The sequence below is a fragment of the Acidaminococcus sp. AM33-14BH genome, from assembly GCF_003603525.1.
Classification (GTDB): domain Bacteria; phylum Bacillota; class Negativicutes; order Acidaminococcales; family Acidaminococcaceae; genus Acidaminococcus; species Acidaminococcus intestini.
The window spans coordinates 41451-84620 of record NZ_QTNG01000013.1; the positions used below are offsets into that span (position 1 = coordinate 41451).

General features: G+C 47.9%; 31 protein-coding genes and 3 pseudogenes. 9 read left to right on the forward strand and 25 right to left on the reverse strand.

What is annotated here, in order from left to right; translation table 11 throughout:
* Positions 1–1353: 1353 nt before the first annotated feature.
* The 12 genes and pseudogenes from DW817_RS09255 to DW817_RS09310 form a co-directional block, all read right to left on the reverse strand.
* Positions 1354–2841, reverse strand: coding sequence for an aldehyde dehydrogenase family protein (locus DW817_RS09255; protein WP_120112218.1), 1488 nt, complete (start codon positions 2839–2841; stop codon positions 1354–1356).
* A 278-nt stretch (positions 2842–3119) separates the two neighbouring features.
* Positions 3120–4493 (reverse strand): aminopeptidase, encoded by a 1374-nt coding sequence (locus DW817_RS09260; protein ID WP_120112222.1) that lies wholly within the window; start codon positions 4491–4493, stop codon positions 3120–3122.
* Between the two features lie 273 nt (positions 4494–4766).
* Complete coding sequence (locus tag DW817_RS09265) at positions 4767–5555, reverse strand: enoyl-CoA hydratase-related protein (RefSeq protein ID WP_009016124.1); 789 nt, start codon at positions 5553–5555, stop codon at positions 4767–4769.
* A 15-nt stretch (positions 5556–5570) separates the two neighbouring features.
* On the reverse strand, positions 5571–6428 hold the full coding sequence (locus DW817_RS09270; RefSeq protein ID WP_009016123.1) for a 3-hydroxybutyryl-CoA dehydrogenase: 858 nt from the start codon (positions 6426–6428) through the stop codon (positions 5571–5573).
* A 249-nt stretch (positions 6429–6677) separates the two neighbouring features.
* A complete protein-coding gene (locus tag DW817_RS09275; protein WP_009016122.1) occupies positions 6678–7832 on the reverse strand; it encodes an acyl-CoA dehydrogenase in 1155 nt (384 codons plus the stop codon).
* A gap of 42 nt (positions 7833–7874) precedes the next feature.
* Positions 7875–9056, reverse strand: coding sequence for an acetyl-CoA C-acetyltransferase (locus DW817_RS09280; RefSeq protein WP_009016121.1), 1182 nt, complete (start codon positions 9054–9056; stop codon positions 7875–7877).
* 517 nt (positions 9057–9573) lie between these two features.
* A pseudogene (locus DW817_RS09285) lies at positions 9574–9789 on the reverse strand (transposase); the annotation flags it as partial.
* 650 nt (positions 9790–10439) lie between these two features.
* Positions 10440–10829, reverse strand: a complete 390-nt coding sequence (locus DW817_RS09290) for a hypothetical protein (RefSeq protein ID WP_009016113.1) — start codon at positions 10827–10829, stop codon at positions 10440–10442.
* A gap of 9 nt (positions 10830–10838) precedes the next feature.
* Positions 10839–12368, reverse strand: a complete 1530-nt coding sequence (locus tag DW817_RS09295) for a hypothetical protein (RefSeq protein ID WP_009016112.1) — start codon at positions 12366–12368, stop codon at positions 10839–10841.
* Between the two features lie 24 nt (positions 12369–12392).
* The gene (gene nth, locus DW817_RS09300) at positions 12393–13025 is read right to left on the reverse strand and encodes an endonuclease III (protein WP_014128273.1); all 633 of its coding nucleotides are present in this window, start codon (positions 13023–13025) and stop codon (positions 12393–12395) included.
* Complete coding sequence (locus DW817_RS09305) at positions 13025–14386, reverse strand: PFL family protein (RefSeq protein WP_021736770.1); 1362 nt, start codon at positions 14384–14386, stop codon at positions 13025–13027. The genes nth and DW817_RS09305 overlap by 1 nt, the downstream gene beginning before the upstream one ends.
* A gap of 17 nt (positions 14387–14403) precedes the next feature.
* On the reverse strand, positions 14404–14673 hold the full coding sequence (locus tag DW817_RS09310; RefSeq protein ID WP_009016109.1) for an ACT domain-containing protein: 270 nt from the start codon (positions 14671–14673) through the stop codon (positions 14404–14406).
* Positions 14674–14961: 288 nt separating this feature from the next.
* Between DW817_RS09310 and DW817_RS09315 the strand changes: the two genes are divergently transcribed.
* The 6 genes from DW817_RS09315 (at position 14962) to DW817_RS10975 (ending at position 19937) form a co-directional block, all read left to right on the forward strand.
* A complete protein-coding gene (locus DW817_RS09315; RefSeq protein WP_009015501.1) occupies positions 14962–15831 on the forward strand; it encodes a phosphoribosylaminoimidazolesuccinocarboxamide synthase in 870 nt (289 codons plus the stop codon).
* A 243-nt stretch (positions 15832–16074) separates the two neighbouring features.
* Complete coding sequence (locus DW817_RS09320) at positions 16075–16515, forward strand: MarR family winged helix-turn-helix transcriptional regulator (protein ID WP_120112225.1); 441 nt, start codon at positions 16075–16077, stop codon at positions 16513–16515.
* A 13-nt stretch (positions 16516–16528) separates the two neighbouring features.
* Entirely contained in the window at positions 16529–17026 is a 498-nt protein-coding gene (locus tag DW817_RS09325) for a GNAT family N-acetyltransferase (protein ID WP_243634115.1), read from the forward strand.
* A 72-nt stretch (positions 17027–17098) separates the two neighbouring features.
* Entirely contained in the window at positions 17099–18319 is a 1221-nt protein-coding gene (locus DW817_RS09330; RefSeq protein WP_120112233.1) for an MFS transporter, read from the forward strand.
* A gap of 201 nt (positions 18320–18520) precedes the next feature.
* Positions 18521–19684, forward strand: a complete 1164-nt coding sequence (locus DW817_RS09335; RefSeq protein WP_016459669.1) for an MFS transporter — start codon at positions 18521–18523, stop codon at positions 19682–19684.
* A 127-nt stretch (positions 19685–19811) separates the two neighbouring features.
* Positions 19812–19937 (forward strand): hypothetical protein, encoded by a 126-nt coding sequence (locus DW817_RS10975; protein WP_256371463.1) that lies wholly within the window; start codon positions 19812–19814, stop codon positions 19935–19937.
* Positions 19938–19971: 34 nt separating this feature from the next.
* Here DW817_RS10975 and DW817_RS10640 read toward each other — a convergent pair whose 3' ends face one another.
* The 7 genes from DW817_RS10640 to DW817_RS09365 form a co-directional block, all read right to left on the reverse strand.
* Complete coding sequence (locus DW817_RS10640; protein WP_165851884.1) at positions 19972–20127, reverse strand: hypothetical protein; 156 nt, start codon at positions 20125–20127, stop codon at positions 19972–19974.
* Complete coding sequence (locus DW817_RS09340) at positions 20124–20696, reverse strand: radical SAM protein (RefSeq protein ID WP_256371464.1); 573 nt, start codon at positions 20694–20696, stop codon at positions 20124–20126. Before DW817_RS09340 ends, DW817_RS10640 begins: the two co-directional genes overlap by 4 nt.
* Before the next feature lie 143 nt (positions 20697–20839).
* Positions 20840–21154, reverse strand: a complete 315-nt coding sequence (locus tag DW817_RS09345) for a helix-turn-helix transcriptional regulator (RefSeq protein ID WP_120112240.1) — start codon at positions 21152–21154, stop codon at positions 20840–20842.
* A 142-nt stretch (positions 21155–21296) separates the two neighbouring features.
* Complete coding sequence (locus tag DW817_RS09350) at positions 21297–23777, reverse strand: ATP-binding cassette domain-containing protein (RefSeq protein WP_120112243.1); 2481 nt, start codon at positions 23775–23777, stop codon at positions 21297–21299.
* A 44-nt stretch (positions 23778–23821) separates the two neighbouring features.
* On the reverse strand, positions 23822–24337 hold the full coding sequence (locus DW817_RS09355) for a GNAT family N-acetyltransferase (protein ID WP_014128265.1): 516 nt from the start codon (positions 24335–24337) through the stop codon (positions 23822–23824).
* 52 nt (positions 24338–24389) lie between these two features.
* On the reverse strand, positions 24390–25634 hold the full coding sequence (locus tag DW817_RS09360; protein ID WP_120112246.1) for an HD-GYP domain-containing protein: 1245 nt from the start codon (positions 25632–25634) through the stop codon (positions 24390–24392).
* Positions 25631–26131, reverse strand: a complete 501-nt coding sequence (locus tag DW817_RS09365; protein WP_120112250.1) for a low molecular weight protein-tyrosine-phosphatase — start codon at positions 26129–26131, stop codon at positions 25631–25633. Before DW817_RS09365 ends, DW817_RS09360 begins: the two co-directional genes overlap by 4 nt.
* Before the next feature lie 426 nt (positions 26132–26557).
* Between DW817_RS09365 and DW817_RS09370 the strand changes: the two genes are divergently transcribed.
* Positions 26558–27208: a hypothetical protein gene (locus DW817_RS09370; RefSeq protein WP_120112253.1), complete on the forward strand. Its 651-nt coding sequence runs from the start codon at positions 26558–26560 to the stop codon at positions 27206–27208.
* A gap of 70 nt (positions 27209–27278) precedes the next feature.
* Here the strand turns inward: DW817_RS09370 and DW817_RS09375 are convergent, their stop codons facing one another.
* From DW817_RS09375 to DW817_RS09395, 5 genes and pseudogenes are all read right to left on the reverse strand, one after another.
* A complete protein-coding gene (locus DW817_RS09375; RefSeq protein ID WP_120112257.1) occupies positions 27279–28574 on the reverse strand; it encodes a site-specific integrase in 1296 nt (431 codons plus the stop codon).
* A gap of 68 nt (positions 28575–28642) precedes the next feature.
* The gene (locus DW817_RS09380; RefSeq protein WP_021736757.1) at positions 28643–28855 is read right to left on the reverse strand and encodes an excisionase; all 213 of its coding nucleotides are present in this window, start codon (positions 28853–28855) and stop codon (positions 28643–28645) included.
* A gap of 149 nt (positions 28856–29004) precedes the next feature.
* Entirely contained in the window at positions 29005–29439 is a 435-nt protein-coding gene (locus DW817_RS09385) for a restriction endonuclease (protein WP_120112261.1), read from the reverse strand.
* Positions 29440–29511: 72 nt separating this feature from the next.
* Positions 29512–31017 carry a YadA-like family protein gene (locus DW817_RS09390; RefSeq protein ID WP_120112264.1) on the reverse strand — a complete coding sequence of 502 codons (1506 nt, stop codon included), beginning with the start codon at positions 31015–31017 and terminating at the stop codon, positions 29512–29514.
* 160 nt (positions 31018–31177) lie between these two features.
* Positions 31178–32166, reverse strand: a pseudogene (locus DW817_RS09395) (IS30 family transposase).
* Positions 32167–32883: 717 nt separating this feature from the next.
* Here DW817_RS09395 and DW817_RS09405 point away from each other — a divergent pair.
* The gene (locus DW817_RS09405) at positions 32884–34503 is read left to right on the forward strand and encodes a hypothetical protein (protein ID WP_120112271.1); all 1620 of its coding nucleotides are present in this window, start codon (positions 32884–32886) and stop codon (positions 34501–34503) included.
* Positions 34497–36062, forward strand: a complete 1566-nt coding sequence (locus DW817_RS09410; protein ID WP_120112275.1) for an autotransporter outer membrane beta-barrel domain-containing protein — start codon at positions 34497–34499, stop codon at positions 36060–36062. Before DW817_RS09405 ends, DW817_RS09410 begins: the two co-directional genes overlap by 7 nt.
* 407 nt (positions 36063–36469) lie before the next feature.
* Here the strand turns inward: DW817_RS09410 and DW817_RS09420 are convergent.
* A pseudogene (locus DW817_RS09420) lies at positions 36470–42674 on the reverse strand (ESPR-type extended signal peptide-containing protein).
* Positions 42675–43170 lie beyond the last annotated feature (496 nt).

Consider the following 43170-nt stretch of genomic DNA (forward strand, 5'->3'; position numbering starts at 1 on the left):
TTGCAGAATCAAGTGGCTTTTGGTCCCCCGCCTTGGCAAGGCGGAACGGCTTTAGCCGTCTCCAAGGCGAAAACACGAAGAGGAAAACATAGAGGCAAACGATTGGAACGCAAAAGAGTGGAAGACAAAAAAACATAAGAGAAGCCCAAAACCGGACGTAGACGTAGGTTCGGTTTTGGGCTCTTAGCTTTTTATAGCTATTGTAAGACGGGGGCTTTTTGAAACGTAGAAATCACGATAGCGGCTGGAACATTCTATGTACAGCCATTTGCCTTAGGACTCGATGCGCGGCATCAATCCGCCTTGGTAAGGCGGATCGGCTTTCGCCGTCTCCATGGCGAAAGCACGGTGGCAAAAGACCGTAAGAAAAATCGGCAAGGTAAGCCCTAACCCGGACGCAGTCGTAGGCTCGGTTTTGGGCTATTAGCTTTTTATAGCCATTGTAAGAGGCGTGGCTTTTTGAAATATAGAAATCACGATAGCAGCTGGAACATCCTGTGTACAGCCATTTGCCTTAGGACTCGATGCGCCGCATCGATCCGCCTTGCCAAGGCGGGGGACCGAAAGCCGCATGTTGCCTCATTCTAATGAGGCAAGCCTGCCCTTTCGGTGGTGGATGAGGAAGGCCAGTGACGTTTCCTTGCGAGCGGTTAGCGAGGCAGATTCGCCCGGAGTTCTGAGGCTGCTTTGGAGCGCAGCGGAAAGCCGAAGAACATGTTTGAGGGCGAATTAAGTTCGGACCCGTTCCCCCGTCAGGGGGCGGTTTGGGTCCGAGCGTCATCCCCTATTGACTCCGGATAAAAAAGACGGCAGAAAGCACCCATGCGTTACCTATCGTAAATCGTGAAACAATCTTTCAGACGACAGGTCATGCCCCATTGTTTCCATAGATTTTTCTATCGAACAGCCAATGGGGGCCCCTCGTGCAGAAAATCGACGCAATCTGGGCCCCGCTGGGCCCCGATTGTCCTCTGTGCAATGAACCCAGATTCGTCCTCATCGTTAATATCGATAAAGAATTAGCAGCCATAGTCTTGGGTCATCTTGTATGCATCGCATTCAGCGGTAACTGCGCCAGTAGGATGCCCAATCTTTCTATATTCCCTTAAGTATGGAGAATGAATTTTTTTGTGCAATAGCTGATTTACTCAAAATAGGTTACACTCCTCGAAATTGATTTATATCCACGTGACAAAGGCTATTGCAGCGGAAACGGCAGTCCGTTTTAACGCACTCCTGAATAAGGTCCTTCAAACAAAAAATACCCCGTGATTGACTCACGGGGATATTTTGTTCACTTTTCAATAGATTTTTCAGCAAAGTCCGCATAAACTATGGATATTTTTCATAAGTTTATTTAATGTCATACATCCCACTCACCCCTTCACGCAGGTTGATGAGAATGTTCTTCAACTGACTGTAATGTTCCAAGAGGACTTTGTGGGTTTCCCGGCCAATCCCGGATTTTTTGTAGCCGCCAAAGGGTGCGCCGGCGGGCAGGTCGTTATAGGTGTTGACCCACATCCGTCCCGTGCGGACGGAACGGGCCACTTTGAGGGCCGTATCGATGTTCTTTGTGAAGACGGCACCGCCTAGACCGTACTCACTGGCGTTTGCAAGGTCAATCACTTCGTCAAGGGTCTTGAATTTCTGGATGACCACAACGGGTCCAAAGATTTCTTCCTGGCAGACGCGGCAGTCATTGGTATGGCTGATGAGGATGGTTGGTTTCATGAAAAAGCCTTTATCACAGCCAGTTTCGGTGTAGCGTTCGCCGCCTGTCACAAGTTCTGCCCCTTCTTCCACGCCGATTTTGACATAGTTCAGGACTTTTTCCTGCTGGGAACGATAAATCTGGGCGCCCAGCTGGGTATTCGGGTCTGTCGGATCCCCAATCCGGACATGTTCAAAGGTGTCTTTCAGGTGGCTGACAAATTCATCAAAGATGCCTTCCTGGACAAAGAGACGGGAACCGGCACAGCAGACCTGGCCCTGATTGAAGAGGATGCCCTTGCAGGCACCGTCAATGGCTTGCTTAAGGTCAGCGTCATCAAAAACGATATTCGCCGATTTACCGCCAAGTTCCAAAGTCACAGGAATCAGTTTGTCACAAGCGGCCTGATAGACGCCGTGACCAACTTCTGTGGAACCGGTAAAGGCCAGTTTATCAAGGTCCGGATGATCCAGAAGCCACTGACCGCTGCGGGAACCTTTGCCGGTAATGAGGTTCACGACCCCTTTGGGCAGGACGCCGTCAATGAGGCGGAGCAGTTCCAGCAGGGACAAAGATGTATGGGAAGACGGCTTAATGACAACCGTATTGCCTGCAGCAAGAGCCGGTGCAAGCTTCCAGCAGGCCATGGTAAAGGGGAAGTTCCAAGGGATGACCTGACCGACGACACCTACAGGTTCATGGAGAACAAGGGACATGGTGTTGTCGTCAAGCATGGTGGCAGAGCCTTCCCATGCGCGCAGGCAGCCGGCAAAATAACGGAAGTGATCCGAGCCTAAAGGAATATCAGCGGCCATGGTCTCACGGATGGGTTTGCCGTTGTCGAGGGTCTCCACAAGGGCCAGCCGTTCCTTATTCTCATCGATGATGTCCGCAATCTTAAGGAGCAGGTTCTGACGCTCAATGGGAGAGGTTTTGGACCAGCTGGGGAGTGCCTCACGGGCCGCCTTGACGGCGCGGTCCACGTCTTGTTTGGTGGCTTCGGCGCACAGAGCCAAGGCTTCCCCATTGGCTGGATTATGGGCGGCAAACGTAGTTCCGTCTGAGGCGGGTACAAATTCACCGTTGATGTACAGACCATATTCTTTTAAAAGATCGACTTTTTGCATCGTTCATGCTCCTTTCAAGTTTGCATCACTATCATAAAAACTACTTTTGATCATTGGATTTGTTAGGTTATCCATCCACCGTTTAACTTGTGTGGATGGATGAACATATTATACTATACCTTTTTGAGTTACAGTTCATTTTTCACAGAAAACCCAACATTTTGTTTTTTAATGCTTTTATAATTTTAAGAATCATTATTATCTATGTTTCCCCAGTTCCTTCCCTTATCAAAAAAACACTGCCTCCGAAGAAGCAGTGTTCGTTCAGTCATGTTCAGTTACTTGCTTTCAAAAAAGACTTTGTAGCCCAGGTAGGTTTCGTACGCATCAGCTTTTGACAGGAGATCGTAGGGAGAATGCATGCTCAGCATGGCGGTTCCGCAGTCAACGACTTCACAGCCCCAATCAGCCATCATGAAGGCAATGGTTCCGCCGCCGCCCTGGTCCACCTTGCCCAGTTCGCCAATCTGCCACGCTACACCGCCATCATTAAAGATTTGACGGACTTTTTGGATGAATTCGCTGTTGGCGTCATTGCTGCCGGCTTTACCGCGAGCCCCCGTGTATTTGGTCAAGGCAAGGCCATAGCCGCAGAGAGAAGAATTATCTTTCTCCGTTACTTCAGGGAACATGGGATCAAGGCAGCTATTGACGTCGCCAGAGAGCATTTCGCTCTTTTCCATGGTTTCGTAAAAGTCCAGCAGGGCCCCGCTGCCCTGGAGGGCCAGCATCTTCATGACAAACTTCACAAAATAGGAGCTCATCATACCTGTGTTCCCGTAGGACCCAATCTCTTCTTTATCCGTAAAGAGGGCCACTTGGGTCTTGGTCCCCGGTTTGGCGGCAAGCAGGGCTTCCAGGTTGGCGTAGGAGCAGACACGGTCGTCCTGGCCATAGGCCGCTATGAGGGAACGATCAAAGCCGACATCACGGCTTTTCATGGCCGGTACCAATTCGAGTTCAGCCGTCGTGAAATCTTCTTCCGTTATGCCATAGGTCTTTTTGAGGAGATTCAAGATGGCGTCCTTGACTTTCTCCTCTTTTCCAGCATGGGAGCCGATGATGGCCTGAAGCTGTTCCCCAGTCACGCCTTCGGCCATGGTCTTTTTCATCTGGTCCTGGGCCATGTGGATCAACAGGTCCGTAATGTAAAAGACGGGATCATTTTCGTCCATGCCGATATTGACCTCGAGCTTCCTGCCATTTTGCGTATAGATGACGCCGCACAGGGCCAGGGGAATGCAGGGCCACTGATACTTCTTGATGCCGCCGTAGTAATGGGTACGGAAGTAGACAAGGCCATCCTGCTCATGGACGGGGTTACCTTTAAGGTCAAGGCGCGGTGCGTCAATATGGGAGCCCACAATCTTCAGCCCTTCCTTGACGGGTTCTTTGCCGATCACGGCAAGGATGACTGATTTGCCTTTTTGGTTCCAATAGACCTTATCTCCCTCATGAAGGGCCTTCAGGTCGTAGAGGAGCTTGAATCCCTTTTTTTCGGCCGCTTCTATGATGAAATTGACGGACTGCCGTTCCGTGCGGGCTTTGTCAAGAAAAGCTTTATATTTCTCGCCATAGGCCATTACGGCTTTTTTCTCGCTGTTATTCATGCGCTGCCATACGGATTCGGTTCTGCTGTATGTTGTTTTCATGATGTTCCTCCTCACAATATGATGAGAAAAGTATAACACAGGTTAAGGATAAAGGGAAAGGGATTTGATCTTTGATGGCGCGCTGCTTTCTCAGCCAGGTTGATGCCTGACGCGCAGCTAGCGGCTGATTCCCACCGAAAAGCCTGTTCAATCGGCCTTACCGAAAAGTAGGATTCCTTTTCCTCGCTACGCAAAACGGGTTGCCCTCTCATACAAAAAGACCATGAAGCACCACGCTTCACGGTCTTTTTATCATCGCTTGCGCGATGTTTGTTACCGGTTGGTAAAGACAGGTTTTCTCTTTTCGAGGAAGGCTGCCATGCCTTCTTTTTGGTCGCGCGTAGCAAAGCAGGATCCGAAGACCTGTGCTTCGTAAGCAAGACCGCTGCGCAAGTCCATGTTCATGCCCGTATTGATGGCATTTTTTGCAGATGCAATGGCCATCGGAGCTTTGCTCATGATCTTGCGGAGAATGGCTTCGCATTCTGGGATGAGGTTTTCCTGAGTCGTAATGCGGTTGATGAGACCAATCCGCAGGGCTTCTTCAGCGTCAATCATGGACCCAGTATAAATCATCTCTTTTGCTTCGCCCGTCCCGATAAGGCGGGCCAGACGCTGGGAGCCACCGAATCCCGGAATGATGCCGTAGTTGACTTCCGGCTGACCAAATTTGGCGTTGTCGGAAGCAAAACGGAAATCACAGGCAAGGGCCAGTTCGCAGCCGCCGCCCAGGGCAAATCCGTTGATGGCTGCTACGACAGCAACAGGGATGCGTTCAATGGCGTTAAAGACAGCATGACCAAGGACGGAGAAGCAGCGGGCTTCCGTTACGGTCATTTTGCTCATGGCGCCAAGGTCAGCACCAGCAACAAAGGATTTGGGGCCGGCACCGGTAATGAGGACGGATTTTGTCGCAACGTCAGAAGCCAGGCGATTGAAGCAGTCCTTCATTTCTTCCAGGGTCAGCGTGTCCAGGGCATTCAAGGCTTTCGGACGGTTGATGGTTACCGTCGTGATGCCGTCTTCTGCCGTATTAACAAGCAGGTTCTTGTATTCATACATCCTGTTCACCGCCCATCATTTCTTGTAATCGTAGAATCCTTTGCCGGTCTTGCGTCCCAGATAACCAGCTTCGACCATCTTGCGGAGCAGCGGGCACGGACGGTATTTCGGATCACCAAATTCCTTGTAGAGGACTTCCATGATGGCAAGGACCGTATCGTTGCCGATAAGGTCAGCAAGGGCAAGAGGTCCCATCGGATGGTTGAAGCCGAGTTTGGCAACGGCATCGATGTCTTCCGCGCTGGCAACGCCTTCCATCAGGGTAAAGATGGCTTCGTTCAGCATAGGGATCATGATCCGGTTGCCGACAAATCCAGCAGAATCCTTGACGGCTACAGGGGTCTTATCAAGGGCTGCAGCCAGGTCATACACTTTTTTGAAGGTATCGTCGCTCGTAGCAAGGCCGCGGGTGACTTCCACCAATTTCATGACAGGAGCCGGGTTAAAGAAGTGCATGCCGATGAATTTATCAGCTCTCTTCGTGAACCCGCCAAGCATGGTGATGGAAACGGAAGACGTGTTGCTGGCAATGATGGCATCTTCCGGGCAGAGTTCATCAAGGGTCTGGAAAATGTCTTTTTTGATCTTGACGTTTTCCGTAGCTGCTTCAATGGCCAGATGAACGTTGCAGGTTTCCTTCGTCATCTCAACAACACCGGTGATACGGCCCAGGGTCGCTTTTTTCTCATCTTCGGTGATACGGCCTTTTTCTACGCTGCGCGTAAGGTTCTTTTCAATATTTTTGATCCCGCGGTCAACAAATTCTTGTTTGATATCGCGGAGTACAACCTCTACACCATGAGCAGCCATGACTTGTGCAATACCGCTGCCCATTTGACCAGCGCCGATAACCATAACTTTCTTTAATTCCATAACTGAATATCTCCTTTTAGGGTAAATTCATGCAGTGGATAGCTGCATGGGAAACAGTGCCGCGAAAGGTTTTGGAAGCAAGCGCAGCTTCCGGGTCCTGTCAGTATACCCACAGCGATCCCTCTGCACCCTCTAATGTGCAGAAAGATATTTACAACTTTTCAGAGAACGATCGATACTTTATATCCCCCGTCCCCATAGGGGGCGAGGGATCAAAGTGTCATCAATCAGCAGGAATGCCGAGCGAGATTATTTCTTCTTTTTGTCGCTCAAGAGATCACGGGAGATGACCATACGCTGAACTTCGTTGGTGCCTTCGTAGATCTGGGTGATCTTAGCGTTACGCATATAGCGTTCAGCCGGATAGTCAACGGTGTAGCCGTAACCACCAAAGATCTGGACAGCATCAGTCGTAACTTCCATGGCAACGTCGGAAGCAAAGCACTTAGCCATAGCAGCGGCTGCAGAGTACGGTTTGCCTTCGTTCTTCAGGTTAGCTGCACGATAAACGAGCAGACGGGCAGCTTCGATCTTCATGGCCATATCAGCCATCTTGAAGCTCAGGGCCTGGAATTTGCAAATGCTGCGGCCGAACTGTTCACGTTCCTTGGAGTATTTCACAGCAGCGTCGAGGGCGCCCTGTGCGATACCCAGAGCCTGCGCGGCAACGCCGATACGGCCGCCGTCCAGGGTCTGCATAGCAATCTTGAAGCCTTCGCCTTCTTTGCCGAGCAGATTTTCTTTAGGAACTTCGCAGTCTTCAAAAATCAATTCAGCTGTCAGGGAGGTGTGACCGCCCATCTTGTCTTCGATCTTGCCGAAGCGGAAGCCAGGCATGCCTTTTTCTACGATGAAAGCGGAAATGCCGTGTACGCCAGCGCTCTTATCGGTCATAGCAAAGATGACATAGGTTTCAGCTTCGCTGCCGTTGGTGATGAAGATCTTGGAGCCGTTCAGGATGTATTTGTCACCCTTCAGAACAGCCGTGGTCTGCTGAGCGGAAGCATCCGTACCAGCGGACGGTTCGGTCAGGCCGAAAGCACCAATGGTGCGGCCTTCGCAGATCGGGGTCAGGTATTTTTGTTTCTGTTCTTCCGTACCGAACATGTAGATCGGCGTTGCGCACAGGGAAACGGAAGCGGAAAGGGTGATACCCGTACCATCATCGACTTTGGACATTTCTTCAACAGCCAGGATGTAGCTGAGAACGTCCATGCCAGCTCCGCCGTATTCTTCAGGGAAGCAGATGCCTTGGAAGCCATTTTCGATCATTTCGTTGATGATCTTGCGGTCCCAAACGTGGTTCTTGTCTCTTTCTTCAATGGTCGGAGCCAGGAATCTTTCTGCAAAGTCAGCAGCCTGCTCCTTAATCATTTGTTGGTCTTCAGTCAGATTAAAATCCATGAATCATTCCCTCTTTCTCCACTTTTTTTAAGTGATTGATGATTATAACATTTCCACAACAGCAGACGTACCCATACCGCCGCCGATGCAGAGCGTTGCCAGGCCAAGCTTCTTATCGCGGTTTTTCAGTGCGTACAGAAGCGTTACAAGAATGCGGGCGCCGGAAGCCCCAATCGGGTGACCGAGGGCAATGGCACCGCCATTGACGTTGACTTTATCAGGATCGAAGTTCAGCTCACGGCCGACTTCTACGAACTGAGCAGCAAACGCTTCGTTGGCTTCGATGAGGTCAAGGTCCTTGACTTCCAGACCTGCCTTGGAGAGGGCTTTGCGGCTTGCAGGGATAGGCCCAATGCCCATGATGGCAGGATCGACACCGGCAGAAGCATAGGACAGGATCTTCGCCATCGGTTTGATGCCGAGTTCCTGTGCTTTTTCCGCGCTCATGATGACAAGGGCGGCAGCCCCGTCGTTCAGACCGGAAGCGTTGCCAGCCGTGACCGTGCCGCCTTGTTTAAAGGCAGGACGCAGTTTGGCCAGGATTTCCGTCGTGGTTCCTTCACGCGGGAATTCATCCGTATCAAATACGGTTTCGCCCTTTTTGGTTTTGATGGTAACAGGAACGATTTCGTCCTTGAAAGCACCGCTCTTGATGGCCGCAATGGCTCTTTGCTGGGAACGGGCAGAAACTTCGTCCTGGTCTTCACGGGTTACGCCGAATTTTTCAGCGACGTTTTCGGAAGTGATGCCCATGTGATAGTTATTGAACGCATCCCACAGACCATCCTTGATCATGACATCGACGAGTTTGCTGTCGCCCATACGCAGACCCCAACGAGCTTTGCCGCTGGTAACAAAAGGAGCGTTGGACATGCTTTCCATACCGCCGGCAACGACGATGTCGTTATCGCCAGCCAGGATGGACTGAGCAGCCAGTTCCACACATTTCAGGCCGGAACCGCAGACTTTATTGACAGTAAAAGCAGGAACTTCAATAGGCAGGCCAGCTTTGATGGATGCCTGACGAGCAGGGTTTTGGCCCAGTCCAGCTTGGAGGACGTTACCAAAAATGACTTCGTCAACTTTTTCACCAGGGACATTAGCTCTTTTCAGGGCTTCCTTGATGACAATTGCACCGAGTTCAGGGGCAGACAGGGGAAGCAGGCTGCCACCAAATTTGCCGATAGCCGTTCTTACAGCACTTGCAATTACAACTTCGCGCATAACTAAATCATCCCTTCTTCAACAAGTTGTCGGTGACCTTTTCACCGATAAGTGAAGGCCGCCTTAACAGGTAAGGACATATATGAACCAAGGCTCATATTTTCAGGTTTCACTTATGTATTTAATTATACACTAATTATGATTTGAATGGAACGGGAAAACCAAAAATTGTGAAAATTACGAGGAAATCGAAGAAAAAACCTTGAATAGGGCGAAAAAAACAGGCCCCCTCCCCTTCCTTTCCCTGTCTTTTTCCTGCAGGGACTTCTCTTTTTGTCCTTAGTGCAACGTCGTTCCAAGGTGTCTAAAAGGGGCTGTGACGAAATGAGAAGTGCTCATTTTTCACAGTCCCCTTTGGTTTCTTCACGTTTACTTCCAAAGTAAACCTCTTTCGGTTGAAATTCAAGGGCGCGAATTAACGTGAAAAAGTACTCGCCATCTCCGTATCCGCAGGCTCTCCTTTTGGACGCTTTTATCTTTGCAGCCCTAACTAGAACTAGGGCCTGAATTCCGCTGCCTAGTGAAGCTTCAAACCAGCGCTTCCATCCCGCAACAGCCTTGTATAGCTCCTAAACTCATAAAGGGCTATCATCTCTTCCTTCATGGAATAACATATTGCCTGGTTCTCGTGTTCGGCCAAGATATCCTGCAATGCTACTTTTTCCTTGAAATTCATTTTATCTTCATTGGCTAGAAATGACCAGCGGGCCATCTTCAACATACGGCAGCTCTTCTTTTCCTTGGACCTCCGCTCTCAAAAACTGGTTTATCTGCAGCAATTGCATCTTTTAATGCTTCTTGCATATCGTTGTCGTTATCCCTATGCATTTTATTCTCATCAAATCTTGCTGCACCTATTCCTACCCGAATTGAGCCTGCATGCAGCAATAATCATACACAACCGCAGATTAGGTTGGCAAATGGTTCATCAGAATACATTTTCTGACCATGATGGGGTCAACAGTCGGTATATTTCCTTTCACTCCAAATTACTATTTCCTAGCTGCCATCAAAAGGGTCTTCTGGCATAAACAGAGTAAATGATAGCTTACCATTCTGCATTCTTTTGAATCGTATAATGAGTAAAGGATATTTTTTCTCCCAACGTATGGTTCAGTCGCTTATATTTTGGAAGAGTTAATGCTCTTTTTCAATCGTGAGTAGTCATTTTGTCCACAAATATACGTGAAAAGCAAAAAAAAGATTAATCTGTTGGTAACGGAAACAGGTTACTGGCAGGTCTTTTCGCCAGCCAAAAAGGCGCGGATTCATCCTAACAGATGTCGCTTATGCCGCACTTCCTATTTTTCAGCATAGACGCAAAAGGAGCCCTGAAGAAATGACACGTTCATTTCTTCAGGGCTCCTTTTTATAAGGGCTGCTTTACCGCAGTCCAATCAGCCGCAAGACAAAAAAAATGGCGGCAATGATGATGAAGTATCCCACAAAAGGAAGCATAAGGGAAAGAAAGACGGGGATAAGAAGGACCAAAAAGACGATGATGCCCACGGCAACAAGTCCCAGATGGCCCAAAAGGAAGTTCAGGACCCGCAGGCGGAAAGGTTTTGCTTCTTCCTGGGCCTGTTTCAGGTCATCCTGGTCCATCACGCGATATGTATCCGAATCGGGAACCTGATCGATGGTCACGCCTTCAAAAGCGTCCCGTTCATCTTCCGTCAGGACTTCGGCGGCAATATCGTCATTGGGCGTATGGCAATTGGGACATTCCGCCAAATGATCGGGATATTCCAAACCGCAATGAGAACAGATCATGGTTTCCTCCTACGATAAATTGCTGAACATCATCATATACCCCACTTCCGTCAGATAGCGGGGATCGGATGGTTCCAGGGAAAGGGCGCTGCGGATGGTCTGGTAGGCTTCGGCAATATGATGCTGCGGAAGGCCCAGGGATTCAGAGAAGAAAGGTTTCTTCTGGGCAGCCCGTTTTTCATTGATTTCAAGGAAGTTTTCAAAAATACCGGCGGCCCAGCGTTCCGGCCCAAGGGCAGAAAGGTTGGGATCCGTCTTCAAAAAATCATGCCACAGCCGGCGAGCAAAATAAAACTCCGTAATGCCAAAACCCGCAGCGGCCATGATTTCCTTGACGGCCTGTTCCGACCGGTCCAGCGCGGGGGTCATGCGGGGCGGCTTATAGTCCTTGATGGCCGTCTTATAGGGAAACGCCACAGCGGCAGGATTATTTGACACAAGGGAAACAATCCTGCGGACAAAAAGAGGATTGGCCGCCATGAAGTCACTCCACGTAAGATCAGGGCCCTGAATCAGGAACCAATCCAGACATTGCTGCAGGATGGTATGAAGCTTATTTCTTGAAAGGGGAGACAGGCGGAAACTCTTTTCATAGTTCATGCACAAACTTTGGTTCTGGAAGATATTACCCAAAATGACGTCCCCCAAGTCATGATGACTTGCCATTTCCGGGGTCATATTGACATAAAAGTGATCCCCCGTCATCAGGTCTTCTGCCAGGCAGCGCGTTTCATCAAGGACCTCACCGAGGACAAATAGACGCAGGCGGGCACGGCTCAGTTCATAGGCAAGGGTTTCGTAATGTGTGCCGCTGTGTTCGGCAAAAAATGAAATGGGCGTATCGGCCGTATCCATGGTCCGATAATTAAAAAGAAAGTAATCCCAGAAGCCTTTCCAGAAGTCCGTTTCTTCCGGTCCTTCAAGGTCCAGGCGGCCTTCGGCATGCCGGTAGAGCCGCATGGCGCGGTCAAGGTCCGGCGTAAAGCGGCTTGTCTGGAAGAACATGTTGATTTCTCCCATGATTTCCTCAAGTCCCACACCGGCATGCAGGAAGATGTTGCCTTCTGGTGGTGGGCCAACCCACGTTTCCCATTCCTCCTCCCCTTTTTGCAGCTGTCCGTGGCATGTCACAATGGCCACGGTCCCGTCTTCATTTAAAAGGGTTTTTGCTGCAAGGTGCGGCGCCAGGACGCTCATGAGAACGCCGCGTTCCTTCATAAGGACAAAGAAACGCTCCAGTGTGTCAAGGAACGCCTTGATTGCGTCGTACGTCCCCATGAATTCAACAATATAGCGGCAGGCCCAAATCACGCAGCCTACAAGGATTTCCTCCGTTACATCCTGCATCTCCAACATATCATTTTCCAGATAGATGCAGAAGATGCTGAGATTGTCCCACTCTTTTTGAAGGGCCTTGTCATCCATGCCCTGCCAAGCACATTTGCGGATATAGGTTTCAACGTCATCCCGGGGTATGACCATGTTCCAGCCGTCGTCGTTCGTATAAAAATCGTTGATGTAATCGTAGACGTTATCCATTTGGGATTTCCTAACTGAAATTGATTATTCCATCACCCGTGAAGGACAAAGATCCAAAACGGGGCACTCGCTGCAGCGGGGGTTAGGGGCCTTGCAGACCTTACGGCCATGCCAGATGAGCCAGTGATGGGCCTCGCCCCACTTTTCCTTGGGAATCTGCTTTTGCAGGTCATGCTCAGTCTCCAGGGGATCTTTTCCAGCGGAAAGACCCAACCGATGGGAGACACGGAAAACATGGGTATCAACGGCAATGGCCGGTTTTCCAAAGGCCACACTCAGCATGACATCGGCAGTCTTGCGTCCTACACCGGGAAGACTCAAGAGGGCCTTCATCTCCTGAGGAATCTCGGAATGGAAGTCATCAATAAGTTTTCGGCACGTAGCAAGGATATTGCGTGCTTTGGAATGATAAAGGCCGCAGTCATGGATGAGGGCTTCCATTTGTTCAAGGGTCAGGGCGCCCAGCTTCTCCGGCGTATTGTACTTTGGAAAAAGGCGCTTTGTAACAATATTGACCCGTTCATCCGTGCACTGAGCAGAAAGGATGACCGCCACCAAGAGTTCAAAAGGGGTGGTATAATGCAGGGCCGTTCCCTGTCCTTTATAGGTTTCTTCAAGACGTTCCAAGATGAGCTTATTGCGTTCTTTCTTGCGCATCAGTTTGTCAGGCTCCTAACTGGGGCTGGAATGCGCCCACCGCGATGGATAAAGGTATCGGGCTTAAAGGTATTGACGGCAATGATAGGCGCATATCCTAACAGGCCGCCAAATTCAACTTTATCGCCCACGCTCTTGCCCGGTACGGGAATGACGCGAACAGCCGTGGTTTTATTGTTGATCATGCCAATGGCCGATTCATCTGCAATGATGGCGGAAATGGTTTCTGCCGTCGTATCGCCGGGGATGGCAATCATGTCAAGACCGACGGAGCAGACACAGGTCATAGCTTCAAGTTTTTCAATAGTGAGGCACCCTTGTTCCACAGCATGGATCATGCCAGCATCTTCACTTACAGGAATGAAGGCACCGGACAGGCCGCCGACATAACTGGAAGCCATGAGACCGCCTTTTTTGACCGCATCGTTCAGCATGGCAAGGGCCGCTGTCGTACCGGGCGCGCCGCAGCATTCCAGACCAATTTCCTCAAGGATGTGGGCCACGCTGTCACCTACAGCCGGCGTTGGGGCAAGGGACAGGTCAATGATTCCGAATTGGGTTCCCAGCCGTTTGGCCGCTTCTTGGGCCACGAGCTGTCCGACGCGGGTAATCTTGAAAGCTGTTTTTTTGATGGTCTCGGCTACGACACCAATATCGGCCCCACGGCAGCCTTCAAGAGCGTGCTTGACAACACCAGGGCCGGAGACACCGACATTGATGACTGTCTCCGGTTCCGTAACGCCGTGGAAAGCGCCTGCCATAAAGGGATTGTCTTGGACAGGGTTGCAGAAAACAACGAGTTTGGCGCAGCCTAAAGCATCCTGATCACGGGTCAAATCGGCCGTTTTTTTGACAACTTCCCCCATGCGGCGCACGGCATTCATGTTGATGCCGGCCTTGGTGGAGCCAACAGCCACGGAAGAACAGACAATATCCGTTGTGGCCAAGGCTTCTGGAATGGAATCGATCAGGATGGAGTCACCATGGGTGCAGCCTTTTTCCACAAGGGCGCTGAAGCCGCCAATGAAGTTGACGCCAACGGCTTTGGCCGCGTCGTCAAGGGCTTTGGCCAGCGGCACGTAGGTATCGGTCTGGCAGGCTTCACCTACAAGGGAAATAGGCGTTACAGAAATGCGTTTATGGATGATGGGCACACCGAGCTCCGCTTCAAGGTTGGTCCCCACCTTGACCAGGTCCTTGGCGCAGCGTGTAATCTTATCATAGATCTTACGGGCGCAGACAGTTACATCAGGGTCGGCGCAGTCGCGCAGGCTGATGCCCATCGTAATGGTTCGGACGTCCAGGTTATTTTCCGTGATCATCCGGGTTGTTTCAAGGATATCGTTTGTGTTGTACAGCATGGAAACCTCCTCAGCAATCAGATCCGGTGCATAGCCGTAAAGATTTCTTCACTCTGGACGCGGATCTCAAGGCCCAGTTCTTTTCCTAAGGCAGCCGCTTTATCCTTTAGGTCTTCAACACAGATGGTGGCTTTGCTCATGTCACCGATCAGCACCATGTTGAAAAAATCATCCGTAATATTTTGATTGATATTGAGGATATTCACTTGATGTTTAGCCAACAGGTCACTGGCCCGAGCAATGATTCCCACTTTATCAATTCCCACAATCGTCATGACAATGCGCATGGTCTCCCATCCTTCCTTAACTAGAACTAAAATAGAGTTGTTCTTTTATTATACGATAGGAATGAAAACTCTTCAACGGATTCAGAACAATGTTTGAAATTCCTTCATACTTTTTCCCCCATCCCAGAAATCATCCAAAAGGGAAAAAGACAAGAAAATGTGTAAGGTCATACAAGCACTTACCTGTTTCATTCTTTACAAACATTTTATAAGAAAATAGAGATATCATTCGACAAATAAAGTTCCTTGTGCTATGATAAGGATACCAAAATACAAGGAGGATGTATCATGCAGGAATATAAACCCTTTAAGTCTGGTAAAGTCCGCGAAATCTACGACATTGGTGACAGCCTTATCATGGTGGCTTCCGATCGCATTTCCGCTTTCGACCACATCCTGAAAAACACCATCACCGATAAAGGGGCCGTCCTGACCCGCCTTTCCAAATTCTGGTTTGAATTCACCAAAGATGTCATTCCGAACCATATGCTTTCCGTAGATCCTGCTGATATGCCGGAATTCTTCCGCACACCGGAATTTGCCGGCAAGAGCATGAAATGCCAGAAGCTCGACATGATTCCTGTAGAATGCATCGTCCGTGGGTATATTACCGGCTCCGGCTGGGAATCCTATCAAAAAAATGGAACCGTCTGCGGCATCACCCTGCCGGCAGGTCTGAAAGAATCCCAGAAACTGGCTGAACCCATCTTCACGCCGAGCACCAAGGCAGAACTGGGTGATCATGATGAAAACATCTCCGAAGCCCAGTGTGTGGAATACCTTGAAAAACGCTTCCCCGGCAAAGGGGCTGAATACACAAAAGCCATCAAAGAGGCGACCATTGCCCTTTATAAAAAATGTGCTGATTATGCCTACACGAAGGGCATCATCATTGCCGATACCAAATTTGAATTTGGGCTTGATGAAAATGGTCAGATCGTCCTTGGCGATGAGATGCTGACGCCGGACAGTTCCCGCTTCTGGCCGCTTGCTGGCTACGAAGTTGGAAAGAGCCAGCCCAGCTACGACAAACAGTATGTCCGTGACTGGCTGAAAGCCAATCCTGACAGCAACTATCTCCTGCCCCAGGATGTCATTGATAAGACCATTGAAAAATATAAAGAAGCCTACGAAAAGATTACGGGTGAAACATTCTAATAAGAAAAAAAACGGCACCGCTTGGCGGTGCCGTTTTTTTTAGGAAAAAGCAGCGAAAGCTGTTCCTGAATAAGCTGAATGGATCCTGATTATGGCAAAAAGGATGAGGGGCCTGGAAGAACCCTAAAAACGGTCCCTTTCCCACCTGTATGGCGCTTCGGCAGTCCTTTTTTTCATCTTGACAAGGCGGATTCTTTCGTTTATCCTATATTTAGTTGAAAGTTCAACTATTAAGGAGGAACCATGAACCTGACCAATGAACTGCTTCGCCATTTGGGCACCATCAGCCGCGTCATCCATTCCCTGATGGATATGAAGTTCCAATCCTATGGACTCAAACGCGGCCAATTTATCTTTTTGACCCGCATCTGTGAAATGCCTGGCCTCTGTCAGACAGACCTGACTGAGCTCGTCAGCGTAGACAAGGGGACAACGGCCAAGGCGGTAAAAAAGCTTGAGGACGCACATCTCATCAGCCGCCGAAAGATAAAGACGGACAAACGGATGTGGCATCTTTATCCAACGGATATCGGAAAGAAACTTTATGAAAAATTGATTGAAGAGGAAAATCGCCAGATTGCAGTGGGTCTTGCGGGGTTTTCCCAGGAAGAGGTCCGGACCCTGCTGGATCTCATGCAGAAATTGAGGACCAATATCCAGATTGATTGGAAAAATCATGAATAAGGAGGCTGGCAGCATGAAACTGGTAAAAGCAGAAAGAACAGATGCCATTCGCATCATGGAAATCATCAACGAGGCCAAGGCTTTTCTAAGGAGTCAGGGCGTCAATCAATGGCAGACGGGATATCCGGCCATGGCGGATATCAACAAGGACCTGTCAGACGGCATCGGCTATGTGCTCAAGGATCAGGGACGGATTGTCGGCTATGCCGGCATCGATGCCCGCGGCGAGGCTGCCTATGACACGCTTCAGGGTCACTGGCTCAATGACGAGCCTTATCTTGTCATCCATCGGATGGCTGTCGACTGCACCATCCGCGGCAAGGGCCTTTCCCAGGAAATGTTCAAGGCCTGTGAAAACTTCGCCAGGCGTGAAGGGATTCAAAACATCCGTGTCGATACGGATGAGGACAACAAAATCATGCGCCACATCCTCGAAAAGATGGGGTTCGTCTATACGGGAACAATTTGGTTTGATAATAGCACAAAGATTGCCTTCCAAAAGGTTCTCTGATCATTTAGAGGAAGCTTTTCATCCAAGTTTTCCCCTTTATCCTATCTGACTGCGTCTAAACGGAGGTTTTCTATGCAGGCACCCAGTCACCCCGCTTCGGGGCCCTCTCTATTTTTCTGCGGGTTATCCGCCGTCCTCCTTTATGGCATCAGCGGCGGCATCCGCAGCGATATTGGAATCCTTCTGGAGCCACTCAGGGAAGCTACAGGCCTTTCTTATGGGGGCCTGAGTTTTGCCATTGCGGTCCTGCAGCTTTCCTTTGGTCTTTCGCAGCCTTTTTGGGGGCTCCTTGCAGCTAGGCGTTCCCACCGTTTCGTCCTTCTTAGCGGCGTGGGGCTTTTCCTTCTAGGGTTACTGGGGCTGTCCCTCTTCCGCTCCCTTTGGGGCCTTGTGCTCACCCTTGGTCTATGTCTAGGCTGCGGCGCTGGAGCAATCTCATTTGGTCTGCTTCTTGAAACCGTCATTTTCGCCGTAGGACCTCAAAAAGGGGCCCTCATTTCGGGCTTTATCAATGCTGCAGCCGGCCTTGGCTCAACCTTTTTTTCCCCGCTTCTTTCCAGGCTTTCCCTTGTAGGCGGAATCCCGACGGTCTCTGTTGTGCTCAGTCTGATCATGATTGGAACCCTTCCCTTTCTTTTTTATTTGACGCAGCCCCTAAAAAGAACGGATCTTCAGGAAAAAGGTCCTGTTCCCGAAGCTTCTTTTAGCCTCCTCCTTCAAGGAGCCCTAAAGCGGCCGGAATTTCGATATCTATTGGGAGCATTTACTACTTGCGGCTTTCATATGGCGCTGATTGAAGCCCATCTTTTCTCACAGCTGCTCTCCTATGGTCTTCAAAGGCCACGCGCCGCCCACGCCTTTGCAGCCTATGGTCTGTCAACAGTCATTGGTGCGCTGATTTCCGGATATTTGTCCGGCCATGTTTCCAAAAACCGTCTTCTGACCATTTACTATGGCTTCCGTGCGGGTTTGACAGCCATATATCTCTTTTTCCTGCCAAAAACTTTCCTGTCGGCCCTTTTCTTTTGCATAGGTCTCGGCATGTCCGGCGGGGCCACAGTTACGCCGACGTCAGGAATCGTCACGGAGCGTTTTCCTCTTGCCCAATCGGCAGCACTTGTGGGACTCCTTTTTTTAGGGCATCAGCTAGGCGCCTTTCTCAGTGCATTTTTGGGCGGCATGACCGTGGCTGCAACAGGAAGCTATCAAGGCATCTGGGGAATCGATATCGTGTTTTGTCTTCTGGCGTCCTATCTAAGTGCCAAGATTTTGCCTCATCAACAAGGGAAATAGATTGGATCCAATTGTAAATCATAAATCAAAAAGGTCCCATATGGGGCCTCTTTTTTATGCACTCCCAAATAGAGCATTTCTCATAGAATAAAATAGAAGTTTTCCCGTCCCCTACGCGCCCAAAATCTTGACAAGCTCTTTCCATGCAGTACAATAAGACAGGATTACAACGTATTTTCTGATTCATAAGGAGGATTTCATTTGTCAAAAGATCGTTTATGGACACCTCAATTCATGACTATGGGGGGAGGGAATTTCTTTTATTTTCTATCCCAATATCTGCTGGTTGCGGCCATGCCGTTATACATCCTGGAAGAACTTCATGGAAACGAAAGGGACGCGGGCCTTGCCATGACGTATTTTCAGCTGGGGACCGTTTTATGCCGTCCGTTTGCAGGAAAGATCATTGATTCCTTGAACAAACACAGGCTGCTCGTGGCGGGATCATGTGCGTTCCTTCTCATCATGACGGCCTTTTTCTTTTTACGAACCTTGCCGGCCGTCTTTGGACTGCGCTTCCTACACGGTGCAATTTTTGGCGTCACATCGACGGCGGCTGCTGCCGTAGCAGCTCTTGTCCTGCCGCTTTCACGCAAAGGGGAAGGCATCGGTTACTTTGCCCTTTCAACCAATCTTGCCATGGTTGTAGGCCCCCTCGTTGGACTTCTTCTCATGCAGTATTGGGGACCATCCGCGGTCTTTTTCTTTTTGATCCTCGGGGCTCTCTTTACGCTGATTGCTATGATCTGCAACGCGCTGCCGTCCTCTGTGACCCGTCCCAGTGCCTCCTTCCGCTCTTTTTCAGTAACAGATCTCATTGAACCCCGCTCCGTCATCCCTTCTTTATTTGGGGGCTTGGTCTTTTTTTCCTATGGCGGTATGCTCACCTTTATCCCGCTTTATGCCAGAAGCCTTGGACTGGCTTCTGTAACAAGTCTCTTTTTTGTTGTCTTTGCCCTCATCATCATCGTCACACGGCCGGTCATTGGACATCTTTTTGATACAAAGGGCCCGGATTATATCGTTTATCCGGGGTTCATCGTCTTTCTTCTGGGATTCATCCTTTTTGCATCCATTTCAAGTCTCACGGGGCTGCTGCTTTCAGGAGCCGTGCTGGGACTTGGTTTTGGGGCCCTCTCACCGGCTTTTCAGACCCTTGCCGTGACCATGGCACCGCCCTCCCGGGCCGGGGTCGCCACAGCCACTTATTTTTGGGCTCTTGACATCAGTGTCGGCCTAGCGGCCTATTTACTGGGACTTGCGGCGGCTGAATGGGGCTATGCCATGATGTATGGCGTCATTTGTCCTGCCGTACTTGTCGGGGCTGCTGTCTTGTATCTTGTCTGGAGACGCAGGGAAAACTGATGAAAGAACCCGAAATAAGCTCATTTTTCCACCTTTATGCATCGCTTTCTACCCTATCATGAGTCTATGACAAAGGCCCAACAGCCAATATTGGCTGTTGGGCCTTTGCTCAAAAGAAAGAAAAACCATGACGAAACTTTTCCAAATTGCCTTGCCAAGGCGGGATGGCTTCTGCCGTCTGGAAGCAGAAAATCTTAACTGGCAGGCAGGGATTCACGGGCCTGACGCAGACCCGCTTCCCCATAGCGGATAAAGATGGCGTCAAGCTGGGCAATCATCTTATCCTTTTATTCAGGAATCCTCCCATAGATAGGGGTGATGATGGAGGCATTTGTTGCGTCAATCAGCGTCGGATTCTTAAGACGTGTCAGGAATTCCTTCAGTTCCAAAACGCGTTCTTCTTCTGTTGCCTCCTTGAATACACCGATTCTCACGTCCTTCATGAGCGGCGTATCGGGGAATAGGGTGAGTCCTGCAATAAGGATCCTGTCAGGGTGCAGCTGATTGAGGATGTCAGCACTCTTTTGGGCGTGTCCGAGACCGTAGCCGCACCCCCCAATCCGCTGAGGAAAATCACTTCATATGGAAGGCCCGCTTCGATGATTTCTTCCGATGTGCAGCCCTTATTGACAAAGGAAAGGACTTCATCGTCCCCGCTCTCGATACCGATCATGATTTCATCAAGTCCATGGGCCTTGATTTTGCAAATCTCTTCGACGCTTTTGTGCTTAAAATCAGAAATGATGGCATACGCGGAAATCCGCGCCTTCGGGTAATAGGTCCGCATGAGATCCCAGACAGCAATCTGCTTTTCCGTGCTGAGAGCAAAGGAATCACCGCCGGACGCCCAGATTTTTCTTGCATCAGGCCATTTCTCCTTTGCTTCTTTGAGATCGGCCTCAATTTGGGATAAAGGCGCTGCCATAAAGGGTGTATCGTGATAGAAATTGCAAAACGTACGGGCATTATGCGTTGAGCCTGCTGTGACCTTCGATAAAAAGACTGTCCGCATCTGTTAGCGGGCGAATGACAGGGCCATGAAAATGCCTAAAAGTGTCTCCTTTTAAATCTATATATCGCTTATTTTCGATATATTAGGGTAAAAAATAAACTGCCTGCGAGAACAGTTTACATGGTCTTGCTCTTTTTCCTCCTTTATAGTTCTGTCTTGATAAACTCGGCTAAGGTTTGGATATTCGCTTCATTTCTTCGGTAATAGGTCCACTTTCCAAAACGGGCAGACTCCAAAAGGCCTGAACGCTGCATCAGATCGAGGTAATGGGAAACAGTCGATTGGGAAATACCCAGCTTTTCTTGGATGCTTCCAACACAGACAGCGTTCTCGAAGCTGTCTCCTTCGGGGATATGAAGACCCTGAGGAGGAAAATGGGCAGAGGGGTCTTTCAGCCAGGTGAGGATCTGGAGCCGTATGGGATTGGAAAGGGCTTTAAAAAGTTCTACCTGATTCATGGTTTTATGATATCTATAATTTTCGATTTATCAATACATTTTTGACACAAGAATCAGGTCGAGCCTTTGATCCTTTCTCCTTTCTAAAAAAGCAGTTCCCCTAAAGCCATAAGGACTTCGTGGGAACTGCTTTGCTCTTTCTTTAGATGTACTTTCCTGTTTTACTTTCCTTGCATTGGGCCACTTCTCCCGGCGTACCGCACGTAACGATGGTGCCGCCTTCTGCCCCACCGCCGGGACCCATGTCGATGAGATAGTCGGCATTGCGGATGACGTCGAGGTCATGCTCAATAACAACAACGGTCGCTCCTTGCGAAACAAGCTCATCAAAGACGTGAAGGAGTGTCTCCGTATCAAGGGGATGAAGGCCGATGGTCGGTTCATCAAAGACAAAGATTGTATCTTCCTGCCCCTTTCCCATGTCGCTGGCAAGTTTCAGCCGCTGCGCTTCACCGCCGGAAAGGCGGGGCGTTGCTTCTTTCAGCGTCAGATACCCCAGGCCCAAGTCTTTCAGGATGCGCAGTTTTTCCGAGACCTTCTTGAGCCCCTTGGCAGCCTCAAGGGCATCATCGATATCCATAGCCATGAGTTCCGGCAAGGAATATGCCGCGTTGCTTTTCTGCATCTTCTTTTTCACAAGGTCCGCTTCTTTTCGGTACCTCGTTCCATGACACTCCGGACAGGTAATGATCACATCAGGCAGGAACTGGACGTCAAGGTTGATTTCCCCCGTGCCATCGCAGAGCGGGCAGCGCAGGCTCCCCGTATTATAGGAAAAGTCCCCTGCTTTAAGGCCCTGTGCCTTTGCCTCCGGCAGGCGGCCGTAGACTTTGCGCAGTTCATCATGGACATCGGCGTACGTTGCCACCGTAGAGCGGACATTGATTCCTATGGGCGATGCGTCGATGAGTTTAATACCGTGAATGCCTGACGCGTCAAGACGTGTCACATGGGGCGGAAGTGCCTCCCCTTTCGTTTGGGCAAGGACGGCCGGGATGAGACTTTCAAGAACCATGGTTGTCTTGCCTGAGCCGGAAACACCAGTGACCACCGTAAGACGGCCTTTGGGAAGGGTCACACTGAGGGGTTTTACGGTATGGATTCCACTTGTTTCCATATGGATGGTGCCCTTTTCAAAAAGTGCTTTTTTCCCGCAGGCATCACGGACTAAGTGGTGACCGCCTTTTTGAAGGAAAGGGCCAATCTTTGAAGTGTGACGCTTTGCCGTATCAGCCACAGTCCCCGTTCCGATGACGCGACCTCCTTTGGAGCCGGCGCCGGGCCCCATTTCAATGAGCCAATCACACGTAGACAGGACCTGCGTATCATGGTCTACAAGAACGATGGAGTTTCCGTCGCGGATAAGGTCCTGCATGACACCCATGAGGCCTTTGAGATTCTCCGGATGAAGACCAATGGATGGCTCATCAAGGATATAGAGGACACCCGTCGTTCGGTTCCGTACAGCCCGAGCCAGCTGCATCCGCTGCCTCTCTCCGTTTGATAAGGTCGCAGCTTCCCGGTCCAAGGTCAGATAAGAAAGGCCCAGATCCATAAGACGCTTGGCGTTTTCGAGAAAAGCATCGCAAATGCTTTGGGCCATGGGGCGCATGGTTTCAGGAAGACTTTCGGGAACTCCTTTGACCCACAAGACGAGGTCCTTCAAGGTCATATGCGTCGCGTCGGCAAGGGAGATCCCGCGCACTTTCGGGGCCCGCGCCTTTTCGGAAAGACGGGTGCCATGGCACTCCGGGCAGGTTTCCTGGGTCAGGAAGCGTTCGACTTTCTTCATGCCCTTTTCGTCCTTTACTTTGGCAAGCGCATTTTCGACGGTATAGATGGCATTATAGTACGTGAAGTCAAGTTCACCGGCAACGTTCGTACTTTTAGCCTTGTAAAAGATATGTTTCTTCACGGCAGGACCATGATAGACGATGTCCTTTTCCTTTGCTGTAAGATCCTTAAAAGGAACATCGGTCCGCACGCCCATGGCGCGGGCAACATCCTTCATCAGGGACCACATCAGGGTCTGCCAAGGAAGGACGGCCCCTTCATCAATGGTTAAGGTCTCGTCAGGGACGAGGGCATCCACATTGACGGTCTTGACCTTTCCCGTCCCCTCACAGCGCGGGCAGGCGCCTTGGCTGTTGAAAGACAGTTCTTCTGCAGAGGGAGCATAAAAATGGGCTCCGCAGGTCGGGCAGATAAGTTCTTTTTCCGCCGCGACGGCAAGGGACGGTGGGACCTCATGACCGTTTGGGCAGCGGTGCACCGCAAGACGGGAAAAAAGGAGACGCAGACTACTAAGAAGCTCCGTTCCTGTCCCAAAGGTACTGCGCATGCCAGGAACACCGGGACGCTGGTGCATGGCAAGGGCAGCCGGAACGTAAAGGACTTCATCTACGTCCGCCTTGGGGGAAAAACTCATGCGCCGCCTTGTGTACGTCGACAGGGAATCGAGGTAGCGCCGGGACCCTTCCGCATAGAGGACGCCTAAGGCAAGGGATGATTTGCCCGATCCCGACACACCGGCAATGCCGACAATTTTTCCAAGAGGAATATCGACATCAATATTTTTAAGATTATGGACCCGCGCACCGCGGACCTTGATGGCTTCTTTCATGATTCCATCCCTTTTCTTTCCAGTCTCATTTTCTGCTCTGTTTCCTAAAGGCCAAACGCCCTGTCGTAGACAATGGTCCCTGCAAGCGGAGCCGCATCAGGAATGAGCTTTATGGCCATAAAATATTCTTTAGGAAAAGCTGCTGGCGGCGTAATTCCCCATTTTTCTGCCGCTTCATAACCCAAACGACCGTAAAATGCAGGATCCCCCAAAACGGCTGCATAAGCAAATCCCGCCTTTGCGGCAAGCGTATGACCTTTTTTTACAAGAGCGGTCCCAATCCCACTTTTTTGAAAACAAGGCTTCACAGCAAGGGGCGCCAAGGCAAGGATGGTTTCTTGGGATACCCTTGCTTTTGTAAAAAGGATAAACCCTGCGGGCTTAGCTTCCCGTTCAGCCATAAGGGCTAAGTCTGGGAGAAAGGCAGGCCCTTGCCGCAGCCGGGCCACAAGCGCAGCTTCCGTCCCATCCGAATAAGAAGCCGTGGCAAAAGCCTGCTTTACTAGGTCCTCAATAGCAGTCCAGTCTTGTTCCTGTACCTTTCGAATCAGATCCATCATCAATCCTCCCTACCTTGTTGGAGTATCTTTCTGCTCCCTGCCTTTTATTTCATTAGGAAGGAAGCCTAGTCGGCTCAAAAAAGGCGTCGAGATCCTTCACGATGGCGCCGTCAATTTTTCCTTTACAGGCTAGTTCCCTCATGATGGCAATGGTCTTTTCATGTGAGAATCCCTCTTTATACGGCCTTTTTTCCGTCAGGGCCTGATAAATATCGAGACAGGCCATGAGGCGGTCTTCAAAGGAAAGTTCCTTGCTGCAAAGGCCCTTTACGTAACCGCTTCCATCCAGTTTCTCATGATGGAAAGAGGCCCAGTCCCGGATATCTTCAAACCCAGGGATTTCATCAAGGACTTCATAGGTCCAGCGGACATGGTTCTTCATGATTTGGAACTCTTCTGCAGTCAACGGCCCTGCTTTTTCAAGGATAGAAGAAGGCACCTGCAATTTTCCATAATCATGGAGGCTCGCCGCCAGAAGAAAACGTTCCTGCTTTTCTTCATTCCATCCATATTTTTGGGCCATGGCTAGGGCCTTCATGGCGATTCCGTGAGAATGGTCCTTCGTAAAGGAGGACTTATTATCGACAATCCGCTCAAAAAACCGGGTGATGGTAAGCATATCTTTTAGGCTGTACTCACAGGCATGGCTTGGTACGACCGATTTGAGGAGCCTATTTAGAGGAATCTCCTGGAGTTTTTTTACAGCCTCATAGGTCAGGTTCTTTTCAAGAAGGACCAAGGCATCATGGGAAAATTCGATATGTTCGAGCCCAAGCAGATCACGGACCATCTCCCTAAATCCGCTTTCCGACAGGGACAATAAATCGTAACGGATATCCATGCGGTCAGCAAGGTAGAGTACTTGGGCCCGCTTGTCAATGGCATCTTCCCTAAGCCCCATGGGGCCTGTTCCATTGGCCCATTCGTGGTGCATCATGACAACCCCTTTGATTTGGGAATAAAAAGGCATATCCTGCAAAAGGTCCTCTCCTTTTTGGGCATGGATACTGGCGTCATCTACAACCCGACCATTGGAAAAAGTGCCGCTGAAGGGTTTCCTATTTCGGGCAGCATCACGCATTTCCCGAATGGTCTCTACAGACCCGCAGTCATGGAGCAAAGCAGCAAGGACAAAGGCCAGCCGCTCATCAGGGGACCACGGAAAGCTGCGCGTCATCAAGTAGGACAGATAGGCAACTCGCTTACCATGCCCGACCGTGGCGCCGACAAGGTCATGTTCTTCCCGGTCAAGGGCCTCAATCATGGGTAGGAAAAAATAGAGAGGATCAAGTTTCACAATAAGTCCTTTCTGTCAGCTGAGAGGGCATTTTTTTGAAGAAATGACCAAAGAGCCCTGCAGCCAGCCACAATATCACGATAGCTTGCTTCAAAGTCCCGGGTATACCAAGGATCGGCTACATCCCGGGGATGATCGGTATAATCAAGGAGCAGCGATAGTTTATGGTCCCTATCCCCACCACAGATGCGCCGCATGTCATGGAGATTTTCCGCGTCCATGCCGATGAGATGATCATAGAAAGCATAATCAGCCCGCCTCAACAGGACTGCCCGCTTTCCTACAGGGTCAATGCCATGACGCAGGAGTGTCTCCCGAGCCGGCGGATAGACAGGATTTCCTACACCGCCAACAATTTCATCCGTCGTCGTTGCCGCGGAAGCAATGAGGAAATCTGCCTCCTGACCGGCCTTTTTGGCTATATCCCTAAAAACAAACTCCGCAACGGGGCTTCTACAAATATTGCCATGGCACACAAATAGGATTTTTACAGCCATTTTGAAAGTCCTCCTGAGGATACGAAAGGCCACGTAAAGCCGCATGATGCGGTCTTCCCCCAAAATTGGTCATTTTCGGGAACTTGGCATATGGTTGCCTTTCGTGGCATAAATTAGCCGCCTTTAGTAGTAAAAATGGTAGTAAAACGGGCTTTCCGTACTACCGTAATATTTTCACCTTTATTCTACCAGAAAAAAGGTCTTTCATCACCCCATGCCCTTTCTTGATTTTCAACACAAAATTTATTACCTAAAATTTGACTTTAGATCAAATAATCACGGATACCACGGAAAAAAATAATATATTATAGAAAATGACACCCAAAGGAGTGACGGATTCAATGAAACAATTCTTGAAGAAAACGTTTCCTATACTATTCTTACTTCTAATGTTTGCTCCTACTGCATTCGCAAGCAAAATGAGTTTTGAATGAACTTAAAAAAAAATTAAATCGGCTTCAAGGTATCTGGTACTCTATAGAGGACCCGTCTCAAACGGTATCCTTTGACGGTGGTAAATTTGAAGGAAATCAAGTTATAAGTTTTGATGATGTTGCTGGAGGTAGCACAACTTTTGGCTGCAAGATGGTCCTGGTAGAAAATGGATTCATGAGGACCCGTCACCTCTTCGTTCAGGATCTAGGTAGGGATACACCCCACCAGTATATTGCAATTGACGGCATTTCCTACAGAAAAACAAAAGAGCCTGTATACGGAGAATCGGTCGGTGGAATTTATTTAGGAATGCCCTATCAGGATGTCGCAAAATTATATGGAACTCCTGACATGATTGAGAATTCAAGTAACTGGCCTCGTTCTTTTAAAATTGGCTACTCAAAAATTGGGCTCACCGTCAGATTTAGCTTTTCTATCGTCGACAACATTACTCTTTATTCCTATGGCGATCGAAAACTGGATAAAAGCCTATTGAACAGTCACAATTCACTTGATGAATTCAAAGTGGCTTATGGGATTGAAGATTTCCACGATAAATGGTCAAATTCGATTGGAAACGGCGAGTATATTTGGTTCAATGAATATCCTCAAAGCATTGCGCTTTCCACTTACGCGTTTTAAGATTTACACTTATGGCAAAAAAGAACCCTGCCGCCGGGTCATAATCCTAGCTACAGGGTTCATTTTCTATCTATGCTTTATTTTTGAAATGTATAACGTTTGGCTTGATGGCGCCAATATCGACCAGCTCTTTGCGACTCCTTTCCATCTCCTTCTGATATTGTGCTTGAAGGATTTCAACTTCCTTCTGTGCATCATCAAATTTGATGTGCGTGTAAACGTTGAGCGTGACGCCTATATCGCTGTGCCCCATCAAATACTGCAAGGTTTTAGCACTGAGGCCGCTCAAGGCCATATTAGTGCAATACGTATGCCGGCAAACGTGAGGCGTTATCTTAGGGAGCTGGTACCGATAAATTTTGTTATATTTTGTAACTGCAGACTTGAACCGATGTTCCCAGTGCATTGCAACTACTGGTTCCCCGTTAAGGTCATAATAAAGAAAGTTGGCATAACCATCAATGATCTTCTCTACCTTCGGGGGCGTTCTTTTCCTCAAGAGTTCTAAAAAACATTGATATACTTCTTCCGTCATTGGCAAAAGCCTGGCGCCTGCCTTTGTTTTGGTAGAAGTAATGTATCGCTTCCCATGCAAGTCCCTCTGCAGTTGTTTATCGACGTTGATTGTCCTGTTCTCAAAATCTATGTCGTTGAGAGTCAGACCACAAAACTCTGAAATACGCAGTCCCGTATGAAAAAGAATGAAAACCGCCTCATAATACCTCTTGTAATAATTATCGTCTTTAAGGAACTGAAGAAAAATTCGCATATCTTTTTTGCTGATGGCCTCTCGCCTAACACTGTCACTGATGAGCACGTTTTTCATTTCGAAATTGAAAGGGTTCCGGAAAAGGATTTCATCATCCACCGCCATCTGAAATGCTGGTCGAACAACACCACGAATACTTTGAATACTACTATATCCTCTCCCATCTGATTTCATCTTGATAAGCCATAACTTGGCATCAGACATTTTGACTTTGCCAATCTGTTTCTTTGAAAACAGTTCCTTCTTCAATGCATTAACCACAAAGTTATAATTGGTTAGGGTATTCGGCTTGACCTCTTTTTTCAAGGAAAGGTATCGCAACACTAATTCCATAACAGTCATATTATCATCAGCGTTATTTGGTGAGATTGCATTTCTAACTTCCAAGCTAGCTTCCATCTCCCGCAATGACTTACAAGGCTTGCGTCCGGCGGGCAGTGGATCAGTGGGTTCTAATTTCCAGCTATAAAAAAACTTAATTTTCCCATCTACAGTATACTTGAATTGGTATCTCCCATCAGCACGTACTGTTTCGCCCGCTCGCAGAATCCTGCGTTTCTTATCCCTGCGGATACAGGCTTTCATTCGTTTTTTCATTGATTTTCTCCTTTCTACTTGTTTTGGCATCATATACATCACTCTAAAAGCTGAATAAGTCAACTTATTTAGATGCACGAAGTCTGAAGGAGAAACTTCTCAAATTCCTCACGAATGATAAGGTACTTTCTCCCGTTGAAAACAAAAAATTCGGCCTCTGGTCGTTCTACAACAAGCCCTCTGAGCTTTTTTTCGCTGATATTGAAATAGAGGCTTGCTTCCTTGATGGTCAGCATAAATTTTTGATTTAGTGGAATCCTTGCTGCAAAAGCTTTCGTCATGATGATTCATCCTCCTAGAATTAATCTTCTAGAAGTAACAGGACAAGACAGAAGGGATTGAGTACTTTGGCTCAATTATCAAAGCGCTTTTTATTTCTAAATCCAAAAAGGCCATGGTAGAAAAGCGCTCTCTCCTACCATGGCCTTTTTTAAATGCTAGCAAAAAAATCTTCGTTCACTTCGTATGTAACAACCTCTTTAACCCCAATACCAAACTCGGCAATTTTATCCATAAACTCTTCGCCATCAATTAAATCAATTTGCTTTTTACCGGGTGTTGCCGCCTCTTCTCTGGCTGCATTAGATGATGTACCGGTTGTAATGAAAATTCCCTTTTCTATATCTGTTGTTAAAGAACTTCGAAAATCTCGAATCTCGGCTGACCCAACTGAGCCTTTATAACGTTTACACTGAAAAGCGACCCTAAAACTAAAAATGCCGTTTATTTTTAATTTGCCAGCTCCATCAATGCCACCATCGCCGGATTTCTTGGTGACAGCGACCTGGACAAATCCACATTCTCTCAAGAGACGTTGAGAGAGGCGTTCAAAAGCATATGGGTCCATATTGAGTAATATATCCATAAGGTTTTGACGCCATGTCTGCGATTCATCAAGTAAAGTCGGAGATTCAGCCTCAACTTTTGGTTCTATAATTTATTTTGGGATCATCGTCCGAATTTGCGCAAGTTCTTGTTTTAATGAATCCATTTCCTTCTGCGAATTGATTAATGCCGTACGCAACTGTTTTACCTCTTCTTGTGAAGACGCCACTTGTTGTTCTAATTGTTCTACATGGTGCTTTACTTCTTTATCCGGTGTATACATCATATATTCTCTTTTTTTCGAGGGATTATCCAATTTAATGGTAATTCCAGCATTCCACATCACAGAATTATCTTTACTATATGCAGCTCCGACATTTGCCATAACACTCTCATTAAAATAATGGGCCAGACCTAACGCATATCCTTGTTCCCCTTTATAACTGCCAAAACCTGCCATAATCTGCGTTCGTTCATCAGGATCAAATTGCAACGGTTTGAGCGCAGCCAGTGCAGCATTCATAGCATCACCTTTTCGTGACTCTTCCCGTACATCATGAATGTCACGGGAATTTTGTTCTACAATATTTTTTACATTTCCTATTGTTTCAGCATTTCGTGCCGTTTCCATGGCTACAGAATATAACTGTGACCCATTAATAGCATCGGTACTCGTTTCGCTTATCCGGCCAGCTGCAACATTTGTAATCGTTCGATAAAGAGGTTTTTCAATACGTGTATAATGATCCGTGTCAGACCACTGTAACTGTCCTTGCGCATCTAGCGTCTGATAGGATTTAATACCCTGTCCACCGACACTAACAGTAGCGTGAGCTTCTCCTCCGGCAAAAGCATATTCCCTGCCATTTAATACCATCGACGACGTACTGATTGCTTTATCAGCAATAGAATACGATCCTAAAGCCACGGAATCATCATAATCGACACGTGCATGGGAACCTACCGCCGTTCCTCTCTCTCCTGTAACGGTAGAATAATCACCATACGCGGCAGACGAAGTTCCTGTCGTATAACTTCGAACACCATAAGAAGATGAGTAATTCTCTTTTGCATACGCCCCATTTCCAACAACCGTGGAATGGCTACCTTCTGTACGCGCATATCCTCCAATAGCCACGGAGCCGATTACACCGGCACCATAGGTTTCTTTTAGAGTCCCATTTTCTTCTGTTTTGTTGATAATGGCAGTAACCGCATCTTCGCCAATCGCAATATTTCGATATCCTAAAGCTCTAGCCAGATTGCCGACAGCAATAGCCCCGGAACGGGCGTTCCGTGTGCTTTTGCCTTCACCGGATGTATAGTGACCGTTATCCCAAATGGGATCTGTTTCATAGGATTCATCCGTAAGTCCCGCTTCTGCCAATGTTCCAATAGCAATGGCATTGTCCTGCACGGCTTTTGCATTGACGCCCATTGCAATCGTATAGGTGTCCAGCGCCTTTCCGTAACCAACAGCCGTTGCAATAAGACCGTTGGCCTCGGAATGTTCTCCGACCGCTAGCGAGCCTGCCCCTGTTTGTGTTCCTTTTCTTACAAAACTATCTTCTGCTTTTACCCCCCCATACACGGACTCATGTATGTAGTTAATAGACACATTGTAACTAATTGAATTTTTTTCATCTTTCTTTTTCCCATTGTGTACACTCCCCAAATTAAATTTTAATTATTTTTATTTAAAAATTTTTATAGCTCAGAAATAATACCATATCGTAATCTAAATTGCAATAACAAGTTGGACACTCTTCTAGCTCTGCTTAAGCCGCACCCAGACTATAGATTTTATCTAGTTCCTCTGAAAATATCTCCTCTGGACTATGGCAGCCGAGAATCTTGCGAGAAAGGCGGTTGCACCACAGCTCAATTTCAAAGACGTCTTCTGCTGTGTAGGAGTCAATCCGCTTCCCTTTAGGGATAAAACGCCGGATAAGCCCGTTGTGACGTTCTACGGAGCCTTTATCGCACGAGGCGTAGGGATGCGCATAGTATAGAGGGTCTCTGCAGCTTTTTCGAAGTTTGAAAGGTCTGCAAACTCTGAACCATTGTCCGTCGTAATTATTTTGAAGATTCCTCCGAAGTGTTCGCCGTATTCATCCAAGAGTGTTTCGAAGGCAGCCATAACGCTTTTAGCGGATTTGTCTGGCAGCTTAACAATCATGAACTCCCTGGTCTTACGCTCCAAAAGAGTAAGAAGGGCCTCATCTTGGCCGGACTTCGCGCCAATAACTAGATCACATTCCCAATGGCCGAATTCCTTTCGTTCCTCCACTTCTTTAGGCCTTTCTCCAATACTCCGGCCAAGTTTTCGCTTGTTCAGACGAAGCAGATGTTTCTTCGTTTTTCTGCGCAGTTTCATGGGCAGATTGTGATTTCTGATATTCAAGAGTCCCATGTCTACATAGTTGTACAGCGTCTTTGCGCAAACCACCTGATTCCGGGTAAAGTCTCCCGCTATGAGAGCATTGCCCACGCAGACATCAAGGGACCACCCTGTGGAAAAGAACTTATTTTCAATATGCTCGATGAAAGCCTTCTCATCAAGGTAGCTGTAATGATGGCAGGAGGCCTTTCTGTTCTCTTCGTAGACCTTCTGCCCCCTGGAGGCTTTATACCGTCTTTTGGTGCCGTTATAAAGCAGTGTGGATCCGCGCTTGATTTCATTGGATATAGTAGTTGGAGAACAGGTAAGCTCTCTGGCAATGGCTCTTAAGGAATACCCATCTTTCAGGCGAATTTGGATGAGCATCCGATCCTCGTACGAAAGATGTTTTCCCTTTTTGTGCCATTTGTGGTAGAATATGCGTTGATTGCCCGTAGTGTCATTCCTCCTAGGATTTGGTCTGGTACTATATTCTAACAGAGGATGCTTCATTATGCGCCTTTTTATATTTCCAAAATCGACCCTTTAGGGGGGGGTGTCCAACTTCATTTTACAATTAGCCTAAATAAAATATACAAAATTCTCTGACAATCACAGGAAATGGGGTTCAATGTTAAAAACGTCATCATCTTTGGCCATATCCAGTTTATTACCGATGAATCACTGGCTATAAAAGAAGTACGTGCAATAGCCATGAAATACTTTGACAGAGTCTACGCTGATGAAAAAATCAAGAAAAGCATGAAATACATTCAAATATTGCAACTAACGATCGACAATATGACAGTAAAACTCGTCAATGAGTCATAATTCGCGTAAAAGGAATACCCTCTGTACCAAAAAAAAGAAGGATTCCTATCCCATTCTCACCGCCTTACATCGAGTGTCGCTTAAAATATATGGCCTTCCGTTTTTTGCCTACTATAGCTAGTAAAAGGGAGTCCACATATCAGCATTACTGATTATGCAATGATAAGAATTTATCTCTTTCTATCAACTTTTAGGCGTACAATAGACATAAGACGCTAAAATTCAAGATATGGTTTAAAGATTCATCTTAAGCATTGAAGGGAGAAAAACATTATGCACAGAGACAAGAAAAAACTGGCGTTAGCTATTGTGTTAGCTATTTCTAGCTATCCATCATTCGACCACGCCATGGCGCAAGCTATTACTACACAAGGAGACATCGATTCTCAGATCAATGCACCGTTACAATCAGGGAATCAGACGATAACCACATCAACTATCGACACCATCAGAAATCCATGGACGCCTTCTGTACCATCATACTTAAATATTGTAGCTGATAATGGTGCTACCCTTGATATTCACGGCGACATCGCTGTGCCTCATGACTTGACGCTGACATCACATCCGGAATCTGGAACAGATACGACATCGTATGTGGGAAATATCTTATCCCGCAGTGAAGGAAGCTCCATCCGCTTTCACGATATCAATACACTCACATTAGACGCCGGACGGCAAACCCACGGACCTTCATCTCTCACCCCATCCATATCTAATATACATATAGTCGGTAATGGCTCCATTCAAGTGGATCCATCTGTACATACGCTTATATTAGATACGACAGATGTTCCAGACATAGGTTCCAGTCGTCCTGCCAGCTCAATTCCCCGCGTGACAAACATCTTAGTAGCCGGCCAGTCAGTTACGCTACTAAGCGATAACGTCGAATTACGCCGTAAAGGAGAGACAACAGGTATTAAAGTTAATACGAGCAGTACCATCCAATCTACAGATACAGAGAGATCAACGCCACATTTATTTATTGGCACAGATGCTCACCAGATTCAATCTCTAACTGTGGAAAATGAAGAATATGATGCGAGCCCGCTTTCAAATCCTGTAGATTATGGAGTCAGTAACCGTATGAACGAGGGCATTTTTTCAAACGCCGGCGAGACAACGCTGAACGCCAAAAACATAACGGTCAATCATGCTGCCATAGGAATTGATAATAACAGTGCGAATTTACACATTGGGTCCGAAGCTCTTCCCGTAGACACGCTTGCCCTTAACGATACAAATATTGCCGTGTCAACTATGTATCACAATGCAAAAACACAGATATTTGCCCGGAACATCGACATAGAGGCCCGTGCTAATCGTCGAAACTCGGATCCTAATAGTTCGTCAGGCTTTAAACTTATAACTAGAAACGATAAGGCGTCAACGATTATTTCAACAGGAACCGGCACTAACGAAGGGCTATACATCAATGGTAATGACGGCACCCAATATGCTGCTTTTTTGTTACAGAATTTGTCAACAAATGGAACCTCCACTCCAAATCCTAACAAGCCGCAATTTACTATCACGAAAGGAAATGTGCGTGCAACAAACACTACGATGGGGATTTGCAACATTGACGGCGCGTTCCAAGTTGGATCCGACTCAGCTTCCTCAGGCGGGGATTTTACGATTGACCACACCACAACGGGTTTATATAGCTACGCTAACAGCAGCACGCGCATCCATGCCAAAAATTTAAACATCAGTGATAATGTGAATACAGCCATCAATACCTACACTCCTTCTAGGGATACGCTAGATTCCATAGACATCCAAACAGATGGAACAGCAACGCTGCATGGCCAAAGGTATACAATTTACCACCATTCCACAGGGACACTGAATATCAATACGGCCGCACAGGGAATACCGTTATGCTAGGACGAGTCCAAACTAATTTGGGCCATGTAAATATCACATTCCGTTCGCCTCAATCATATTTTGACGGCGATGCTTGGGATTCACATTCTGGATGGGGCAAGACGGATATCGATTTACAGCAAGGCGCTCGATGGTACGTGACGAATAATTCCCGAGTCGATCAAATCCATATTGACGACAACTCTCTCCTCGATTTGAGCCATCGCGGAGATACTACGGCGTCGCACGCTTTCACTGATGTGCATACCACGCACCTAGATAACGGAACAGGGTCTAGCGGGACTATTACGTTCGGTACCGATTTAGCGCAAAGCTATGCTGACCGCACTGTATCCGGTCACAGCGACACGTTGACGATTACAGGCAGCAGCCAAGGCCGTTTCCATGTGATGCTCAATGACTACAGCCACCATGCTGGAACGCCTATTCGTGATGGATATGTTCTTCTTGTCCGTGATGAAAGCCCGACAGGCGCTGGCCAAGCGACTTTCACAGGTGACGCTCATATCCAAAACGGCGGTCTCTTTGCACGGCCTGTGACAATTACTGACCAGGCACCAGACGCTAATCATGGATATACCGACGTTCCAACAAGCGGCCATAACTGGTATGCTACGTTCCGTGACAGCACAGAACCAGTGAATCCGCCAATCCCAACCAATAATAATATCGACAATCAATCTTTTGCGAAGTCCCGCTATTTAGGGCTGTACCTTGAACAAGATACACTCCGTAAACGCGTAGGCGACTGGACGTCGATTGACAGTGAACGAGGCATTTGGGCACGTTTGAGCCGTGGCCGTGTCACCACCGACGGACTCAGTGGGCACTCAACTTACAACGCGTACCAACTCGGCTATGACCACATGATCAAGAGCAGCCCGACAGAAAAACAATTCCTCGGCGTATCTTATCACCATCGCGACTTGCGGTACGGCTTAGACCATTTTACGCATGACACCAAAGGAGATGCTGATGTGGCTAGTCTGTACTGGACGACGACTAGGCAAGATGGCCAGTACCTCGATATTGTCGGCCGTCTTGGTCAGATGAAAGCCAAAGGCGTTACCTTTGGCGATTTCCCAGAACATATGCATTGGAGCAGCCCTTATCAATTCTTGGGCGTTGAATACGGCCGTCATATCCCTCTTTCTGACCATGGTTGGTATGTAGAACCGCAAAGTCAATTGACCTATAGTCACTTAGGCAGCGCTTCCTATACAACAAATCAAGGGAATCACGGATACTTACGTGACATCGATAGTCTCATTGGACGTCTCGGCACATCTATAGGCCATAAGACAGCGCATAGCGATTATTACGTCAATGCCTTTTGGCATCATGAATTCAAGGGAAATGTCGATTATACCTTGCAAGACAAAAACGGAAATACCGTGGTTGGCCATGATGGCAATGGCGCTAGTTGGCTTAGCATTGGCTTCGGCGGTGAATACAGGCCGACAAATAGTCTAGCTTTATATGGCGATATTGAAAAAAACTTTGGGGGCGATGTCACTCGCAATTGGAGCTGGAATGTAGGCGCTCGATTCAGTTTCTAATGCGTCAACACGTATCGTAAATAACAGGAATTAAAGAGGACTGGATCTAAAATTTAAAGGAAACGGAATCAGCCTTGGTTTTAGCGGTTCAGCTGCCGCCTCAAGAACACATCCGCCCTCATTGCAAGGCCACTACAAGACGCATAAAGGGTTGCTATACGCGCCTCATCAAACATTCCCCGCTTCTCCATAAAGAGTTGCATCTCCTGTATCGCCAAGGTGTTAAAACGCATCTCATTTGGTCTGCGCAATTTTGAGCGCTTTCGTAATAGGATCTTGTACATTAACACACGCAACGAAAAAGGACACGCACTGTATTCAGTGCATGTCCTCTTAAATCCAATTGAATAGAGAATTGGGGCAATGAAATCAAGCATTGCCCCAATGTCTTATTATCCTACATACTTTTATGATTTCTGGATATGGGATCCATACACATCCCGGAAATCACCTCTGTTTTTATCATCCTTATCATTGATACGGACACGTTCTACCTTATGACGGTCATTATCCTTACCAGAAATACGATCCACACGGAACCGGTCAATATTTTGAACTTTGACCAGTTCAGGTCCAAATTCATCCACCGACCGGGCCATATTTCCATCAGAAGGTGCCCCATTCTGTAAAGCTCGGTAGATGACCGTAGCGTACTCATAGCGAGTCATAGAACGATCTCCCTTAAATTCTCCGTCCGGATATCCCTCCAAGTAGCCTTTTTCGGCCAATGTTTTCACATATTGGTAAGCCCAATGGTTCTCTGGTACATCAGGAAAGTTCATGCTGTGCGTAGACGCAGGGATTGCCTTGGCAGGCTGGCCTGATTCATAAGCAGCTAATTTTTTCGTGAGTGTTTCGATTTGGTTTTTCATGGCCAACATGTCCTTGGCCATGGATACTCTGGAGCGAGAGATATGGTTCTTTTGTCCAAATTTCCAGCTGACTCCTACATTCACCATATTTTCGCCTCCGCTAAAGGAACCTCCCACACTGAACATCGTATCTTCGTTAGGACGATAATACGCTCCGATAGCCACTGCATGAGCATCTTTATAATTCCCATACCCTGCAGCAAAATCCCATTTGTCATCTGGATCGAAATCCAATGGATGCAATCCTGCCAGAGCCGCGGCACCTGCCCCAACACGGTTCACTCGATCTCCCAATCGGCTGATCCGGTTTTCCGCACGGTACAGCTGGCTTCCATTTACAGCATCCGTACTGGTCGATGAAATATCTCCAGGAGCTACGTTGGTAATCTTATTTCCACCATTATTCAGCCCATCTTTATTGAGCGTAACATCCTGCCCTGCGGAACCGTTTTTGATTGTCATCCCACCCGTCGTTATGGCGGTGTCTCCAACGTTGACAGTACTGGCGTTTACCGTCGTGATATTCCCTGTGTCTGCTGTAACAGTCTTCGTGGTAACCGAATCCAGTCCTTTCAAATCTTTTGAAAGCCGAACTTTCAGGTTATCACTTCCATCAGATACCACTCCGATATTGTCTTCCGTTGACAGTTTAGAAGAATCCGTAATGCCCCCAACTACATTCACTTGCCCATTGAGTTTTTTACTGATTACATTCCCTACGTCGCCGCCATATTTCATTCCGTCGTTCATAGTGGCGACCGTCTGGGTATTCCCATTGTGATCTTCATAGACGATCCGATCAATACCATCCGTGCCATTATAGCCATCCGTGCCGTCTACTCCATTCACACCTTTTACAACATGGATGTCAGCAGAAGCACCATCCTTGCCATTGATGCCAATATGACCATCGGTACCATTGGTTCCGTCTTTCCCTATAGAAGAAATGGTAACCCCATCTTTGCCATCGGCACCTTTTACACCAATAGCCCCATTGACGCCATCAGCACCGTCTTTGCCCTGGCCGCCCACGGTGACAGTATCTGCCTTGAGATTTTTGTCCAGTCCAATGACCAGATCTCCATTTGCATCCACTACAGTCTTGATATTGGAAGCATCATATTCTGCGTCCGCTTTCGTCCCATTCCCTTTGATGGTCATGGTGTTGTTCAGTTTTTTGGCCACAGACCCTGTATTCCCCGCAAACTTCAGTCCATCATCTAACGTGGCAACTTCATGGGTGACATGGGCATCATCTTCGTAAACTATACGGGTCATACCATTAGCACCATTGGAACCATCCACGCCATCCTGACCCTTCGCAGATTTCATGGTAAGCCCATCTTTCCCGTCTTTTCCATTCATTCCGATAGAGCCATCTTTCCCATTGATGGTAACAGCTGAGCCATCTTTGCCCGCCACACCGATGGAACCGTCTATACCATTTTCGCCTTTTTCACCCAGATTCAGATTGTCATTGACATTGACCTTGTACGGATCTTCCGTTGTGCCTGTTCCTGTAACTGTCGTATTTTTTCCGTCTACCAATTTGGTGGCATTCTTTGCAATTTCATCTTTCAGCTGGCTGACATTCACCGCATCTGTTTCAGCAGTGCCGGCAGCCACATTGTGAATCTGATTGCCCCCATTATCCAGCCCCTTTTCTGTCAAAGAAACTGGCGAAGTCCCTGGTGCCGGATTTTTCGGGGCAATCGTAATACCGCCAGCTCCAATCGTTGTCTCATTCCCATCTTTATCCGTGATGGTCATGCCGCTTCCCTGGGTCACGGTCTTATTTCCGTTAGTATCGGCAGTAGTTACACTGGTCACATTCAAATCATCGTTCAGGACCACTTTCATCGTTCCGTTTTCCACTTTCGTAGAAATATTTTTGCCGTCCCCGGTAACCTCAATATCCTCTCCCAGAGATTTATGGACGATATTCCCATCCTGATCCTTTAATCCGAACCCTTTTTCCGTTAGATCGGCAGACTGTTTCGTCAACTGACTGACGTTGACAGCATCTGTATCCGCTGTACCAGCAGCTACGTTGGTGATTTTCGTGCCGTTGGCATTGATTCCTTCCTTGGTCACAGAAGGTCCGCCAGTTATGGTCACTCCCTGATTATTGATGGTAGTATCTCCGGCCTTTACCGTCTCTGCATTTACAGTTTTCGATGTAATACTATTCAGCCCAGTCACATCTTTTGCCAATTTTACGGTCATCGTATTATTGGCTGAATTAGCAACCACCCCGATATTATCATCGCTTAAATTGTTGCTGTCAGCACCGCCCAAAAGGGACATAGCCTGATCAGAACCGCGATGGAGTACATTGACATCTGCTTCCGAAGTATTGCCAATGGTCGAATTGTCTCCAGCAAACCGCAGAGGCCGCGTCATGGTGTAAAGCTGGCTTCCATTCACCGCATCCGTACTCTTTGCGCTGACCAGCCCGGCCGCAACGTTCTGGATGCGCCGTTCTTTCCCCACGGACCCCACCGTTACAATACCAGCAGGGGTTCCCCCAGCATATTGATACGTTCCGTTGCTGCTGTAAGCACCCATCCCTTTCGTAGTGGCTCCTGATGCAACATAAGCAGAGTTACTGCCCAGATAGACAGAATTCCCCAAAGTGGCTGTTACATGGCTGCCCAAGATCTGGGTATTGGACAAATCCGTATTCTGCGCCGTGGCATCAAGGGTATTCTGGTTGCCAATGATTTGGATATCCGTCAAATCCTTGTTTTTCTGATTTTTGGCTCGGATGGTGTTTTTGGAACCGGCAATCACGATATCAGATACATTGCCCGCATCGCCTGCTGTACTTGTATCCGGATCCCCAGTAACCCTATTCTGATTGCCCGTTACAAAAATATTACCAAAGGCTTTCGGGTTGGCAGAATTATTGGAAAGGGATTCCATTTTCAGCACGTTTTGATTCCCTACAATACGATTGCTGTCCCCTTCCATTCGGTTTTCATTCCCAAAGATCCCCGAATTCGAAGCACTTACATCAGCAGCTGTACCTGTTGCAGCCGTACTGTTCTGGCTGCCCAAAACATATGTATTTGCCCCAGTGACCCGGTTTTGGGTACCGATTGCCCCGGAAGAAACACCTTCTGCCTGTGCATTCGTCCCCACTGCGAGAGCATTTTTTGCCAGTGCCTGAGCCGTATCACCAATAGCGGAAGCACTTTTGCTGTTGCTTTTGGCATCACTGCCGATGGCGATAGCTTTGTCATCAGAAACGCCAGCAGAATAGCCAATGGCAACAGCTTTATCTACGCTGCTTCCACCATTTTTTATAGAGGATGTTGCCAAAGTCCCTATAGCCAGAGAATGATTTCCGGCTGCCTGAGCGCCAGCCCCGATTGCCGTGTTATATTGATAACCGCTGATGGCTAAAGTCTGTTTCAGGCTGCCCGGGTTAGCCGGATCTTCATAACCGGCTCCCACTGTAATACTGCCAAGACTCTGCGCTTCTGTATTATTCCCCAGCGCAACACTCCTGTCCCCTAAAGCTTTGGTGCTCACGCCAGCTGCCATAGAGTCTTCACCCGTAGCCAAATCGTTGTCATAATTATTCAAATCGGTAGATTTTACAGAGTAGTAATGTGTTTTTGCCGTATCAACGATCTTATTGACCTGAGCCACATTCGCTGCATCAGTCCCCAGTGTCCCTGCCGCAACATTGTGGATTTTCGTTCCCTTATTGTCATTATTACGAAGGGTAATACTGTCTCCATCTCCAGAAGTGACCGTATCATAATATACCCCACTTGCCGTTGCAGAAGAAACATTCGCATTGACCCGAGCTACCGTAGCGTCTATTGATTTTTTGAGCTGTGCCACAGTAACGGCATCCTGATCCAGTGCCCCGTCAGCTACATTGGTAATACGGCGCAGCGCCGATGCATTGCCGACGGAAACGGCAGTCTTGGGAGCCGCCTGTCCTGTCAGATACCCAGTCCCACTGATCATAGCGGCGTTAGCCACGGAGTCATTGCCTATGGCAACATTGCCGCCTGAAGCCTGTGCACCCTGACCTAAAGCTACACTGGCCGCATCTGCAGCCTGGGCGTTAAACCCGACTGCTGTAGACCCATTTCCATTCGCCTGTGCCTGATACCCTATTGCAACGGCATCATCAGCAGCTTTCGTCTCACTGCCTAAAGCCGTAGACTGGATCCGCGATACAGCAGAATCGTTTTTATTGGCATGATAGCCAATGGAAACATTTTTCCCTTCCGATATGTTTCCGCTAGACCCAATATTGGTCCCAGCTTCAGAACCAATGGCTACATTATGGTCGCTTTTGACATCATTTCCCGTTTTGTAGCCAATTGCAATGTTCTGTTGTCCGTCAATATTGTTACCAGCACCGTCTCCGATGACTACATGAGACCCTTTGGCCCCTAATACATCCCCTACCATACCGACCCCAGCATTAGGGCCAAGTACGACAGAACGGACGGCATTTGCACTGGCATCTTTGCCCAAAACCACAGAAGCACTGCTCCCAGCAACAGCTCCGTTCCCAAGAGCAACGGCATCTGCCCCACTAGCTTGCGCATTCTTACCCATAGCCAGGGCATCTGCTCCACTGGCTGCTGCCTCTGTTCCAACCGCAATGCTGTCAGCTCCAGAAGCAGCCGTACTTTTGCCCAGAGCCAGTGCGCCTTCCGCCTCAGCCTTTGCGCTGTCTCCAATCGCTGCAGCACTATGACTGTTTTGCGTCACAGCTGCATTGTTGCCTATCGCAATTGAATGATTCGAAGCAACCGTACTAGCCTTAGTTCCAATTGCCATGCTGTTATCGTTGAGCTGAGCATTGGTCCCATCATTATAGACCGTCGCTCCATCCCCCAGTGCAATCGAAGAATTTCCCCGAGCATTGGCCGCATCGCCGATGGATATGCTTGCTTTGCCTCCGCCTATAACCACAGTAGAACTGTTGCCATCAGCCGTCATACCGTTAAAAGATCCGCTGACAGCTTTTCGGCCAATGGCAATACTGTTTTCAGCAGATGAAGCAGAACGTGCAGCATCGCCCAGAGCCACAGAATCTTTGCCGTTTGCTTTTGCACTGACACCAATGGCAACAGCATCTTTGCCCGCAGCTGCAGCGTCCTCTCCTGTGGAATTGGCACGGAAATACTTTATTCCCGGTTTTGTTTTATCCAAGCCCAAAGCAGAATGCACATTTTTTAGCTCTGTAATATCAGCCGTATTATTGTTGATTTTTCCTGTATTGGCTGTAATCGCATTTTTATTCGCCGTAATATCCGTCTTGTTTTGCTGGATGTCATTGGAATTTTGATTGATTCCAATCTTATTGTTAGCAATCTCTGTGCTGTTATCCGCAATTTTGTCCGTATTGGTAGCAATAGCTGTTTGGTTATTTTGTACGTCTGTTTTTACTGCATCCACTTCTGCACTGGTTGCAACCCCATCAGTGGATATTGTGATTGTCTTTGTTGTATCGTCTTTAGTTACAGAAATGTTAGTTCCGGCATTCAAAGTATCACCGTCATGAACAACTTCAGCGCTACCATAACGTGCACTTCCAAATACAAGCACAGCTGTTAATACGGTACTAGTCAGTACCCCCCCCCGTTTTAATAATTGTTCTTAATAAAGAATTACCCGACGTTTTCCCGCCATTTTTTGCTAATTCTGAAACAACCTGGTACTGCCCTTTTGCGCAATTGAATATAACCTTGTAAATTCTATTCAATCTAATCGCCTCCTTTATATTAAAAATAGCATAAAATAACACCCAGCACCTTTAATAGATTTAAACTTTATACGGTGCATTTTTCTTATTTTAACATCATTTTACTTCCTAAACAATGCATTCCTCTAGATTTTTAGTGGCAAGAAGTTTTCGGTCTTTTCTTTAAACCCAGATAATAAGCGGGGGCTTATTTCCACATTTTACAAAATATGTGCCATTTGCAGTCCTTTTGCTTACTTTCCTAGTGGGATGCTTGCAGAGCTGCGCGTTCCCATACTTCCTTGATGCACGCCCTTGTGAGGCTGCACAGGGACCTGTTTCATGGTCCTATAATTTATTTTGGGGCGCTAAAGTGACCGTCCAGGTGCGTGTCCTCTTAGCGCCTACTTTTTTCAATAAAAAATAGGCGTATGTACTCAAATCCTTTGCAATTAAAGTGTCAGACAATAAAGAAAGTGAGTTGAATACATATGCCTTCTCTAGATTATATCGAAAA

What these genes read in the sequence shown, in the direction of transcription:
- DW817_RS09380 (WP_021736757.1), bottom strand. Translation starts at nt 28,855, where the DNA reads ATGACGAAAGCTTTTGCAGCAAGGATTCCACTAAATCAAAAATTTATG.
- nth (WP_014128273.1), bottom strand. Translation starts at nt 13,025, where the DNA reads ATGCGCAAGAAAGAACGCAATAAGCTCATCTTGGAACGTCTTGAAGAA.
- DW817_RS09315 (WP_009015501.1), top strand. Translation starts at nt 14,962, where the DNA reads ATGCAGGAATATAAACCCTTTAAGTCTGGTAAAGTCCGCGAAATCTAC.
- DW817_RS09290 (WP_009016113.1), bottom strand. Translation starts at nt 10,829, where the DNA reads ATGATCTGTTCTCATTGCGGTTTGGAATATCCCGATCATTTGGCGGAA.
- DW817_RS09385 (WP_120112261.1), bottom strand. Translation starts at nt 29,439, where the DNA reads ATGGATATATTACTCAATATGGACCCATATGCTTTTGAACGCCTCTCT.
- DW817_RS10975 (WP_256371463.1), top strand. Translation starts at nt 19,812, where the DNA reads ATGACGAAACTTTTCCAAATTGCCTTGCCAAGGCGGGATGGCTTCTGC.
- DW817_RS09265 (WP_009016124.1), bottom strand. Translation starts at nt 5,555, where the DNA reads ATGTATGAATACAAGAACCTGCTTGTTAATACGGCAGAAGACGGCATC.
- DW817_RS09255 (WP_120112218.1), bottom strand. Translation starts at nt 2,841, where the DNA reads ATGCAAAAAGTCGATCTTTTAAAAGAATATGGTCTGTACATCAACGGT.
- DW817_RS09340 (WP_256371464.1), bottom strand. Translation starts at nt 20,696, where the DNA reads ATGCGGACAGTCTTTTTATCGAAGGTCACAGCAGGCTCAACGCATAAT.
- DW817_RS09310 (WP_009016109.1), bottom strand. Translation starts at nt 14,673, where the DNA reads ATGCGCATTGTCATGACGATTGTGGGAATTGATAAAGTGGGAATCATT.
- DW817_RS09375 (WP_120112257.1), bottom strand. Translation starts at nt 28,574, where the DNA reads ATGAAAAAACGAATGAAAGCCTGTATCCGCAGGGATAAGAAACGCAGG.
- DW817_RS09330 (WP_120112233.1), top strand. Translation starts at nt 17,099, where the DNA reads ATGCAGGCACCCAGTCACCCCGCTTCGGGGCCCTCTCTATTTTTCTGC.
- DW817_RS09325 (WP_243634115.1), top strand. Translation starts at nt 16,529, where the DNA reads ATGAAACTGGTAAAAGCAGAAAGAACAGATGCCATTCGCATCATGGAA.
- DW817_RS10640 (WP_165851884.1), bottom strand. Translation starts at nt 20,127, where the DNA reads ATGAAGGACGTGAGAATCGGTGTATTCAAGGAGGCAACAGAAGAAGAA.
- DW817_RS09355 (WP_014128265.1), bottom strand. Translation starts at nt 24,337, where the DNA reads ATGATGGATCTGATTCGAAAGGTACAGGAACAAGACTGGACTGCTATT.
- DW817_RS09270 (WP_009016123.1), bottom strand. Translation starts at nt 6,428, where the DNA reads ATGGAATTAAAGAAAGTTATGGTTATCGGCGCTGGTCAAATGGGCAGC.
- DW817_RS09305 (WP_021736770.1), bottom strand. Translation starts at nt 14,386, where the DNA reads ATGCTGTACAACACAAACGATATCCTTGAAACAACCCGGATGATCACG.
- DW817_RS09350 (WP_120112243.1), bottom strand. Translation starts at nt 23,777, where the DNA reads ATGAAAGAAGCCATCAAGGTCCGCGGTGCGCGGGTCCATAATCTTAAA.
- DW817_RS09365 (WP_120112250.1), bottom strand. Translation starts at nt 26,131, where the DNA reads ATGGCTGTAAAAATCCTATTTGTGTGCCATGGCAATATTTGTAGAAGC.
- DW817_RS09405 (WP_120112271.1), top strand. Translation starts at nt 32,884, where the DNA reads ATGCACAGAGACAAGAAAAAACTGGCGTTAGCTATTGTGTTAGCTATT.
- DW817_RS09295 (WP_009016112.1), bottom strand. Translation starts at nt 12,368, where the DNA reads ATGGATAACGTCTACGATTACATCAACGATTTTTATACGAACGACGAC.
- DW817_RS09275 (WP_009016122.1), bottom strand. Translation starts at nt 7,832, where the DNA reads ATGGATTTTAATCTGACTGAAGACCAACAAATGATTAAGGAGCAGGCT.
- DW817_RS09410 (WP_120112275.1), top strand. Translation starts at nt 34,497, where the DNA reads ATGCTAGGACGAGTCCAAACTAATTTGGGCCATGTAAATATCACATTC.
- DW817_RS09320 (WP_120112225.1), top strand. Translation starts at nt 16,075, where the DNA reads ATGAACCTGACCAATGAACTGCTTCGCCATTTGGGCACCATCAGCCGC.
- DW817_RS09280 (WP_009016121.1), bottom strand. Translation starts at nt 9,056, where the DNA reads ATGCGCGAAGTTGTAATTGCAAGTGCTGTAAGAACGGCTATCGGCAAA.
- DW817_RS09260 (WP_120112222.1), bottom strand. Translation starts at nt 4,493, where the DNA reads ATGAAAACAACATACAGCAGAACCGAATCCGTATGGCAGCGCATGAAT.
- DW817_RS09345 (WP_120112240.1), bottom strand. Translation starts at nt 21,154, where the DNA reads ATGAATCAGGTAGAACTTTTTAAAGCCCTTTCCAATCCCATACGGCTC.